Consider the following 47,391-nt stretch of genomic DNA (forward strand, 5'->3'; position numbering starts at 1 on the left):
CTATCTTATTCGTTTTGTTTCGATCTCTTTCGACAATCTCTCAAAAGCGACCTGATCAATATAACACATTCGTCTACATCATTGCAAGTACTTTTTTTGAAGTTTCTTAAACATTCTTCTTCAAAATCCGACTGCCTCCGAAGCGACAAGATGTAATATAACAAATTCAAAAAGAGAATGCAAGTTATTTGTTAGTGGAAATTTAAGCCATATTTACTCCGAGAATAGTACTTCACTTTGAGATAAGATGCAAAGTTAGCGTGCTCAAGCTATATTTCATTAATAGAGTGAAATGCTAGATTCACTGCTGCTAAGCTATTATCGATAAAATAACAAGTCCACCCCACAAAAAAGCGTGGGGTGGACTTGTTATTAAACAGACCATGACTCAAGCTTAATCATGGGCTCTGCCTTCAGTTCGAGCGAGGAGAATTGTCCTCGCTTCAGCTTCAAGAAAGCGGCGGCGGCAATCATCGCCGCGTTGTCGGTGCACAAGCTGAGCGGCGGAGCAAGCAGCGGCACCCCCGCTTTGGCGCAGCGCGCAGCCAGCTGCTCCCGCAGCCCTTTATTGGCGGCCACACCGCCCGCCAACAGCAGCTGCTTCGCACCGTAAGCTTGCACGGCGCGAAGCGCCTTCTCTACCAGGACTTCGATAACGGAGTCCTGAAAGCCTTTGGCTACGGTACGCGGTTCTAACGGCTGGCCCTTCATGGCAGCTGAATTCATCGCGGACAACACTGCTGATTTCAGCCCGCTAAAGCTGAAATCATACGAACCAGGCTCCAACCAGGCACGTGGCAGCGGAAGTCCCTCTTCAGCTTCGTGCGCGAGCCGGTCTATATGCGGGCCTCCAGGATACGGCAGCTTCAAAGCCCGTGCTACCTTATCGTAGGCTTCGCCAGCAGCGTCATCTCTCGTTTGGCCGATAATTTGGAACTTGCCCTCTGTTTCTACATACACAAGCTCCGTATGCCCGCCCGATACTACAAGGGATACAAAGGGATATTCCAGCTGATGAACAAGCTGATTAGCGTATATATGTCCAGCAATATGATGTACGCCGATTAATGGAAGATCAAGTGAATAAGCCAAGGTTTTGGCCGCTACCACTCCAACCAGCAGTGCGCCGATCAGCCCCGGACCTTCTGTCACAGCAACAGCGGATAGCTCGCGAGGACTAACTCCCGCCTTCTCGAACGCTTCCTCGATAATCCACGTTATGCTTTCCACGTGCTTACGCGAAGCCACCTCCGGGACGACTCCTCCGAAGCGTTGATGCGTTTCAATTTGACTCGATACTACATTAGAACGAATAATAGTCCCATTCTCTACGATAGCAACCGAAGTTTCATCACAGCTAGTTTCAATAGCTAGAATAATAGAAGGCTTCACCGCTTGAGAGGTACTGCTACTCTGGCCTTCAGACTCCTTATTATCGGAGGACAAGCTGAGCTCGTTCTCTAGGTCCGTACTTTTTTTCATAACAATTCCCCTGTACTTTCATTCAAAGTATGGTCATATTTCGGTAAATCCGCCCACATGACTAGAGCGTCCTCTTGATTATCCGTATAGTAGCCGCGGCGAACTCCAACTGAATGAAAACCAAGCTTTTCATATAGGCGCTGTGCAATAATATTAGAAGGCCTCACTTCCAGCGTCATCCGTTCAGCACCCAGGAAGCTCGCTGTCTTTTGCAGTTCTCGCATCAGCAGCTCGCCAAGCTTTTTACCGCGGTATGCTTCACGTACGGCCACATTAGTTACATGCGCCTCATCAATAACCAGCCACATGCCCCCATAGCCTATAACTTGACCTTCATATTCCATTACCATATAACGAGCGAATTGATTATTGGTCAATTCATTGTGGAAAGCTCCTGCAGTCCAAGGCGTAGTGAATGCCTCTTGCTCTATTTCACAAATAGCCGGGATATCATCCAGCCTCATTGAACGGAATTCCAAGGGGCCAATGGCTTCTGTATGTTTCTGCGCTTCCATCGTTACGGCCTCCCCTACAATTTCTTGGCCAATAAATTGGCTTCAGCCTCAGTAATCTGCGTATAATTCGGTACCAATCCATGCGCTTGCTCAATACGTCCGTCCCGCCAATGCCTTCTCCCGATATCAGCGATGTGACGCGCACGCATCTCATTCCCCACCATGCCGCATGCCCCGGACCATCTCTCAAAAAACTTTTGCAACACTTCAACATGCAGATCCGTTTCTCCAACAAACAATATCCGATCCGGCATGACAAAGTCACTACCGCTTACATTCCTAGTTCGTTCTAGCAGTTCTTCCGACCAATCGGACATCAGGCGAATTCCATCTGCAATCAAGCAGCTCCAGCCTTGAGGTGAAGCTTGATACAAACCGGTAAACGCTTGTCCTCTACGCGCTTCAAACATGGGAACTATCCAGATCGTCTCAGATTGCTTGCTAAGCTCAGCCTCAGCTGACTCGTAGTCTCCGGATTCCACTATACCCAAAGTTACTTCCGTTGTCGCAGCAGTTTTCAAGGTCTCATCCGCTGCCAATGTGGCCTGCTCCGAATCCGGTGTTACTCCTGTTCCAGTTAAAAAAGCAGCGCCACCACCCAAAGCTAATGCCTCCAAACTGGATACACCAAGCAAGTCCATGCCATGCGTCCAAGCGAAGGTCTTAGCTACAGTAACGCCAATCCGTACACCCGTATAAGATCCGGGACCTACACCCACTGCAATAGCATCCAATTCCCTCGGGTGAATACCTGCTGATGACAGCAATTGCTGTATCAAAGGTATCAAATGAATCGAATGATTTCTTTCTGCTTTGGAACTCAATTCGCCGAGCAGTTCTCCACCGCGGGTTAAAGCCACCGACATAGAGCTTGTAGACGTGTCGATAGCAAGCAACGTGCCGTTAATAGATTTTGATATACTTGTCATTATAGAATTCCGTTCTCCTTTAGCTGCTCGCACCATTGTATGTAAGTACTTCCGTGAGGGGTTATCCTAAACATACGTTCCTGTTCTCCCGTGCCGCAATGCTCAATTGTTATGGACAACCTGTCGTTAGGCAAAAGCTCCTCAATTAAGGAAGACCACTCAATCAAAGTAACCCCACCGCCATAAAAATAATCATCCAAACCCAGATCATCCGCCTCTTCCAGAGATAAGCGATATACATCCATATGATAAAAAGGAAGAGACTCCCCTTCGTATTCTTTAATCAAGGTGAAGGTTGGGCTGTTCACAATTCCTTTAACACCAATTGCCTTGGCTACAGCTTGCGAAAATGTCGTTTTGCCCGCTCCTAAATCCCCATCCAGCGTTATTACGGTGCCAGGTTCGAACTTCACGGCTAGTGCAGCCGCAAGCGCACCTGTCTGCTCCGTATTGTTTGCTTTATATGTATAAAAAGCTGGAGCTGTCATCTACAATCAGCCCTTTCGAAAATGGTTATAGCCTTTTTTATCAATCGGAACAACGTACCCGCTGCTTTGGACAAGCCTCACACCCTCAGCTTCTGCGTTAACGTAGCCTATTATATAGAGAGAAAGTCCAGCTTCCCTAAATTTCATCTGCATCGAGATGGCATGCTCTGCCTGCATAGTGCCTAAAAGCTGATAATCCTCACCGCCGAATAAAATATAATCAAGCGGGTCCTTCTCAGCATCTATCGAATAAGCCATGAGCTCATCCGCTATAGGAATCTTGTCCTCGATCAGATCAATACCTACTCCAGACGCCTCGGAGATTTCCCAAGCTTCGCTAGCCAGTCCATCGCTTACATCGTTCAATGCATGGCATACTCCGGATTCCTGAAGCAAACGACCCGCATCAATTCTTGGCTCCGGTCGGCAGTGTGCTTGAATCAAGCGCTCCCTGTCTGGATGGCTCTTTTCTTGAGTGAGCCATTGATCAGCTGGCAGATCGCGCTTTAGCAAATAATCCAAGCCCGCTGCAGAGCAGCCAAGATATCCAGTGACGAATAATACATCTCCAGGCTTAGCTGTAGAGCGAAGCAGGGCTTTGCCTTTCTCTACTTCACCTATAACGGTTACGGTAATCGTAATCCCGCCCATGGAAGACGTTGTGTCTCCCCCCGCAATAACTACATTCCATCGGTTTGCACAATCGTAAAGGCCAAAATACAGCTCTTCCAACCTTGCAAACTCCGTTCCCTGCGGACAGCTTACAGCAACAAGCGCATACTTCGGAACGGCTCCCATAGCAGCGATATCACTAATTGCAGAAGCCATCGCCTTGTAGCCGATATCCTGATCGCGCATGGTCATATTTTTAAAATGTATCGTTTCTGTCATCGTATCGCAAGTCATCACTAGCTGATAGCCTGGTGTTATATTGGCTACAGCAGCATCATCCCCAATGCCGGTCTCAACCCCGCCGGCTTGCTGAAAAGCGCGCGACTGCTTGCCGTCCGTCAACCACTGAATGAGAGCAAATTCATCAATAGAGCTCACCTTACAACCGCCTCTGCCATGTATTGTGTGTCTATTATATCCCTCCCTTTATCATGTAGCAATACAACTGGCCTTACCGTTTATTAAGCTAACAAGTACGGCGTCCTTGGTGTACAATTTGAGTTTGTCCGTCTGAGGTGATTAGGATTATGGTTCAACTACTGATAAGAACTAGAACGTCAAGCTCACCTCTGCAGCTCTCTAGTTTAGTTTGTTTCAATCTGTACTCTCCAGTTTATTTTAAACTGTAGCACTATTTTCTTGTAAAAAGTAACCTCTTTCTATTAACAAACACGGATTCGTTGATTCGTTGTCTTGTACAAGTAGAAGTACTGCCTCTATCTGGTAACTTATGCATTCGATTTATAGAAATTGAAGTTACAGCTGCGAGAAACTCCATTCAGATGTCCTAGTAAATAGACGTGCTGCCAAAGAAGTGAGGACTCTCACAATAGCGGAAGCACTTGTTCCTTTATCATCTGAAAAGCACAAAAAACAGAGGGATAACGGAAGTGCTAATTCCTTTATCTCTCTGTTTTTGTGTATCATACTCCCATTTCCCTAAAATAACGGAACTCCTACTACCGCTATTCCATAAAATTCGAGACCACAGATTGAATAAAGGAATTTTCAGTTCCGTCCATTCAACTAAGACTCATCCTGTCTTTACGCTATACGATTACACCCGGATCACCATTGTGGACTTTAGAGAACTTAATCTTAAGCTCTCATATAAGAGTAGTTAATCTCATGAAACCAAGGCCTTATTGGACTTCCTGAAGCTCCTCAACTGACACAACTTTTGTATCGGCTGGCTTCTGCTTCACATGGACTTTTGCCGTTTCCTGCGTGGGATCTACACTGTCAATCCATACGGAAACCCCGTTTAGCTCAACCTCAATTTTGGCATCCGACTGTAATATTTCTTGAGCACGATATACTTTCATATGGGTTACTCCTCACTTTTAATGACCGATTCGGGATGGTCCATCGTATCCGTGGTAGATTCCTCAATAAGTCCGTTATTGATCGAGACATACCCTCCGCCGAGTCCTTCATTAACCATTCTGTCTATGTCCATGAAGTAATCCTCGCGGCCTTGATGGAGCGCATCGGTTGTCGATTCACTCAACTCACCCGTATTTTCTTGCTGTACTTGATTTTCCTGTTTCTTTTGCCCCATCGATCTGTTCCTCCTTAGAGTTTTACTTTAGTAAAACTGGCATAGTAAGCGTTAACTGGAGTTTTACTTTAGTAAAACTGACGTCCATACAACTGCTGAATTGTGCCTAAACCGAATTCAACACATAGGCGTCTCCGCTGGTATTATGATGCCTCTCTTGGTGTGAATCATTCATGAAATGGGGATACTAGTTTTAATAACTTTAAAGGAGATGCTGCTATGCATACAGTATGGAAAGGTGCGATTAGCTTCGGCTTGGTTCATGTACCTGTCAAAATGTTTTCAGCTACAGAGGATAAGGATATCTCGATGCGATACATCCATAAGGAGTGCACGACACCGCTAAATTTTGTGCGCAAATGTCTTACCTGTGAACGAGAGGTCGAATGGGAAGAAATTGCCCGCGGGTATGAATATGAGCCTGGTGCTTTTGTTTTATTCGAAAAGGACGAACTGGATAATCTGAACGGTGAAGTTACAAAAGAAATAAAAATTCTCGATTTCGTCCAGCTGACGGATATCGACCCGATCTATTTTCAGAAAACCTACTTTCTGGCACCAAACGAGACGGGAGCGAATGCCTACAATCTGCTGCTGGAGGCTATGAGACAATCGGGTAAAATAGGCATTGCCAAAGTGTCGATTCGGACCAAAAGCAGCTTGGCGGCTATACGAGTTATCGATAATTGTATCGCTATGGAGACCATATTTTACCCGGATGAAATCCGTTCGGTTGATCAGGTTCCCAATCTGCCACAACAAAGCAACGTGAACGATAAGGAGCTACAGATGGCCAAAATGCTAATCGAGCAGCTAACGACTCCTTTTGAACCGGAAAAATATAAAGATGATTATCGGGAAGCTGTTCTTAATGCGATTGAGCAAAAGGTAAGCGGACATCAGATCAGCGTCGCACCGGAGCCTCATAGAACGAATGTTGTGGATCTTATGTCTGCACTTCAGGCTAGTCTGGACGCTATGAAGCCATTACCGGAAACATCCCCCGCAGGGCCTAAACCAAAAGCAAGGAAATCTACCAAGGAGGGCAAGGTGAAGGAAACCGTATCATGACGATCCTGCTGCCTAAGGAACCTATGGCCCCCATTGCAGTCGATAAGCTTCCCCTGGGAGAGGATTGGGGCTATCAAATTAAATGGGATGGCGTCCGGCTGCTAGCGCGACTGGAAAAGGAGCGGATTGAGCTGTTTTCACGGCAGATGCTGAGTAAATCGGACCTTTATCCCGAAGCCATGGAGCTGCTCAAGCCTTTACAGCAAAAGCACTCCTGCCTGCTTGACGGTGAGGCGGTCATTTTCGATCAGAGCAAGCAGCGGCCTAATTTTCAGCTGATTCTTAAGCGGGAACGGTCCCGATCATTCAGGGCCGGAGTTCATGACGGCAATCATTTCATCTATGTGCTCTTTGATCTGCTGTATTGCAACGGAGAAGATTTACGTCCCCTTCCCTATGTGGAGCGCCATCGCAGACTGCTTCAGCTTTTACCGGACAAGCAGCCTCAGCTGTTTGTAACCGATCTGTTCAGCGATCTACCACCGCTGTGGAGTTGGGTTGAGCAAGGCGGCTGGGAAGGCGTAGTAGCCAAAAGACTTGCCAGCACTTACCGTGAAGGGAAGAAGCACAAGGACTGGTACAAAAAGAAGACGGCTCTGTTGTTCGAAGTTGCCATACCCGGACTTATTATCCGTGGTGGACAAGTTGCAAGCCTCATTATGGCAAAGGACGGCATACTATTCGGTCGGGTTTCATCGGGATTGGATGAAAAGCGCAAGTCCCAATTGCTGCAGGAAGGCTTAAAGCGCAAGCTGGATACACCATTATTTGGCACCCTTCCTGCAGAATTAAAGAAGGAGCAAATCTTGTGGCTTCGCAGCCCGTTTCTATGTACCGTAACAGGGCTTGAAGTCACCTCAGATGGACAGCTGCGCCATCCCAAAATTGTTAAGTTTCATGATAGGGGATAAAGAGTTCATTTATTTGTGTTTTCTTCCATAAAAAATCAAGCTACAGGTTTTCTTACGAAAAAACCTACAGGAGGTTCGCCGCATGGCTGTTGCAGCAAAGAATAAAGGAACCGTGGTTATCGAAGGACAGGAGATTACTATTACAAATCCGAACAAGCTGCTGTGGCCGGAGATGGGAATCAGCAAGATCATGTACTTGGAGAAGCTGCTTATGCTGGCCCCTTACTTGTTAACTTATTGCCGTGATCGTTATCTAACGACCATTCGATTTCCTCATGGCTATGCCGATAAATCGTTTTATCAGAAAAATGCCCCCGAGCCTGTCCCCGATTTTGTCAAAACCGCGGTGCTCGAAGGCATTAACTATGTACATCTCGACTCTGCTCCCACTTTGCTGTGGCTCGGTAATTTGGCTTGCCTAGAATTTCATCCATCCTTCCACCGAATTGGAGAGCCGTTGCCCGAAGAATGGCTAATCGACATCGATCCAAGCTTGGACCCTGAGCCTCGTATTATGGAGGCAGCGGAAATAATCGGCGAAGCTCTTGATCGGATGAACATCCAATCCGTTCCCAAAACCTCTGGCGCCACAGGCGTGCAAATTTATGTGCCAATCGAGCGTGAACATGGCTATACCTTTGAGCAGCTGCGGAAAATCGGCCATTTTGTAGCTCAATACTCTGTGCAAAAGCATCCAAAGCTATTTACCATCGAACGTTTAAAGAAGGATCGAGGCAACCTTATCTATATCGATTATTTACAGCATTGGTATGGCAAGACGCTATCGGCTCCATACACGCCGCGGGCACGCAAGGACGCGACTGTTTCTACCCCGCTTCGTTGGGACGAAGTAGCCCGCCGCTGCGATCCCCGCGAATTCAACCTGCTTACCATTGGGAACCGTTTAGCAGAAACGGGTGATCTGATTCAACAATTGCCTCCCCAGAACCTGAAGCATGTATTGTCTTTTATTTAATAAAAAAGACTTCTAGGTGTCCTGCCAACAATCCCATCTTCGTGAATATTTATTCATTGGTTATGGAGGGATAAGGGAATGGCACGGAAAGTTTACGGCCGCCTTTGAAATTAAGTTGTTACCGCAAGGTGAGCTAAAGACAACTTAAATTCTTGTTCTCGGGGTCCCCGCAAAGTATTCGGAATCCTCTCCAATGCATAATCTTCACTTTGTGGGGTAGAGGAGCGGTGGAGTGCTATCCCTTTCCCTAATAACAGTAATAATGAATACATATTCACGGATTGCTTCATCAGACAGACTCCTAGAATAACGGCGACAACAGCCGGGCTGCGGCTTCTTTACCTTTCTGCAGTCTAGATCGACTAATGAATACCTCCAGTTTCAATTCCTCGCTATCCCTTAAATCCTGTAAAAAATCCGACTCTAACCGCCCAATCGTTTCCTTATCAAACAGCACGGCATTCAGCTCGAAATTACTAAAAAAACTGCGCATGTCCATATTAGCCGTACCTACCGACGCGAGAATATCGTCTACGATGAGCACCTTAGCGTGCATGAATCCTTTTTTATACGAATAAAAACGAACTCCTGCCTGCATCAGCTCTTCAAAATACGACAATGAAGCATAATTGACCAGCTTGGAATCCGTACACTCAGGATAAATAACCCTTACATCCACTCCGCTGACTGCAGCCGTCTTCAACCCCATATTAATACTCGGATCAGGGACAAAATAAGGAGTCGTAATAAAAATTCGCTTTTTGGCGGTGGTAATAGCTCCGAAATACATTTCCAGAATAGCATCCAGGTTGGAGTCCGGACCGCTGCTAATAATCTGGACCCTTTTGTTCCCGGTATTGTGATGCTCTGGAAAGAGGATCGGATCGGCTAAACGTTGCCCGCTGACAAAAAACCAGTCGGTAAGAAAGGTGTATTGAAGTGAGTATACGGCATCGCCGTTGATCTCCAAATGGGTATCTCTCCAAAAGCCCAGCTTCGGGTTGCCACCTAAGTACTCCTCCCCAATATTGATCCCACCTAGATAACCTATAATTCCATCTACAACAACAATCTTGCGATGATTCCTGTAATTCATCCGTTTGTCGAAAAAAGCAATAAGCGGCGGCAGGAAAATAAAAGTCTCCACACCCGCATCACAAAGTCTCTTCAGGTAGCTCTTGGTCAGCTTATAACTGCCAACTCCGTCAAAAATACACCGAACTTTTACGCCTTCTGCGGCTTTGCGAACGAGCAACTCTCGAAACTCAAGTCCAATCTTATCATCTCGGAATGTATAAAACTCAAAATGTATGTACGATTTCGCATTCTCGATCGCTTCAAGCATTGCCTTAAATGCCATGTCTGCGTTGGTCAGCACCCTAACTTCATTCTGCTGCGTGAAGGATGAGCTCGGGATGTTATTTAATAAAGCGTAAAGTCTGGATTCACTGCAAATACTGTCATGCTGAACTTCTTCTCCATGTGTCTGCGATGCCGCATACCTGCGTCCTTCAAATTGAGGATTAGGGATATATCGATGTTTCTTTCGCCGAACCTTTTTATGCTGCGTATATTCCTTCGCCAAAAAATAATACATAATAAATCCGATTATTGGAAATACAAACAGGATGACCAGCCATGCCACGGTTTTTGAAGGATGGCGAAATTCATGCACTAGAATGGTGATGATTTGAAATATAAACAAAATCAACACAAGCAATATCCAGACCAAGGCAGCCGCCTCCTCTTCTCGGTAGTCAACCCGTTCCAGTATTCCATTATCTTTGACCTTTAAGCGTTGTGTTATGCAAGCGCCAAATACACCATGCAGCTCTCGCTCTAAAACCCAATAAGAAAAAAAATAATAATTTCTGGGTTTTTAGGAAACATAGTATGGGATACTCTCCTCCACACCTTGGTTCTTTAGGAAAATACAAGGAGGCCACCATGTTTAAGACGCAAAGCCGAGATAAAAAAAATTCAGACTCCAAAAATTCATCCTTACAAAATCTCGACTACAAGTTCATCACAGAGCTGAAATCGGTGCCGATTTTTATGACTCTTGAGGAAAATAAAACGTATTTAACTGGGCTTTTCGAGGATTGCTCAGACTTCGTTATCCGGGAATTTAAAATAGAAGGTGACATCAAGGCGATATTATTCTTCGTCGACGGCTTAGTAAATTCCGAGCTTGTCAACGAAACGATGAAATCTCTCATGATTCTCGAGGGACGAGAGCAGCTCATCGATCGAATAATGGAAACAACATTGCCTGTATCACAAATCCAACAGACCGATAATTATGCCGAATTGCTCTTCTCTGTACTAGGCGGAGACGTGGGACTGGTTGTAGAGAGCAACAACCAAGCCTTGATGCTCGGTATCCGCGGGGCAGCACTGCGTGCCATCAATGAGCCTGAAACCGAATCCGTCATACGAGGACCACGTGAAGGCTTCGTGGAAAATTTGCGAACCAATACGTCCATGATTCGCCGAAAACTGAAGACACCGCATTTAAAGATGAAACACCTGACAATCGGCCGGGAAAGCAATACATGCATTGCAGTGACTTACCTGCAGGATGTGGCAGATCCTAATATTGTTGAAGAGCTCTTGAGAAGGCTCGACAAGATTGATATCGATGCCGTTCTGGAATCGGGCTATTTGGAAGAATTCATTCAAGATTCTGCATTCTCTCCCTTTCCGCAGGTTCAATATACGGAACGGCCTGATATGGTTGCAGCGGCTCTGCTGCAAGGCAGGGTCGGGATTATCGTAGATGGCACTCCATTCGTTCTGCTAATTCCGTTCGTCTTTGTGGAAATTATGCAAGCGAGCGAGGATTATTACGAACGGTTTCAAATCTCAACTTTAATCCGTTGGCTGCGCTATATCTTTGTCGTATTATCCCTGCTTACTCCTGGCCTTTATGTTGCAATTACAACGTTTCACCAAGACCTGCTGCCGACCACCTTGCTGCTCTCTATTGCTACATCTCGCGAATCGATTCCGTTTCCAGCTGTTGTAGAAGCCTTAATCATGGAAATAACCTTTGAGGCGCTGCGAGAAGCCGGGATCCGACTGCCCAAAACTATCGGTTCTGCCGTTAGTATCCTCGGCGCTCTAGTTGTAGGGCAAGCGGCCGTTCAGGCCGGCATCGTCTCGGCGCCGATGGTTATTGTCGTTTCTATTACTGGAATCGCATCATTCACCATTCCCAAATTCAATGGAGCGATAGCGATTCGGATGCTCCGCTTTCCCATTATTTTCGCGGCTGCTTTGTTCGGTATATTCGGTATTTTTATCATGGTCATGTTTATCATCGGACATATGGCGAATTTACGCTCCTTTGGCGTTCCCTACTTGTCACCAATCGGACCTCTATCCTCAAGCGATATGAATGATGTTCTAATTCGCGCTCCGTGGTGGAAAATGGTGAAGCGACCGACCTTCATGCCTCTGAAGGATGCCATAAATCAAGGCAATGAATTATCAAATGAGATCCATGAGCAAGGAGGACAAACCGGGATAAACATCAAGCATACCAAGGGTGATGAGGAGGATGTCCTTTGATTAAGCATTGCGTAATGAGTCTCTTGCTACTGACACTCCTTCTTCCGTTATCCGGCTGCTGGGACCGCACGGAAATCAATGACGTCGGCTTCGTGCTATCGACAGGGCTTGATATTGAAAAAGACGGCCAAATCCGCTATTCTGTGCTGCTCCCGCTCCCAGGCCAGATGGGAGGGCCAGGCGGTGGTGGTGGCGGTACAAGCGGAGATAAAAGCTACTATATCGACTCTGAGGTGGGGGAGACCTATCGCGATGCTCAGATGAAGCTGCAAAAGAGAATGTCGCGGCGTATGTATCTGGCCCATCGAAGAACCATTCTAATTGGGGAGGAAATGGCCAAACGGGGTATTCGAGACTTGTTCGACGCTACTCCGCGAAATCCCGAAAACAGAATGTCGACTTATATGCTGGTTACCAAAGGGAAGGCTTTTGATGCGCTCGCAGCTACCCCACGCTTCGAAAGATTTCCTTCGGAAGCGATTCGTGAGCTTGCCAAGTATCGCACTTTTGAAGACATGAATATGAAGGACATCGGCTTAGGCTTAAGCTCTCAGGGTGGAGATCCGGTTGCCGTTTATATAGCTATCAAGGAATCGGAAAAAAGCGAAAAGCCCTCCAAGGAGATTGAACTCAAAGGCTATGCTCAATTTCGAGGAGATAAAATGATAGGAACATTAGAGAACGAAACGGCACAAGGCTTCTCATGGCTGAATAACAGCGACACCATGGGAAACGTCACATTGATAATTGCCGAAGATCATCTGATGACTTTAAATGTTCATAATACCAAAACGAAAATCACCGTCAACATAAACAATGGGAAGATAGAATACCTGATTCATACTAAAGCCAAAGCAACGCTGGCAGAGGATCGCTCCTTCTATGATCTGAGTCAAACGAAAAAAATTATTGAGGTTGAACATGCACTCTCGGCTTATATCAAAAAAAGCATACAAGCTTTAATTGATAAATCATTAAAAACCAATACAGACCCTGCCCTCCTAGGAACCTATGTCTGGCGCGCTTACCCCGAAATCTGGAAACAAAGCTTCAAGAAAGAATGGCCGGAAGCGATGAAGGAAGCACGCTTTACTATACAAGTAGAGAGCGATCTCACAAACACAGGACTGATCTATGAAAATGTGACTAAGGAGAGAACCGATGAATGAACAAAATATTTCTGACCGCCTTTGCTTTTCTTTTACTGATGAACCTGTTATTTGATTTAAAAAGACTGCGCAAACAGAACAAATCACTAAAGGGATTATACATAACGGTATATTCCCTGACCTGCTTTACGTTTATTACTATCCTATTTGGAGTAAAGCTACCAATGCCAACTCATTTCTTCATCAATCAGGTTTCGCCTTGGGTGTTCTCAATCGTTCATCCTTAAATCTATAACTGAACAGGCGGGTGACAACAAAACAAATGGATCAGAAGCAAATTATTAATTATCGGCAATTCTCCTGGCTCACAGCTTCCTTATTGACTGGTGGCGGACTCGTAAGTATTCAACAGGTGCTGCTAAGAATAAACAGCATGGATGCTTGGATGTCTTATATACTTCCTACCCTCTATGTCATCGCGCTCTGTTATATATTTAGTCAGATGGTCCGACGATTTCCAGGGAAAAACCTGTTTGAAGTCACGAAAATTGTGTTTGGTGGTGTGATCGGTACTATAGTCAACCTCATTCTGCTGCTTCATCTGTGGCTTATTCTTGTACGAGACCTTAGCTCAGTTGGCATGTTTGTAGGGATCACCCTGCTGCCCAATACTCCCGAAGAGATCATTATTTTGCTGTTCTCCTCATTACTTCTGTATTATGGGAAAACCAGCGTGGAAGTGCTGGCCAGAGTGAATGATCTGATGTTTCCTTTCTTTGTCCTTCTGATTTTATCGTCGCCATTAATGCTCACTAATGAAGTAGATAACTTTCTACTGCTGCCGACTATGGCAGGAAACATCAAAAATTTCTTGTCCTCAAACACACTAAGTCTGGGCTGGTACGGGGATATCTTCGTAATGGGTGCTTTTCTTCACACGCTGTGGGAATCTAAGCAGGTTCACTCCGCTATGCGTCACGGTGTGTTTCTAGCTACTTTACTGCTATGCATATTTTTGGTACTGGAAGTACTCGTTCTTGGACCGAACATGGCGGGCAACTTTCTCTACCCCAACTATAATCTAGTACAGCAAATCCATATAACCGACTTTTTGGACCGCATGGATTTGATCATCTTAAGCATATGGTTTCCAGTGACGGCTTGTGAGGTTATACTGATTTACCTTGCATTTATTACAGGCATCGCAAGCCTGGTCAAACAGCGAGATTACAGCTCTATTAACACACCCGTCGTGCTCTTGCTGGTGCTGACAACTCTTCTTTCCTTTAGAAGCACATCCGAGGTGTTCAGCTTTGGCAATTACAGTTCACCTGTTATTGTACTTAGTTATCAGCCTGTGTTGTTTCTGCTGCTGTGGCTATTTGCACTCCGGCACCCGGTTAAACAAGCCATTAAGTCCCCGATGCAGGACGTTCAAAAACAGAAGGATCCGAGCCAGGTCTCAGAAACAGACGGAAAAAGAGAAGGCGCTCCAGATGGTGCTGAAACCTCGGAAAAGTCAGAAAAGCAGGGGTCTAAATCAAAAGGAAAGCGAAATCCAAAGAGTCAGCCCAATCCGGCTCCAGCTATATTTCATCCATTCACCCTTCGAGCCTGGCAGGTCTCCAGCAACATTCTTTTACTCTTATGTCTCGCCAGTATATGTGTAGGATTGCGGATGAGTAAATACCACTCCAGCGTTGGTGTAGCTTGTGCCCTCACATACGGCTTCTGCACAATTGTTGTCGTATTAAGCTCCTACATGGAGCTGTTCACAGCCAAGCAAATTAGAAAGGATCAATAGAGCCTGTCACGACTAGGGTTTGGATAAGAAACGCAGGAGCAGTTCTGTTCTAAATACTGGCTTATGTCCGCTCGATACTGATCAAATGGTTATAGGGAATCAATATTACAAGCTCTTCCTCCTCTTCTTGACGGGAAACGAGGACTTCTACAAAATCGACCCCAGCCCTTACAAGCACCGCAGAAAAGCTGCCCATATAGGTCGTACGTAAGCTTACTTTGGAACCTCTTAATTTAGGAGGGGCACCAAGCAATACAATTTCCTGCAGGGTGTGCGGCACAATAAATTGACCACTGACTCGTATAAACCGTTTACCGACCTTTTGCAGCACACCTGGCTCACTCGCAAAGCCCTCTGCCTGCAGAGCCACTTCAAGTTTCAAGTGAAGGGCAAGACGCTCCATTAAATTGATACGGCTCGTTTTAAAAGACAAGCGAACCCCTCCTCACGGCGTAACTTTCGTTATCTTCACTATATGCCGAGGCCATTCGCAACATACCGAAAGGAGTTATCATGAGATTGAAGTGGTTACAAAACAAGCTAACATTCGTCATCATTCCTGAGGCAAATGGAAGCGTCATGCGTGTGAAAATGTCCCGAGGCGGGCTTTATTCAGCCCTCTTAGGAGTCATCCTGCTGCTAGGAACTGCTTCGTATTTATACGGCGTCTATTTCCATTCCGCAGCAGCCGCGCAGCTAACCGAAGCGAGAGTAAATGATCAAACCAGCCGGTTAGTACAAGATTTATCGAACAAAAACAAGACAATTGATCATCTGCAAAATGAAGTGTTCCAGCTATCCAGGCAAGCTGCCGAGGTGCGAAGCCAGATGGAGCAAATGAAGCAGTTGGAGCAGGAGCTTAAGAAGCTAACCTCCATGAAGGATATTCAAACGGATTCAGGCTCAGATGCTGCTGTCGAAGTGGTACAGACGACTGGCGGTATGGGCGGACCGGCTCACCCGGTTACAATGCACCAGATGAACACGTTGGTTCATTCCGCCAATGCCAACTATATTGCCTTGAAGCAAGAAATCGCTGAGCTTCAAGCACGTTGGACACAGTCTAAGCAATCGATACTCGCTAAGCAGGATCAGCTGCAGCGAATTCCAAGCCTGTGGCCGACGCATACGAAGACCATTACATCCGCTTTCGGCTATCGCAAGGATCCATTTACCGATAAGCTAAGCTTCCACCGAGGCATCGATATTGCCGGTAAAATGAATGATCCTATCTACGCGTCCGCAAAAGGAACTGCAATAACTGTGGGCTATGATAAGTTTCATGGCCATAACATCGTGATCGATCACGGCAATGGAGTGCGCACCTGGTATATGCATCTCAATAGCATACTTGTAGAAAGCGGAGATCGGATCGAGCCGGGCCAACAGATAGGCAAGCTGGGAACATCAGGTCGAAGCACCGGGCCTCATCTTCATTATGAGATTTTACATAATGGGAAAAGTACAGATCCCAAGCCTTACTTACCCAATCAGTAATTTGCAGGCCGTTAAGGGTTATCTTAAACTACTAGCATCCAAAGGAGTCCAACCATGTATATGCTTCGTTTGTCCGGCAAGCCCAAACTACAGCGCCGCTACGCGGCAACTGATACGCTATTCGGCGAAAAAACATTGTTTGAAGGTAACTGCACTTCAGAAGCCGATATGCGCATTGAAGGAGAAGTAACCGGTGATTTACTTACCACAGGCGAGGTCGTAATTGGGGAGAAAGGCTTTGTACGCTCCACAGTAACAGCCAGAGACGTAACTATTGCAGGTCGGATGGAAGGTGCTGTGAAAGCCGATGGCATCGTGAGAATTACGGCTACAGGGAGGCTGATCGGCACGGTGCAAGCAGGTTCGCTCATTATTGAAAAGGGCGCTCTGTTTCAGGGAACAAGCCAAATGGCCGTGACGTCAGATGATAGGATTTTCCCTTGTGCCATGATATAATGATTGAAAAAAGTTGGAGTACTCCTATGATAAAACAAACGATTTTATTCGATTTGGACGATACCTTAATCCATTGCAACAAATATTTCGATATTGTCGTTGAGCAATTCGCCGACCAGATGGAAATGTGGTTTCACACTTATCATATACCGGTTGCAGAGATCAAGAATAAACAGGCGCAGATCGACTTGGATCGCGTGCTGCAAAGCGGCTTTGCTCCGGATCATTTTCCAGAATCATTCGTTGAAACCTATGATTATTTCTCCGATCTGACCGGTAGAATCAAAGATACGGATGAAATCGAACGGCTGATGGAGCTTGGAAGAGGCGTCTATGGACATAGTATTGAGCCTTATCCTTTTATGATGGAAACCTTGAACGAGCTTCAGGCCGCTGGACATGTGCTGCATTTATATACGGGCGGAGAACCTATCATACAAATGCGGAAGGTTACCGAGGCCGGGTTATTGCCGTTTTTTGCTGGTCGAATTCATGTAGCCCGACATAAAACCGTTGATTTTCTCGAAGCGCTTATCGTGGATCAAGGATTAGACCGGAAATCGACTTGGATGATCGGCAACTCATTGCGGACAGATGTGACACCCGCTTTAAAAGCCGGCATTCATTCTATCTTCATGCCAGCTATTCAGGAATGGTCGTTTAATAATATAGAAGTAGATGCGGAACCTCAGGGAGCTTACCTTACCTTGACAACGCTCAAAGATATTCCCGAAGCGATACAGCGTTACTACTCAGATCCAACTATATAAACGAATACTCTGCCTTACCTGACTCACTGACACTCCTTGACTCCTTCATATCTGCTAAAGTCAGAAAGTTAGGTTCGGCAGACAACATCGGAGTCTAGCCAGAAGCAATCGTTACTCTCCATCTCCTTCTGAATATTAAATTTATATTTGCTTATAAAATCCGCTCTATTCCTCCGGCAATCCTGATCTCTCCTAACAGTAGCTCCCTCTCCTGTAAGGTGCAACGAAATCTGTTAACCAGCCTGCTTCCTCCAGAAGCTTAATCGGTCTGCGTCTGCAAGACCTTAGCCGCTCTCCATTCCGATACGTTGAATGATACCCAGGAGGCTTCCGCCTTGTCCGGCAACCGATCCCTAATGGCCTTCAATGCCTCTTTCGTCCCTTCTAGTTCGGGATGCTTGCTCTGTAGACTTATCAAATAAGGCACTACCTCGAAGCTCAACGAACCAAGGTAGCTTGTATCTATTTTACCCGTTGTTTCATAGCGGTTTATATTACTAGAGGCAATGATTCCATCCACCTGAATATAATTCAACAGAACGTAAGAAGCTATCCCTGCAATTAAGTAGGGCTTCATTAAACGGAAGTGATCTTTTCTCACCTTGATCAGCGCTATTGCAAATAATAGCAGCAAAAATATCATAAATGCGTGGACAAGCACTCTTGTTATGGTATAGCCATAAGCTTCCTCATACATGGACAAACGGAAATGGGCAGAGCACAGCATGACCCCCGTACATCCAATAAGCATCGCCAACAGCACTCGCAAGAAACGGTCCATCGACGGAATGGAGCGGTCTACCAAATGCAAGGTAATCATAAGCAGTGTAAAGTTGATTACAGTTACCACTACCAGCTCTGCGAATCCGCGGCGGGCATATTCGGCATAGGTCACCCCATCAGGCAATAATGCGGAGCCTCCGGCAAAAAAATACGAAAACTGCACAACTGCAAACAGCACATACACGGCATTCATCATTAATAATATTGTCGCTGCAATGGTAGCATCGATGCGTAATGGCTTATTTGGCCTCGGCGAATGTAGGCTTAAAGCTACTGAGTCGGTTGAATCCCCTTCCCATTCGGTTCCCGCCTTCACCTGCGGTTTCATTTCTTTAGGACGGAGCAACCCATAGATATAAGCGAATAAAGCTATACTCACGATGGCGATCCAGCCTATTCTGAAGAGAAACGTTATGATTTCAAAATGTTTCAGCAGCTCCGGCAGCTTAGCTAGCATACGGTCGAACATGGTATCAGCCGAAGCAAGCAGTGAGACTACCAGCAGCAGAAGCGGCAAAGAAATGGCTATTCCGGCTGAAATTTTCCATATTTGTTGGGAACGGCTTGCATTAATTTTACTCGTTAAAGCCCTCATAGTTATTTTTACCGGTAGGGGTACATGGCTGAGCGTATGTACAAACACTTGCTCCATTACCGCCATGATAATCCCTTTATCATACCAACGGACAACATTTTTTCGCATAACCCATGTTGTGTGAAGGAGAATCAGACACGGAATTACCAATGCATTCAAGATAGCAAACAGGCTATTCGTAAAAGCCGTATAGGTTAATGACAGCAGCATTATCGGCACAATCATTAGCAAGGAGGCGTCGAAACGCAGCTCGCTGCGCTCTTTTACCGCCCAGTAGAAGTACATATAGAACACTAGCATAAATAGAGGATAGGATATGCCCCAGGCTTTTCCGTAGAACAGCATATGATGCAGGCAGCCGCATAGCAGAGCACCTAACAGCAGTAGTTTATCATTCTTTATTACAGAATCATGGATGGTCATAATAGATTCTTACCTCCAATTTAAGTTCAATCTAGTGGAACCACTGTCGGGCTAAAAGATGAAGCCGCTCACGAGCACATCGAATATACGGTCCCGCATACATGCGCAGCTCCGTACTTTCCTCAAAAGAAAGAGTGGAAGGATCCGTTAATCTTACCGTGTAGAGCGATAACTGTAATAAACGCCCGTTGGCTTGTGGATCCCGTTCCATGGAAGCTTGAACGATTTCCCCCTCTGAAGCTAGCAGCCAGTCCTTGGAAGCCGTTATCTCTAATTGATCCAGTGGGAAATTAGCAGGTGGAAACATTATTTCAAGCTGCAGACTAGCATAAAAAAGCACCATTTGCGCCACAGTTGCCGCATCTTCATCGTCAACGGAACGCTCAGATTCATTCACAAATTGATCAGCCCAATGTAGCTGAAGCGGGCAAGCTGCCGATTTGATAGGATATCCCTTCATATTCGCTCCCTCCTGTCGTGTAAGTAACACGCAAGCATTTGGTAGGTTAGGTTCGAATCTTATTGTAGACGATAAAATAGGAATAAAAGATGCAAGTTTATAAATGGAAATTTCCTGTTTTTGATTCCAAAAAACGGTTATGCTTATAAAAGTGAGGTGAGCCTATGAAACTGGAGAGTCACTATATACGATTGAGGGAAAAGCTGCCGCATGTCGGAGAGCGCCAGGAATATGAATTAATGCTGGATGATATGGCTGCGATCTTGGATTGTACCCATCGCAATGTAGCTATGATACTAAGCAAAATGGATAAGCAGGGCTGGCTGCAGTGGCTGCCCAAACGAGGACGCGGTAATAAATCAACCCTTATATTTCTTACTCCTGCTGAGGATGTGATCCTGCTGCTGGCTAAGGAACTAGTGGAGCGAAAGGATCTTCGCGGAGCTTTGGAGCAGATGAATGTTTCATCTATTCCCGAAACTTTGAAGGAGCATTTCCACAGCTGGCTGAACGGCTATTTTGGATACAGCAGCGAGCTGCGTGACAGCAAGCGGTTCGACACGCTGCGCTTCCCTCTGACCCAGCCCATTCTTACGCTTGACCCCGCGTTTACGAATTTCTCAGCAGAAAGCCATCTTGTGAACCAGCTGTTTGACAGTCTGGTCCGATATAACCGACTTACACAGACGGTGGAGCCGCATCTGGCTCATGCATGGGAAGCTGATGCGACTAGAACATCGTGGACTTTTTATTTGCGTAAAGGCGTCTTATTCCATCACGGTAAAGAATTGTCTGCAGAGGATATCCGCTTTACATTAGAGAGGCTTAAGCAATCCTCCGCACGGTCCTTGTACCGTTGGGTCTATAAGCAGATTGAGCGGATTGACATCAGCGATCCACTTACTTTAACGGTGCACTTATCGGAGCCGAACGAACTGTTTACGCAATTTATGAGCACCAACCGCGCCTCCATCATCCCCATCGATGCCTACAAGCAAGGTGGAGAGGAGGCGTTCGCCCAATCTCCTATCGGTACAGGTCCATTCAAGCTAACCTATCATGATACATCCATGTGTGTGCTTGATGCTTTCCCGGCTTACTTCCAAGGGAGAGCTCATCTTGATCGCGTGGAATTATGGCATGTGCCGGACATGCAGGAGCAAGACCGCTTTCGTACCCTTGAAAGCTTCCAAATCATCCACAATTACCGGATGCCAGGCGAAGCCGAAAGCACCTGGCAGCAAGTACAGCAGCAGGGATCAACCTGCAAATTTGTAACCGTCAATTTGCGAAAGCATGGACCGCTGAAGGATCCGGCAGTTCGCAAAGCTATCTGTGGAGCTATAGAACAGCGACGGATGCTGGAGCTGCTTGATGGCGATGCCGTTTATGCAGCGGACAGCTTCATCCGACACACGGCTGTTCAGCCTCCGGTGCTGGAGCTCACTCACTTGCGCGAACGCATCAAGCAATCCGGCTATGCCGGTGAGCGGCTGGTCTTGTGCACCATTCCGCACTATGAGCGGGATGCTCTGCTGGTGCAGACCCTTCTGCGTGAGGCAGGTGTAACGAGTGAGGTTGTTCTGCTACCCATGGAGGAATTCAAAGGGGATCGGCGGCTGGAGGCTGACTTGCTGCTATTCTCGATCATGCTCGATAACGACATTGAGCTCCGCCTCATCGACCTGTTCAAGAGCATGCAGCATCATCTAGAGCCTGATTGCAAATCAGCTGTAGAGCAGTTTATTGGCGCTGCACTGCGGGAGCCGCATCGCGACGGTCGAGCTGGCTTGCTGCAAAGCATAGAAAGACGGCTCTGCGACGAGCATGTCCTTCACTATTTATATTTTAAAAGGCTTAAAACAACCTACCACGCTTCAGTAAAAGGCATTTCGCTGGATTCACTCGACTGGGTGCAATTCAAAAACATCTGGTTCAAGCCATATTCAGAGCCCTTCGCGAATAGAGTATACAATCACTCATCCCGAAGGGAATGATTTCATGGCAAGGAAAACGCACCCTCTATTGTACCGTGACGAGAAATACGGATTTACCCTGACCTTCCCCCGCTGGTGGAAGCCCTATACCGTCATAAAAAAACAAAAGTACGACAAGGACACCGAATACGAGCTGCATTTCCGATTCAAATATAAGGGAAAGATCTATGACGATATCTTTGCCCTGCTCGTGTACAAGATGACGCGAAAGGAATGGATCAAGCAAGGCTACGAGGATTCGCCCTTAAGCTTTCTTGCCGAGTCGGATAGCCATGTATTCGCCTACATAACTCCGGAAGAGCTTCCCGAAGCATTTGTCGACCCCAAATCCGGCGATTATAATTATAAAAAGTATGGAAATGCGATCCGTTTGTTGAAACGAATGGTCAATCAGGAAGTCCCTCGCATCGTAAAAACGTTGCATTTTTCAAATACTGCAAACACGATACGCTCCGTTCCGCTTCGCTCGAAGAAGGTATGGCCTTTGGGGTGTTAAATCGGGTGGATAGTCTTCACACTGGACGATCGTTTTCTGGGACCCCCTACGTTTATGCATCTTGTAGGGATGGATGTGAGATAGGGATCTAGGATTTGGATTCTGGAATTGGGGTTTGCCTACCGCCATGTACCGCCGCAGCTCGCGCGAGGGATTCGCGTGCGTTGCGGCGTTGCGTTATAGGGGTTCAATCTATTCAATTAAAAAAAGCCCCGCTAATCGCGAGGCATACAGTTTCGCTATGACAGCATCTTACTTCTGCTGATCTTTGCGCCACTTATTATATTCCAAAAACTCTAGAAACTGCGCCTTGCTCACACCGGAAGCCATAGCTTCATGAACAAGCTTCATCCATTCCTCATCTAATTCCGTTTGTTCCGTTTGAGCTACAGGTTTATTTTGTAAAAATGATTCTATAGGTACATCAAGTACAGCGCATATTTTTTCCAAAAATTGAATAGATGGATTCGACTGGATATCTCGTTCAATCGAACTCAAATAGGACTTGGCTACCCCGGCCTTCTGGGCCAGATCTGTTAGGGTGAGTCCTTTTGCAAGTCGCAATTGCTTCACGCGTTTGCCTATCATGGTTGCTACCCCTTTTTCCTGTCCGACGTCATTATTTCTATTTTAGCAAATATTCAGGGGTTATGGATAAGTAATTGTAAAAATTATTTTATGTAAACATTTCAATTGGATGAAATTAAAAAACACTGCCCCGAGCCAATAAGCTCTGAACAGTGTTTCTATACGCTTTTTTTAATTACTTAACCAAACGAATAGTAAGCGGGTAACGGTACATTTCGCCATTGTTAGCCTTAATCGTTGCAATAATAGCGAATACTACCATAAACACGCCAACAGCCGGTAAAAGAATAAATCCAATCAGAACCATTGTTAGCAAGCCCGAAATAAAAGAGTAAATTAGAATTGAAATTTGAAAATTCAGCGATTCCTTCGCGTGCTCAGCCACATATTGAGATTGGTCCTTCTTTATCAACCAGATGATGAGTGGGGCCAGAATACCAACCACAATACATAAAATATGGGATAATAATGCCATTGTTCTTTCATCACTTGTAACCATTTCAACACCTCCTGAAAGTTGTATTTCACCATTTAGGCACATTTATACAATAGTATATCAGAGTCAATTGGCAGTGAGAACAACTTTTTACAAAAATGTGACAAATTCCACAAAAGAGCTTGAGAAGGAATCGCTGTGACGATCGAGTTGATCTTCTTCTATTATAAAGAAATACGCCTTGCGGCGTCCTTAGTGTACAATTTACGTTTGTGCGTTTTGGAGGACATGGATGTGGGATTACAGCCGCTGTTGAAGTCGTGTTCCCTTGAATTTATGGCTTGCAGCGGTGGGAACACGAGCTTCAAAGGCGGACGCTGTCGCTCCTCCACCCCACATCCATGCCCTCTTTGTTCTACTCCTTGCTTTCTGCTACTTCTTTCTTTATTGCTCCTAACCTATCACCCAGTTGTTCCTAGATCTCTTTGAACGGAACTAAAAGTTCCGTTATTCTCTCCAACGCCTCCCATTCAGGGACGTAGCGGAAGCCGGACTTCCTTTAACCAGGCGAATAGGAGTCCTTTACACAAAAAACAGAGAAATAACGGAACAAACTATTCCGTTATTTCTCTGTTTTTATGCTTTTTTAGGAGATAGCGGAAATTCTACTTCCGCTATCTCCTTCGCTCACTTGGAAGCCAGGCTACACATCGGACAATCGATGCCCCTCGGGCACTACGATCGACACGTAGGTTACCGCACCTGAGCAACACCTCATTTTGCAAGCTCAAGGATATGGTTGGGGTTGATCGCTCATCAAAAAATATTTGTTTCAATTACGTTTGAGTCCATACCTCTACCTTACCAAAAATTTAGTAAGCTTTGCTCACCACAAACCCAAAAACATATAAATTCTTATATGTTAAAAAAGCACATACCCGTTGGTATGTGCTTTTTTATTTGCTCGCGGGAAGCTCTTATGGCAAATTCGAAGAACCCATTAAATAACGGTCGCATTCACGGGCCGCTTCACGACCTTCATTGATAGCCCATACCACAAGACTTTGCCCACGGCGCATGTCGCCTGCAGCAAATACACCTTGTACATTAGTCGCATATTTTCCGTAATCCGCTTTGGCATTGGAACGTTCATCCTTCTCCACGCCCAACTGATCCAGAACAGTGTTTTCCGGTCCCATGAAGCCCATGGCAAGCATAACCAATTGAGCAGGGTATACCTTCTCACTACCCGGAACCTCCACAGGAACGAAGCGGCCATGATCATCCTTCTTCCATTCTATTAGCACGGTGTGAAGCTCCTTCACATGACCGTTCTCATCACCAACAAATTTCTTGGTATTAATTAAATAATGGCGAGGGTCCTGACCCTGCAGCGCAGCAGCCTCCTCTTGACCATAATCGACCTTAAGCACCTTAGGCCATTCTGGCCACGGGTTGTTAGGTTGACGCGTCTCCGGTGATTTCGGCATAATCTCGAATTGAGTTACGCTCTTGCATTTATGACGAATGGAGGTGCCTACACAGTCTGTACCCGTATCTCCGCCACCAATAACAATAACATCCTTGCCTGCGGCTGAAATGAATTGACCGTCCTGATGTTGGGAGTCCAATAGGCTCTTAGTGTTCTTAGAGAGGAATTCCATCGCCAGATGAACGCCCTTCAGCTCACGTCCTTCAATATTGAGGTCGCGCCCTTTGGTTGCTCCACCGCATAACATGATAGCATCGAACTCTTCCTTCAGCTGAGCAGCTGGAATATCTTTACCAATCTCAGTGCTTGTCACAAAAGTAACGCCCTCCGCGGTGAGAAGGTCCACTCGGCGCTGGACATATTTCTTATCCAGCTTCATATTTGGAATTCCATACATCATCAACCCGCCGATACGATCCGCACGCTCGTAAACCGTCACGGTATGACCGGCTTTATTAAGCTGCGCTGCGCAAGCAAGCCCAGACGGTCCTGAACCGATAACCGCTACCTTCTTACCGGTACGAACCGCTGGAGGCTCTGGTACAACCCAACCTTCAGCATAACCTCGATCGATGATCGATTTCTCTATATTTTTAATCGTCACTGGGGCTCCGCTCAAGCCCACAGTACAGGAACCTTCACAAGGTGCCGGACAGACGCGCCCTGTAAACTCAGGGAAATTATTGGTTGCATGAAGACGATCCAAGGCTTCGCGCCAGCGCCCCTGGTAAACCAGATCATTCCATTCAGGAATGAGATTATTGACTGGACAGCCAGCCGCCATACCACTGATCAGCTTACCTGTATGGCAGAACGGAATTCCGCAATCCATACAACGTCCTCCCTGTGTCTGAAGCTTATCCTCAGACAACGGAGTGCTGAATTCATTCCAATGACTAATACGCATTAAGGGAGCCGCTTCACTTGGAATTTCACGCTCATAATCGATAAAGCCTGTTGGATTACCCATAATTTCCGCCTCCTGCGCATAATGTAAACGCTTTATTTATGTATATATAAAAGGCTTATACAGGTTTCGCACGAAAAGGAATAGTGAAGTGTGGTCCATTATCAATTACATACCGCTTTTTTAATTGCGGTTAGAGATAGAGGAGACTGACTGCAGCTGTTTTCTTTTTCAAATGCATGACATGTATAAGCCCTTTAAATCGTAAAGCTATATTAGTGCGTATTCAAGATTCGATGTCAAGTAAGCTTCCTTGGAAACTTCGTGATCAAAAGGAGGCTTCGTGATCAACCTCTTTTAGTTACCGCCTATGCGAGATACGTCCTTCATGTTTTCCTCAAAAGCAACAAGCATAGCTTCCTGCTGACTCAAACCTGAACGTTTAACACGTTCAATCGCTTCGAACATACGCTTGTAGTCTTTAGGAATAACCTTAACGAACTTCCAAACATACTCTTCCCAGTTCTTGAGGACGCGTTCGGCAACCTTACTTCCTGTGAAGGTTTGATGATGCTGGATCATGTTGCGCAGCTCTTCGGCTTCATAAGTCTCCTCGACCTGCTCCAGATGTACCATTTCTTTATTGCATTTGTCCTTAAATGTACCCTGCTCATCAAGCACATACGCGATACCGCCGGACATCCCTGCAGCAAAGTTACGTCCTGTCGGTCCAAGAACAACTACCCGTCCGCCAGTCATATATTCGCAGCCGTGGTCCCCCACTCCTTCTACTACGACACTGACACCGGAATTACGAACACAGAAGCGCTCGCCTGCCATCCCGCGGATATACACTTCACCATCTGTTGCCCCGTATAAAGCGGTGTTTCCGATGATGATGTTGTCCTCAGCCTCAAAAGTAGATTGCTCGGATGGGAATATGGCAATCTTACCTCCGGATAAGCCCTTACCGACATAGTCATTAGCGTCGCCTTCCAAGGAAAGCGTGATGCCCTTAGGAACAAAGGCTCCAAAGCTCTGACCAGCAGATCCGTTGAAATGAATGCGAATCGTATCGTTCGGCAAGCCTTCCAAGCCATATCGGCGTGTTACTTCGCTTCCCAGTATGGTTCCCACTACTCGGTTCACGTTATGAATCGGGAGAATCGCATGAACATGCTCTTTATTCTCCAGCGCTGGCTTACAAATATCAAGCAGCTGTGTAACATCTAGAGAACGATCAAGACCGTGATCTTGTTCCATCGAGCAATAACGTCCCACATCTTCGCCGACTTCCGGCTGATGCAGCAATGGTGACAAGTCGATGCCTTTGGCCTTCCAATGCGTAATAGCTTGATTTGTTTCCAAATACTCCGTATGACCAATCATCTCTTCAATCGTACGGAAGCCAAGCTCAGCCATCAATTCGCGTGCATCCTGTGCAACAAATTTCATGAAATTAACAACGTGCTCCGGATCGCCGGTATATTTAGCCCGCAGCCTCGGATTTTGAGTGGCTACTCCAACTGGACAAGTATCCAAATGGCACACTCTCATCATAATACAACCTAGTGCAATCAATGGTGTTGTTGCAAAACCAAACTCTTCGGCACCAAGCAGCGCTGCGATAACTACATCGCGTCCTGTCATTAGCTTTCCGTCGGTTTCTACCGTAATACGACTTCTTAAGTTGTTCAGCACAAGCGTTTGATGCGTTTCGGCAAGCCCCAGCTCCCAAGGTAAACCCGCATGGCGGATACTCGTTTGCGGCGATGCGCCTGTACCCCCATCGTAGCCGCTGATCAGTACCAAGTCTGCTTTCCCTTTGGCAACACCCGCAGCAATCGTACCAACACCTACTTCAGAAACAAGCTTGACGCTGATTCTTGCACGTGGATTGGCATTCTTCAAATCATGAATCAACTCGGCTAAATCCTCGATCGAATAAATATCATGATGTGGAGGAGGGGAGATCAAGCCTACGCCCGGTGTAACGCCCCGCACTTCTGCAACCCATGGATATACTTTCGTACCCGGCAGCTGCCCGCCTTCACCTGGTTTTGCACCTTGCGCCATTTTGATTTGAATTTCATCAGCGTTAACCAAGTAGTTACTCGTAACGCCAAAACGTCCCGATGCTACCTGTTTGATGGCACTGCGGCGTGAATCGCCGTTCTCATCTTTAGTGAAACGGTCAGGATGCTCTCCGCCTTCACCAGTATTGGATCTGCCGCCAATACGGTTCATCGCGATCGCCATATCCTCATGGGTTTCTTTGGAAATGGACCCGAAGGACATAGCACCACTTTTGAACCTTTTGAATAGTGCTTCAACCGGTTCGACTTCATCAATAGAAATCGGGGCACGGCCGGATTTGAATGAAAAGAGCGAACGAAGCGCCGCAAATTTCTCATTCTCTTTGTTAACCAGCTTGGTGAAGTTTTTGAACATGCTGTAATTATTCGTTCTTACAGCGCCTTGCAGCGCATGGATCGTTTCCGGATTGTATAGATGATCCTCGCCGTTCTTACGCCACTGCAGCTCGCCGCCCGTATCAAGAGCACGTTCTTGGCCTTCTTGCTCGGAGAAAGCACGCTGATGACGCAGAATAGCCTCTTGAGCAATAACATCCATTTTGATACCGCTAACCGGTGTATAAGTCCAAGTAAAATATTTATCGATAACCGATTGATCCAAGCCGACCGCTTCAAAAATCTGCGCTCCACGATAGCTTTGAATCGTCGAAATTCCCATCTTGGCCAATACTTTGACTACGCCTTTAGTAGATGCCTTAACGTAGTTGTATATAGCCTTCTCAGTGGTAATGTCTTTCAGCTTTTTCTGAAGCACCATATCTTCCAGCGTTTCTAATACCAGATAAGGATTGATTCCACTAATACCGTATCCAAGAAGCAGAGCAAAGTGATGAACCTCACGCGGTTCGCCGGATTCAAGCAGAAGGCCCACTTGGGTACGCGTACCTTCACGGATCAAGTGATGGTGCAGACCCGAAACAGCCAGCAAAGCTGGAATAGCAGCATTGGTTGCATCTATGCCGTGATCGGACAAGATAATCAGCGTTGCGCCATCAGTAATAGCTTGATCTGCAGCTGCATACAGCTCTTCCATCGCTTGCTCTAATGCATCAGTTCCTTCCGATGGGTTGAACAAAATCGGCAGTGTCACTGATTTGAAGCCGTCACGCTTGATCTCACGCAGCTTAGCCAACTCAGCATTGGTCAAGATTGGCGTTGCCAAACGGATTTGACGGCAGCTCTCCGGCTCTGGGTTAATCAAGTTGCGCTCAGGCCCTACTGTAGTCCCTTGAGCCGTAATGATTTCTTCGAAATTTGCATCGATCGGCGGGTTCGTCACCTGCGCGAACAGCTGCTTGAAGTAGCTATACAGAAGCTGCGGACGATCTGATAGGACAGCAAGAGGTGCATCAAAGCCCATGGATGCGATTGGATCAACACCCGTCTTAGCCATTGGCTCAATGATTCTACGCAAATTCTCAAAGGTATAACCGAACGCTTGTTGACGCTGCAGCACGGATTCGTGATCCGTTTGCGGCACTTCAACCGGTTCCGGCAGCTGCTCTAATGAGATCAAGTGTTCATCCAACCATGCACGATAAGGCTTCTCGGTTATGATGGAGTCTTTGATTTCCTCATCGGAAATAATGCGTCCTTGGATGGTGTCAATAAGCAGCATCCGTCCAGGCTGCAAGCGTTCTTTGCGAGCAATCCGCTCCGGAGCAATATTCAATACCCCTACTTCGGAAGCAAGCACAATCAGATCATCTTTAGTCACATAATAACGAGCCGGACGCAAACCGTTACGGTCAAGTATCGCGCCAATCATTCTACCATCGGTAAAAGATATGGCTGCAGGACCATCCCACGGTTCCATCAAACAGCTGTGATATTCATAGAAAGCTTTCTTCTCATCGCTCATCGTTTCGTGCTTGGACCATGGCTCTGGGACCATCATCATCGCCGCATGAGGCAGCGAGCGTCCAGTAAGCATCAGAAATTCCAATGTATTATCGAACATTTGCGAATCGGAGCCATCCGTATCGATAATCGGCAGGATGCTTTTCAGATCCTCACCGAATAGATCGGTGTCGCACATCGCCTGGCGGGCATGCATCCAATTGACGTTACCGCGCAGCGTGTTGATTTCTCCGTTATGAATTAAGTAACGGTAAGGGTGAGCTCGCTCCCAGCTTGGGAACGTATTCGTGCTGAAGCGTGAGTGAACAAGCGCAAGGGCTGTTTCAAACGCAGGGTCTTTCAACTCTAAATAATAGTTGTCAACCTGCTCAGGGGTTAACATCCCTTTGTATACAATCGTACGACTCGACAAACTGGAAAAATAGAAGGCCTCGCCGTTATCCAACGAGCGAATCGCATTTTCCGTTAATTTACGAATTACATACAGCTTGCGCTCGAACGCCAGTTCATCGCCGCCATCTACCGTTGAGCCGATAAAAACTTGACGAACAAAAGGTTCTGCTGACTTCGCGGAATCTCCCAGCGTGGAATTGTCCGTCGGTACCGTTCTCCAGCCGAGCAGTTGTTGACCCGCCTGTTGAATTTTCTCCTCAAGCACTTTTTCACAGGCAGCGCGTATAGTAACATCTTGTGGGAGGAATACCATCCCGACGCCATACTTACCCGGTTCTGGCAGTTGAATGCCTTCTTTGGCACATTCCGTATTCAAAAAGCTGTATGGAATTTGCAGCAAAATACCTGCGCCATCCCCCGTATTGCTCTCAGAGCCCTGGCCACCGCGGTGATCCAGATTGCAAAGCACATTTAAAGCTTGACCAACAATCTCGTGAGAAGGCTTCCCCTTAATATTGGCTACAAATCCGATTCCACAAGCGTCATGCTCAAACTGGGGATCATAAAGACCTTGTTTTACTGGTAATCCATTTCTGTCCATGTTGTACAACCTTTCTAACTGTAATTATTTGTACTTTCGTTCACAAACTTAGATTGAAGTGACATCAACACTGCAAGTTTCAAAGGATGTAAGGATATGTCACAGCTATTCCGATCAGCCAAATCCAGAGCGGTTTTGATTCTATGAACCTCTATTTTAAGATAATATGTCTTATATTAACATCTGAGACCTAAACTATCAATTTAAAAAAACTCATTTTTTACACAAAATCCATTCTTTTTCACCTTAATTTCCAGTTATTGTTCGGTTTTTGTGACAGTGTCAGGTATTATATCGTCACATGTCGCCCTTCTGCTGCAGAAAGGTACGCCGCTGCCATGATGTTAGATGAGAGAATACCCTCCACTCCGGGGCATAGATAATGGCTTCTGCCTGCTATTTCTTCTATGAAGTCTTCTATCATCGGCACATTCATATTCGGATGCTTCGGAAGCTCGAATTTCCGCACCTCCCCCGCACCATTCGTCCATTCCAGCTCAGGATCCTCAATCGAACGCATCGTCAGCTTACCCTCTGTGCCGAATATTTCCAATTGATTACCAACAGCAGTGCTGAAGCTGGCATGAACGGAAGCGTGGCAACCCGAGGCAAACCTAACAAGCAAGGAAGCTGTATCTTCCACCTGCAGATCTTGAGCGATGTTGCCGGTAAGAGCTGTAACCTGCTGCGGACGGCCCAAGCTAAAACAGAGCAGGTCCAATACATGACTGCCAACATCCATCAGAGCTCCACCGCCGGAGATTTCGGGCTGCAGCAGCCATGCCCGCTCACTTGCCGCGTGATCTGATTTACCGCTGAATTGGGCTCGGGCATAAACGGCTTGCCCAATGGCTCCTGCGTCAAGCAGCTCCTTGAGCTTCCTTATCTTTGGATAATACCGGCGATAATAGGCAATCCCTAGCTTCACATTGTTTTCCTTGCAGGCTTCAATCATCTCAACGCCAAATTCCGCTTTGATAGCCATTGGCTTCTCGCACAGCACATGCTTTCCATGACGAGCCGCTTCTATTACATGCTCGGCGTGCAGAACTACCGGTGTGGCTATATAAACAGCATCGATCTCTGGGTCTGACCATACCTGTGATACGTCCGTATACGCCTTCGGCACACCAAACTTCTCCGCAAACACCCTCAGCTTTTCTTCATTGCGCCTCACTGCCGCTTGCAGCACACTTCCTTTTGCTGTCTGCAGCGCGTTCGCCACCCGACGCTCCACTACATCTCCGGCTCCTATAATTGCCCATCTGACTTGTTCCATAATAGTCCTCCTTAGAGTTTTTCTTTGGCGAAACTGCTTCCGTAATCATCTTCTGAGTTTCACTTAGTAGTAACCGCTTTCATTGTTGTCCGTTAAAACGCTTAAGCGTGCTTTCTTCATTATAATTCTACGTGTTTAAAAAGTCCGCTTTTTAATCAAAAAGCTACAAATCATGGGGCTTTATTTTTTTGGGAAGAACACGAATAAACAGAGGGAAATGTCATTTTTTGTTGAATGTTAAAAGCAAAAGATCTAATTATATCGGAGGCTCACTGCTTTTCAATAGTGAGCCTGGACGAGGTACAACGGCTACATTATTACTTCCTTTTACAATGACTAGTCTTGCCTATACATTTCCTAAAGATCCTATGCTATGATAGATGACATATTTCAGCAGAGAGGACTGTCTACTCACGTGGCTAAACTATATTTTCGATATGGTACTATGAACAGCGGCAAATCGATCGAGGTGCTGAGAACTGCCCATAATTATGAGGAGCAAGGTAAAAAAGTGCTGTTATTTACCCCTTCTGTAGACAACCGAAATGGAGTCGGTACGGTAGCTTCGCGCATCGGGATGCAGAAGCAAGCAATCATTATAGATGACCAAATTAACATGATCGAGCTTGCGGCAGCAGAAATGCCCAATTGTATCTTAATTGATGAGTCTCAATTTCTAAATAAAGAGCAGGTGGAACAGCTAACAGAAATTGTTGATTCCTTGAATATTCCTGTCATCGCTTATGGCCTCCGCGCCGACTTCCTTGGTAATTTGTTCGAGGGCAGCTACCATCTGCTCGCCATAGCCGATAAAATTGAGGAAATTAAAACGGTCTGTTGGTTCTGCGATAAAAAAGCAATTATGAACATGAGAAGCACGGACGGACGCCCTGTGTTTGAAGGAGAACAGATTCAGATTGGCGGCAATGAGAGTTATTTACCTGTATGCCGCAAATGTTATGCATCAAAACGGAAACAAGCTCATAAGCTGTAACAGGTATATCAATACCAAGAGGATGTAACGAGACGGTTTGATCGACTCGCTACATCCTCTTTTTTCCACTAAAACGCACCTTTAGCTCCTTTCCATCATACGATGAAATAAGTCACTTTTCATTGAAGGCGGTGGTATAAATGTTCAGCAGGGAGCAGTTGTACAAGCTGGGCATAATGGCTTATTTGACTGTATGGTATGTAGGCAGTTTCTGGTTAATTGCAGCTATTGGCAGCGGCTTATTCGAGCATACGTTTGGTATCGATTTCATTAAGTTTCAGGACTATTTATATTATGCATTGGCTGGAGCTATCGGCGGCACGCTTTACGCAATGAGGTTGTTTCACTTTTATTATGATAGTTTAACGGAGCGGTGGGTACTTTGGTATATTCTGCGTCCCATTCTTTGCGCCGGTACAGCCGTAATGACCATTGTCTTGTTCGAAAGCGGTATTATGCTGCTTGAGGCCAAGGAATCTGTAATTGCCAAGATAGGAATTGCCTTTCTGGTCGGATTCGGTTACGGCAAGGTGATGGATAAGCTGAAAACCTTGACGGAAACCTTGTTTAACGGAAAAGACAACTCAACAGATGGGGACGATAAGTCGAAGTAACCAGTTAATCAGATGGAAGCAAAAAAGGGTTGACCCCTGACGATAGTCAGAGTTCCTCTTCAAGGGGCAATAACTGCAAAAAGCTCACTGCGCAGTTCGATGCGCGGCAGAGCTTTTTTGACATTTCCATACAATCAAATATTTTACAATATTTCAATAATCATCCGAAGCAACCTTTCCCTTTTAAATTCGTTTTAGTATATGTAAATGCGTACGTAAAAGGAGGCTTCTGTTGCATGAACACTCATTATCGAATTCATCACTCCATGATTGCTTTAAGCTTTGTCTTACTGTTAAGTTTCGTCGTAAGCCTTACTTCTGCCGTTCCATCTGCCCACGCTTTTGGTCCGCGCAAGCCAGAACCGCCCAGCCTCCCTCCGGTTATCTCACTATTAGAGAGCACACCGTTATATCCAGAGCCTGACGAATCTCTTGAGCCATGGGCTACCCTTACACCTCAGGATGTCGAAACCGTAGAAGGCGAAAGCAATTGGTACCAGTATAGCGGGGAAAATCGTCAAGAGAAAAAGTGGATTAAAATTAAAACAACCTGGCTTGGAGACCTGTGGATCCATCTCGAATACGATAGAATTGGCACGATCAAGCCTATAGACACTTACATTGCGCTAATATGGCCAGCCTCCTTGTATAATCAACCGGTCCCATCCGCCTTGACTGACGTCATACTGGATCCACAAACGGTTCATGCCAACGCCGTATTCGAATCTCCCGTAGCTTACTTATCGCATTCGTACCGGATTGAGACCTCATGGCTTGGAGATCAGTGGCTTGTGCAGCCCAATCGTATCCTTCTTGATATGGAGATAATCAACCAGGAAATGGACCTTCCGACAGAAACCCTGTATATGGATGAATATGATACGGCGAACCGCATGCAGCGTCCTTCCGACGCTATATTTATTCCAGCCCAGAAAGTATTTGCTATGGAAAAAACAAACGCCGGTGTGTACCATGTACGAGCAGAGAATGGCAATACATTCTGGATACATCCTGCGTATGCCCAGCCTGTTGGCGCCAAAAGCATAAATGAAACAATAGAGCTTCATACCGATACGATGCAGTATCTTTTCCCCACAATGCCTTTTCCAAGCTTCGGGGCTATAAGCCCACAAAAGGTGAATGCATTCGAGCAGTGGGATGATCCGGAGAACCATCGTTGGTACCGCATCCACAGCTGGGGCGGCGATCTTTGGATCATGAATTAGTTTAATTTATAGACTCCAACCACACGTGAACTCGCCGGGGCACAAAACCGAGCCTACCGGCGATGATCACGCCCACAGTAAAACCCTTATTTTTCCGGTAATGGCTTCTCTGGCAACCATACAATACCGCTGTACGTGGATATGTGGTACCAATTCTCCCCTTGGGGCGAAGTCCACTTCTCGAAAGCCTGCGCTTCCTGATTGCCGAAGGTACCCTTCTCATGGGATATTTCCCCCGTCAGCGGAAAATAGTACGTCTTTGTCTCCGGCGTCAGCATCACGGTATCCTGCGATGCTTGGATGCCTTCGGGTCGTTCGAGCGGCGCACGTTGGAGGTTGAGCCACTTCCAGCCCTCTGGGGTCTGCACATGCACCCACCCATTGTCAGCTTCGTCCGCTACATAGTCTCCTGGTTGCAGCCAGTCCTGCAGCTCAAGGGGATTTTCCCATTTGGAATCAAAATACCGTGTGGCTGTTCGAATCTTCACCTTTTCATTCGGTAGGCTGAATTTCGACCATTCCTCGTTTTTCTCTGGATCCATCTGTACCCATTTGACGGTTCCGTCGTTTTGCTTGATTTTGAACCACTCAACAATAACCGTCTTCATGTTGAATATTGAGCCTGCTATTGGCTGGACAACACCAGGATTTGCTTTCACTCCTCTTCCCGTAGAAGAATAGGGGTAGTCGTAAAGCATTTCTTCTCCTGTTAACTTGATAAGCGCGTCTGTCGGCTGTTCCTTCACATCTTCCGCAATAAAGGGATCAAGAATCCATTTATCCCCCATCCAGCTCGTATGCACCCGGTACCAAGTGCCAGTACTCTCAACCATACCCCTTCCGGTACGTACCCATTTGTGCATATAACTAACAGAGGCTGTCACATGTACCTTCTGCGGCGCCAGCATCTGGCCTGTATCCTTAGGTTGATCTGCCTGATCATAGGACTTCATGCCGACAGGCTGCTCATAAAGCTTCATGTCATCCACAAGCGTGATCTCGCGATCCATTTCCTTATAATAACCGTAAACAATCCGACCGTCGTCTTCGATCCACTTGTTCCCAAGCGATGTTTTTACAAGGATATAGTCCTTCCCCTCGTAGCTCGCCCCGCTCCCATTACTCGTCGCGCATCCCTGCCATCCCTGCTCTCTCGGCTCGCACGCCACTTCCACATTCTGAGTACCTGTAATTGAACCTGCTATGGAATCTGGTTTGCTGTAATCATCCAGGATATTCGTTCCTTCCACAACGACGAGATTTGTAGTAATGAAGGTGTCTATCGCTTTTGCTTTGCCGCCTGCCCCGGTCAATCCACCCAGCAGCAGGAAAGCCGCGACCGCAAGCTTACTTGCTCTTCCTTTCATCTGCGAACAGTCCCTTCCTTTTTTTAGTTATTGACGCAAACGAGACCATTATGTTGCTGAAAGGATGACGAAGATTTTGTAAAGCATTCTGATCAGATATACGGCGACAGCCCTTTCTTGGGTCTTACGATTTTCCAAACCATTTTAATATTGGAGCAAACGGATGGCATCAATAGGAAGATATCTCCTTCTTAATAGAGTTTTTCATCAACCTCTTCAGTTGCAGCAGGCTGGTTATCGTTCTCATCCATACCGTCATGGGCAAACCATAGCTGTTTGTAGTCCACCCAGCCGAGAGAGCTAATGCTTACACCGCGCAGCTCCGGAGGAAAGGATGCCGACTGGCGCCAACGGTACCAGAGGATGACCATCTGGTCATCCAGCAGCTCCCGCTCCAGCTGGACCAGCCGCTGCAAGCGCGCGTCACGCGACGGCTCGTTCGGCAGCTCCGCCAGCCGACGGTCAAGCTCGAGCAACCGCTCCGGCGGCAAGCAGCTTCGCACGGGGCTGTGTCCGCTGCCCAGGATGGCCCGCATAGTCCACTCCGCGTCAGCGTCCACTGGCTGTTCAAGCAGCAGCAGGTCTGCTTGCGCCACCACATCCGGCTCGGCCAATGCCTCGTAAGCCACAAGCCGGATGGACAGCGCAATGCCATAGCTGCTTAGAGCCTGCTGCAGCCAAGCTGCGTCCCGCTCGTGACCTGCACCTGCATAGGTTACGAGCTTGAGAGAAGGCTGCGAAGCCATGATGCCGCCACTGTGACTGTTGAGCAGCGGATCGGCGCTATATCGTTCAGCAGATTCGGCTGCACCATCAGAGGGCACCTGCAAATCGCTGGTGCCCTTAGCAAGGGGTACAGAAGCAGAAGCAGGAGCGGATAGCTCTCGGATAAATCCGTTCGCCAACTCACCACGGTTGCCGCCTAGAATGCCTCCCGCATCACACTCGCGGATTACTTTGTTCACAATATTACGCAGCTCAGGCTGCTCCAGAACACCCTTTCTGGCTCGGTTAAGCAGCACATATTTACAGCCTCGGTCTGTGCTTACCGTAAGCTCCCATGGCTCAGGGTCCTGCATTGCGGCTCCATAATGATGAAAATTAATCCCGCCCCCCTCTTGTCCAATCTCGTTAGACCTGTTGAATTGCTGCTCATATACCTCAGGTAAATACCACATCTCTATCCGATCCACATTAGCAGCCCTTCTGAAATAGAACGGATTCGCTTCAAGCACCAGCAGTCTTTCGTCACGGTGAGAGAGTCTGAACGGACCTGTCCCTGTCGGGACGCGCGACCATCCGGCAGGCTGCTCCCGCGGTACTATGCTTGCAGCCGCGGCTCCCAGCAATGCTGGCAAATGCCATTGCCCTGAAGACAGCTTAATATCGATGGAATACTCATCAATCAGCTTCACCTGCTGTACCTCTCGATAGAGCAGCCGATAAGGCGACATTACGGAAGGGTCCCGAAGCCGCTCAAGAGAGTACAACACATCATAGACCGTACAAGGGGCTTCGTTATGAAAGCGTACATGCTTTTGCAAATAAAATCTCCAGCATTGTGCCTTTCGATCTGTTTCCCAATGGTGGGCAAGCCCCGGTAAGAAAAGATCACGTTCACTATCATACTCAACGAGGGTATTGAACAGCTGCCGGACGAAATGCAGTTCGGTTCTTCGCGTCGTCAATGCAGGGTCAAACAGACCGGGCTGCCGGTAGGATGGGAATCGCAATAGATGGTTATATGGGGCCGACTTACCGTTCGTGCGGAGATATCCAAATGATTGCCTGAGCGCCTGATGAAGCTGTTCCCTGCCCCTCTCAGACAACCATTCCGTGTTAAGCAGTTCAACGGTTTCTTGGATGCGGCCTTCGCCCAGCATCCCTACCGCCTGCTTCAACAGCAGCTCGTCAGGGTCAGCCAGCAGTGCCAAATGAGAGTGGTTGCCTCTGCCTCGACCTGGAGACCAAGCAATCCAGCCGTGCTGTCTCATTGCTTTAATTAGCAGCTTGGCATTGCGTTCTGTGCAATAAAGAGAAGCCGCAATACTCGGCACAGTGACTATTGTTGGCTCTTGCATGTCTCCACGAAACGGATTCCGCTTCAGGCTGCTGTACAGCCGCACATAGTGTTCCAGCAGTTGCATAATGGGAGCACCTCCATCCATTCCGGTATCTTTTCTTAAAAGGGGAAATCGTAATATCCTGAGATTACACTTTTTATTCCCCTTTTTCCAGCTACAATAAATAAACAAGAAAAGATCCGGAGAAGGGAAACCACCACTTATGATTGCATTATCCTCAGAAGGTTCGAACGGACGATCAGCTTCGCCTGCTCCTATGGACGGCAGCAGGCAGGTTCGAATCCTGGCATGGGTTACAGCCATCTGCTTGCTTGGAGATTCGATGTATTATATTGTCCTCCCCCTATATTGGAAGGATTTCGGGTTAGATGCACTCTGGCAGGTCGGATTCCTGCTGTCAATTAACCGTTTCGTACGGCTTCCTCTCAATCCGTTGGTTGGTTGGCTGTATAGCCGAATGAGTAAGCGCTTGGGCGTCATGCTGGCCGTAATGCTTGCCTGTTTAACGACAATCGGCTACGGCTGCTTGTCTGGTTTCACCGCCTTGCTCATTGCTAGGGCATTATGGGGTGCGGCATGGTCATTGCTTCGCATTGGCGGCTATTTGACCGTTCTGGAGACCTCATCAGACAGCAACCGCGGGCAATTGCTCGGCAGCTACAACGGCATCATCGCCTTCGGCAGCCTGATTGGCATGCTGGCTGGCGGCGTATTGGCCGACGTAATTGGCGTTCGCCCCATAGCGCTGCTGCTCGGCGCTATTATGCTCGTGGGTATACCATTCGCATGGAAGTATGTGCCTTCATCGCAGGGCGGTGAATCGAGCGTGGCTACCAAAGACAAGATTATTAATAGCGAAACGACTAATAACCCCAGCAGTAAAAAGAGCATAATTCAACGCTGGAGCTTAGCTATATCACATATACCGGCCACCTTCTGGTTGGTCTTGGCCTCCGGCACCGGAACAGCGATTGTGTTCTTCGGCGTCTATCTTGCTACGCTTAGCGCAGTCATTGAAGCCCATCTGCCGGGACCTGGTGGAACCATTACGCTGCTCGGCGCCACCTTGGGCGCCGCCTCAGTCGCCGGCATCGTGCAGGCTATCCGCTGGGCTTGGTCGCCGTACCTCTCGCCGCGGATCGGCGCGTGGTCCGACGGCCCGCGTGGGCGGCTGCCGCTGTACACCGCATCGCTCGCCATCGCTGCGGTTGCCCTCGCTCTGCTGCCGCTGAAGCTGCCGTTCGCGGCATGGCTCACGCTCTTGTTGGTCGCCCAGCTGACCAACACAGCGATCGTCACGCTCACCGATGCGCTGGCCGCCGATGCCGCCACTGGCTCCTCTCGCGTAGCCTACATGACGACCTATACTACGGTCGTCGATGTCGGCGCTGCGCTCGGCCCTCTGCTTGGCTTCGCACTGCTCGGCCAGCTAGGACTCGCAGGCTTATATCAGCTCTGCGCGGGACTGCTGTTCCTGCTTGCTGCTCTATGGGCAGCCGCAATAATTCGAGCACGAGTCCGTGCATGATTCTGCCCAGTAATTCGAGGGTTGGGTATGTGCGTGCAGTTTTTCCTGCTGATGGGGTCAGAATGTAAGGCTATACAAAGAAAAAACTGATCCCGAGGCGCCCTCTATGCTTAAGCATAAACGCTACCTATTGATCAGTTGGTTTACTTTCTTTAAGGAGAAGCCCGTTTGCTTCACCAGGTCCATAACATTTGCACCTGGGTTAGCCTGTATAAAAGCTCTGACGGTATGAGTATCCTCAATATAGCGCTTTAAGCAATTCGCACACATTGTATCTACAATTTGCATGTGCAGCTTCCCGCAGTCTCTACAATTAGAAATATTCATTCGGCCACCTGCCTATCGTTCGTGTCGACATGTATTGTCGCATCCTGTCATTCTTTACCAGACAGATTCGAACGGGCAGCCCATTATTCGGGGGTCCTCTTATATTATTTCATTAATTTGCTCATTGTTTTTAAAAGCTCGTCAATAACCTCTTTATCTCCTTGGGCCAAACGTTCTGTAACACAGCTTTTCATATGACCCTCCAAGAGCACTTTACCAACACCATTTAACGCTGATTGAATAGCTGCTATCTGGTTAAGAACATCGTCGCAGTACGTATCTCTTTCGATCATACCCTTCACACCGCGAATCTGTCCCTCAATCCGGTTAAGCCGTGAAACCAAATTATCTTTTACTTTAGCCGAATGATGACTGTGGCGCTCACCATCCGTACTACAGCAAGCTTCATCCGCTTCGCTCATTGTATCTTCCAAATGGTTATTTATAGGTTCATCAGATGCTTTGGCACTCATCGACTGTCACATCACTTTCCAAGGTTTGGAGCCGCTTCGCCCCTACAATTGTTATTTATTATACATGACTGAACAGCAGTTTCAACTGATCGTTATTCTTGTTTATTTAACCTCGACTACGATGCTGCCCACTAGCTTCCCATCAACAACGGCTTCCAGTTTCCACAACCCTTTGGTAGGTAATGAAAAGGTTGAAAAAGCCCGAGCAGCACGGCTCACACCACCAATATTGCGATTCGGCACTCCGATAGCCCCTTCATAGAGCAGATGACTTTTTCCCGATTTCCAGTTTATGCCATTTACTTGAAATGTTTTGCCGAACATAGATTGCGGATCCTTCCAAAAAAACCACGAATACCGTTCCTGCTGCTTTACATTAAATGGGGCGTCGACAATTGCCAGTTGCCCTTCCTCACCACGCAGCGTCATGGAGAAATAGGAAAAGGCGGGGCTTGCTTCCCAATAGCTGCCTCGAGTTTGCGACAGCTGGTGCTCGCTATACCACAGCCCGATTGATAGTAGAATCATAAGTCCGCCAAAAGCCGCCAATTTCTTAATCATCTTCCTCTTCCTCCACGATCACAAGTATTCTATTCTGAAGATGCGACTATAGATAACTTAACTATACCATGAACCCTTTCTGGCTGTCCTTGTGAAAATAAGGTACAAAGCAAGAAAAACCTAGCAGAAGATCTCCGCTAGGCCCTCTCCCCCAACCTTTCGAAATAAACGGTCTGGGAAGCACGCACTGCCTTTTTTATGAATTTTCGTTGTGCTATCCGATCCAAGCAGCAAGCTCGATCTTGCGGCCTTCTTTGGCGCTCTGCAGCGCTCCGTACACCATAGCCATGCTCTTGAGGTTATCCGTGCAATACGTTTCCGGCTTACGACCTTCTTCCAGAGCAGCGAACATCTCGTCAAGGCAGCCTGCATGTCCGCTTTGGCCATTCCAGGTCAACTCTGCCTCCGTGCGGCGGAAGCGATTCGCAAAAGCTTTTTCCTGCGAATTCTCCACTATCTCGGCAAATGGCGCCGTTGCTCCGTCCCATATGGCCGTTCCGTTACTGCCGTTAACTCGCCATTGGGCCTCCCACGAGGTCGGACTGCCTTCGGCGCACCAAGAGCCGCGGTAGCAAAACACACTTCCATCGGCATATTCAAAAATACAAATGGCTGCAGCATTCCCTTCATACCATGAACCTGCAGGATTAAACTCATGACAGTAGACGGACACCGGATCCTTACCCGTGATCAGACGCGCCTGATCAAACGTATGAATCGCCATGTCGAGCAGCAGCGGACTCTCCATCACATCGCGAAATCCTCCAAAATGCGGTCCAAGGAAAAAGTCCGCATTCACAAAACCAACCCTACCGATCCCGCCAGACACAACCAAATCGCGAAAGGCCCGAATCTGAGGAAGGTAGCGGCGATTCTGCATAATGGCATAGGTTCGCCCCAGCTTTTCAGCCAGTTTTACCAAGCGGCTTGCGTCCTCCATCGATGTAGCCATCGGCTTCTCCGCCAGCACATCGCAGCCCAGCTCCATCGCTGCTGTTGCAACTGCCGCATGGCTTTCCGGGATCGTCACATCAAACACTAAATTAGCGCCAGAGGTAACAATAGCCTCCCGCACATCCGTATAAATCCCGCAAGTAAGGCCATACCTTTCGGCAGCTGCCGCGGCATACTCCTCCTTGATATCGACCAGTGCAACAATCTCAGCATCCTCGCGTTTTAAAGCGTATTCAATCCATGCTTTGGACATGCCTCCGCAGCCGATCTGGGCAATTCGAAACTTCTTCATATTAGCAGCCTCCTAGACCTCGACCCGGGCATGACTTTAATCCCAAGCCACATTAGTTAGATTCCTATACAGTAATCATACCGAAAGCCATACATAATGTCTTTATTCCATCTTGTGTTTTTTCTTCTTGATTATGTCATTCTATATAAATAGAACTAAGGAACACACAAGTGGATGGACTCCCTACAACATTAGGGGAGGCATTGAGAGGCGGCATACCCCTGCATCGAATTATTGGGATTTATTGGTTGGATGGGGAGGGAGGCAGCAAGCCAGATACCCAGCCGCACCATTCCAGCTCTGCTTGTGAATTGCTTACCGCTCTTTGTAACAGAATATAATTCCCGAAGCCCGGCGATGTGAGACTTAGCTCACCGTCCAGTTTATTTTTCAATTCCGCAAGCATTTGTGAATATTTCTCCAGCTTGCTTTGGTATAGAGTTATACGATTCTGGATTAAGCTCTTCGCTGTGAACGGATCCGTAAGCGCCACGCAGTATGCTTTTAGAAGCAATTCATCGCGTTTGACCGGCTCAGAGGTCGTTCTGGGAATCCATTCGCGCAGCTCGGCCAGCCCTTGCTCTGTGATCGAATATATTTTTTTGTCCGGCTTTTCCTTTTGCGCTACAGGTACGAACCGGACAGAGCCCGACTGCTCTAATTTGGCCAGAAGCGGATAGATTTGACTATGCTTAGCCCTCCAAAGAGGCTGAATTTGCTGCATTAACTCGTAGCCTGTACGCGGACCTCCAGTTAACATGGCAAGCAATCCATAGGAAAGAGTGTTCATAGTGCCTCCAGTATGACTTTAGTTGACATATGATTTGAACCATAGTACTATTTTGTCGAACCTATTATATGTAAAAATGTACATATAAGCAACTCAAATAACATTCATGAAATTACATTATTATCAATTAGAGGTTGTTCAAAAAGCCCCTTTCGATCATGAAATTTTCCAGGGAGCTTACTCGACATCGAATCTTTGCACCTTCGAAGTCCGGCACTTATATAGCGCTGCTAAAAAGTTGACTTTTTGAACACTCACAATTAGGGAGACGGACATCATGCCTTATTTGCGATTCAAAGGCTTCACCAGTGATTTTCTCAAATCCATTGCCCCGCGAGTGGTCGACGAATTCGCCCAGCTCGTCCATATTGCCAAGGAAAAAGTTAAGATTGAGCTGCTTCTGACCGAGACTATTACCCAGGTTCCGCGAAGCGTCGAAATCCTGATGTTTCCACGCAAACAAGAGATTCACGATGCCGCAGCCGCTGCACTTAACCGAATTCTACTCGAATCCGGCTATGAACAGGTTCATATATTTTACATTCTGCTAAGCCCCTCGCTTTATTATAAGAATGGGGAACCAATAACAGCTGCACCTGTCTCTAGTTCTGTTGAAGGTGCCACTTAAACGCCAAAAAAACCTGCATGCCCATTGTTCATCTAACGAGATGGGGCAGGCAGGCTTTTTTATTTAATTCTGTGAGGGTATTACTTTTACTTGGCCTCTAAACGCTCAAGCCAGCTAACAAGCAAGCTTACCGTAATGGAGCGCTGTTTATCAGGTGCAATCAATGCGGGATTGTCACCCTTCTGCTTACCATAGCTGCCAAATCCGGCGTGATTGCCACCCGTGATCTCCGCATATTCCGTCTGCTCAGGCAAGAAGACCTTCCCGCGTTCAAATACCTGCCGGTTCAGAACATCGTCTTCAGAACCGACAAGAGACAGCACGGATAGCGGCGTAGATCGAAGGCTTCCCTTCTTATCCGCATAAGCCGCCAGTAAGAAAACTCCCTTCAACCGCCCTGAGTTGTCAGAAGCATAACGCGCCGCCATCGCACCGCCCAATGAGTGTCCACCTATGACATACGTTTGCTCAGGCAAAAGCTCAATCACCTTGTCCGCCCTCTTGATTCCAAGTACAGCTAAGTTCAATGGCATTCTGATAATCCATGTACGGTAGCCTTCTTTTGCAAGTGAGAGCGCTAAAGGTGCATAGCTCTCAGGCCGAACCAAGCCTCCGGGATAAAACAGCACATCAGGCTGCTTCCCGTTCCTAGGCTCAAACACTATCCATTCCTTGCTTTCCGTAACTGATACACCGCTGCCGCCCTTCATTGCTTCCAGCGCTTCAGCATCAGGAGAATAGGGCTGCATAAAAGCTCTAACTACTGCAAAAAGCCCCACAACTGCCAGCAGCAGCAATAAACGGATCAAATTCCGTCTTGTCCACAATGTGACTCCTCCTAAGCGTTTTTGCGTATGCAAAAACTAGCTTCTCAAGCATGAACTGAGTTTTTGCTTACGCAAAAGCCGGCTTCTCAAGCATTATATAAGTTTCGCATTCGCAAAACTCACTTCGTAAGCGTTGATTCCCCTTTATTCATTATTACAGTATACCTTTTTTAAACACCAAAAAAACCCTCTGCCCTGTCACCAAAGCAGCAAAGAGGATTAATTCGAAAGGGTAACGCGCCGAAAGCCTACAGCCAACATGGTTATAGTCCAAGCACCTTGTTAACGGACTCCATCACGCGTTCTTTTTGAAATGGCTTTACTACAAAATCCTTCGCTCCTGCAGTAATCGCATCAACAACCATTGCCTTTTGCCCCATCGCTGAGCACATAATGATTCGGGCTGACGGATCGGCCCTTCGAATTTCTTTAACTGCCCCTACTCCATCCAACTCAGGCATCGTAATATCCATTGTTACTATATCCGGCTTTGTCGTTAAATAAGTACTGACTGCTTCAAGACCATTCACAGCCTCAGCAACAATCTCATGCCCTTCTTCTATTAACATAGTGCGCAGCATCATCCTCATAAAGGCCGCGTCATCCACTATCATTATTCTAGCCATCGCCCTATCCCTCATTTCCAACTAACTTACATCTTTATTATGGCAAATGGGCATTAGATTAATTTTAGTTTACTTCGATGATCCTATTTAGTTTCCTGACAGTTTCCTAACAAAACAAACAAAGCCCTCGATCTGATCGCAAACTATTAGGTAACACTAGGAATATCTTCACATTGCCGACGAACAAGTTATTCATATCGATGATTCCATAGAAAAGGTAACGTCCGTTTATGGGGAACAAGAACCGAAGCAATGGACACTTAAGAAATAGATATTTGTTACATATGAGGAGCATGGGGAAACCGCATAATTTTATTGCCAACTCTTTGACTGGTTTAACGAGAAAATAACTGTATTCAAAAGACTCAACCTCAAAATCGGTGCTTGACCCCCTCACGATTATCAGCCTGCGCAAAACCCTGCAAACATGCAGTTATTTTCTACTGAAATTTGCTATTAAGAAGAAAAAGCTGCGAAAATACAGCAATTTTCATGTGAAATGGTCCGATTTCATCTAGGAATGAAAAGAGATGCACTTTTACATGAATTCACAAAGACTGCCGATAAAACTTCAAAAAGGCTGTATAGATGCAGGTTTTGGGAGTAGGCAATGGCTTCGAATAATGTCTTGTATGCTGCCATTGCCATTCGTAAAGTCTTGTCAAGCGATGTGCTTCGGTATGGAGTCGAAATCGAATGACTTCGTCAAGCGCTGATTTTGGTATTGAGCCATTATAAATAGCCATTTTTTCTAAACTCTAGTTAATTGGATATAGAGCTACTACCACTTAATGTAAGATTTTTTCTTCAAAGTTTTGGCACTAATTTTGATGCATTATGTAGAGTGAATCTAAGCTTTTTGTTCCGGACAAACTGACACGAAGTCGATTTGTCCGGCTGCGCATGATCGAAGGGAGACGTTTAGACTGAATACTCATTTCCCTCAAGGTTTCTTTGTACCCTAAAAGCTGCTAATCTGGAATAGTCGTGCGTATCGCAATCGTTCGTCATGGACAAGCTGACAAAACGGACTGCGGCAGCGCTGCATAAATACTGACTAGAGTATGCCATTCTACTTCCCTCTATGCGAATCGCGTAATAACAAGGTGAGCAGAAACAGACTCTTTTCCTCCAGCAATAGGAGTGATGGTCAGTGCGGTGGTTTCGCTAGCCGGATTTCGTACAGTGAGTATTGAATTGATAACTAATGTTTGCACAAGAGCCATCCCCACTATCTGAGAAGCACCGGTTGCTCGACCGACTACCGTATAGGCTAATTCAATAGTTCCTGCTCCTGAATTAAGAGTTAAAACTAGTTGGCCAGCTTCTAACACACTCACCTGAAACAAGACCTGATAAAAGCCAATTGCAGACAAGTTAAATGTATCAGCACTAGTACGGAAGATCCCACCACCACTAGAGGGTCCATTTTGTGGAAAATCTACATCTCCACCGGCTGCAACTGTTGCACCATTATCAGGAGGCATCAAAGCATAAAAATCCGCAAAGTCTAATATTCCTGATGTTCCTGATGTTCCTGTTGCTCCCGTTGCTCCGGTTACTCCTGTCGCTCCTGCTACTCCTGTTGCTCCTGCTACTCCTGTTGCTCCCGTCGCTCCGATTGCTCCTGTTGCTCCCGTCGCTCCGGTTGCTCCTGTTGGTCCTGTCGCTCCTGCTACTCCTGTTGCTCCCGTTGCTCCGGTTACTCCTGTCGCTCCTGCTACTCCTGTTGCTCCCGTTGCTCCTGCTACTCCTGTTGCTCCCGTTGCTCCGGTTACTCCTGTCGCTCCTGCTACTCCTGTTTCTCCCGTTGCTCCTGCTACTCCTGTTGCTCCTGTTGCTCCCGTTGCTCCGGTTACTCCTGTCGCTCCTGCTACTCC

General features: G+C 46.9%; 41 protein-coding genes and 1 pseudogene. 17 read left to right on the plus strand and 25 right to left on the minus strand.

Features of this window, described 5'->3' with window-relative positions:
• Positions 1-372: 372 nt before the first annotated feature.
• From tsaD to GC093_RS15560, 7 genes are all read right to left on the minus strand, one after another.
• Positions 373-1,482, minus strand: a complete 1,110-nt coding sequence (gene tsaD / locus GC093_RS15530) for a tRNA (adenosine(37)-N6)-threonylcarbamoyltransferase complex transferase subunit TsaD (protein ID WP_171652810.1) — start codon at positions 1,480-1,482, stop codon at positions 373-375.
• Positions 1,479-1,997, minus strand: a complete 519-nt coding sequence (gene rimI / locus GC093_RS15535) for a ribosomal protein S18-alanine N-acetyltransferase (RefSeq protein WP_171652811.1) — start codon at positions 1,995-1,997, stop codon at positions 1,479-1,481. Before rimI ends, tsaD begins: the two co-directional genes overlap by 4 nt.
• 14 nt (positions 1,998-2,011) lie before the next feature.
• Positions 2,012-2,926, minus strand: coding sequence for a tRNA (adenosine(37)-N6)-threonylcarbamoyltransferase complex dimerization subunit type 1 TsaB (gene tsaB / locus GC093_RS15540; protein WP_171652812.1), 915 nt, complete (start codon positions 2,924-2,926; stop codon positions 2,012-2,014).
• A complete protein-coding gene (gene tsaE, locus GC093_RS15545) occupies positions 2,926-3,414 on the minus strand; it encodes a tRNA (adenosine(37)-N6)-threonylcarbamoyltransferase complex ATPase subunit type 1 TsaE (protein ID WP_171652813.1) in 489 nt (162 codons plus the stop codon). The genes tsaB and tsaE overlap by 1 nt, the downstream gene beginning before the upstream one ends.
• Positions 3,415-3,420: 6 nt before the next feature.
• The gene (gene thiL / locus GC093_RS15550; protein ID WP_171652814.1) at positions 3,421-4,464 is read right to left on the minus strand and encodes a thiamine-phosphate kinase; all 1,044 of its coding nucleotides are present in this window, start codon (positions 4,462-4,464) and stop codon (positions 3,421-3,423) included.
• A 764-nt stretch (positions 4,465-5,228) separates the two neighbouring features.
• Positions 5,229-5,411: an H-type small acid-soluble spore protein gene (locus GC093_RS15555; RefSeq protein WP_171652815.1), complete on the minus strand. Its 183-nt coding sequence runs from the start codon at positions 5,409-5,411 to the stop codon at positions 5,229-5,231.
• Between the two features lie 5 nt (positions 5,412-5,416).
• A complete protein-coding gene (locus GC093_RS15560; RefSeq protein ID WP_171652809.1) occupies positions 5,417-5,647 on the minus strand; it encodes a hypothetical protein in 231 nt (76 codons plus the stop codon).
• 219 nt (positions 5,648-5,866) lie between these two features.
• Between GC093_RS15560 and ku the strand changes: the two genes are divergently transcribed.
• The 3 genes from ku to ligD all read left to right on the plus strand — a co-directional run bounded on the left by ku (position 5,867) and on the right by ligD (position 8,605).
• The gene (gene ku / locus GC093_RS15565) at positions 5,867-6,718 is read left to right on the plus strand and encodes a non-homologous end joining protein Ku (protein WP_171652816.1); all 852 of its coding nucleotides are present in this window, start codon (positions 5,867-5,869) and stop codon (positions 6,716-6,718) included.
• Complete coding sequence (locus GC093_RS15570; protein ID WP_171652817.1) at positions 6,715-7,629, plus strand: ATP-dependent DNA ligase; 915 nt, start codon at positions 6,715-6,717, stop codon at positions 7,627-7,629. Before ku ends, GC093_RS15570 begins: the two co-directional genes overlap by 4 nt.
• 82 nt (positions 7,630-7,711) lie before the next feature.
• The gene (gene ligD, locus GC093_RS15575; protein ID WP_171652818.1) at positions 7,712-8,605 is read left to right on the plus strand and encodes a non-homologous end-joining DNA ligase; all 894 of its coding nucleotides are present in this window, start codon (positions 7,712-7,714) and stop codon (positions 8,603-8,605) included.
• Between the two features lie 301 nt (positions 8,606-8,906).
• Here the strand turns inward: ligD and cls are convergent, their stop codons facing one another.
• Positions 8,907-10,337, minus strand: a complete 1,431-nt coding sequence (gene cls, locus GC093_RS15580; protein WP_171652819.1) for a cardiolipin synthase — start codon at positions 10,335-10,337, stop codon at positions 8,907-8,909.
• 215 nt (positions 10,338-10,552) lie between these two features.
• Between cls and GC093_RS15585 the strand changes: the two genes are divergently transcribed.
• The 4 genes from GC093_RS15585 to GC093_RS15600 are packed head-to-tail and all read left to right on the plus strand — an operon-like array spanning position 10,553 to position 15,091.
• A complete protein-coding gene (locus GC093_RS15585; RefSeq protein WP_171652820.1) occupies positions 10,553-12,178 on the plus strand; it encodes a spore germination protein in 1,626 nt (541 codons plus the stop codon).
• Positions 12,175-13,347: a Ger(x)C family spore germination protein gene (locus GC093_RS15590; protein WP_246314481.1), complete on the plus strand. Its 1,173-nt coding sequence runs from the start codon at positions 12,175-12,177 to the stop codon at positions 13,345-13,347. The genes GC093_RS15585 and GC093_RS15590 overlap by 4 nt, the downstream gene beginning before the upstream one ends.
• On the plus strand, positions 13,344-13,574 hold the full coding sequence (locus GC093_RS15595; RefSeq protein ID WP_171652821.1) for a hypothetical protein: 231 nt from the start codon (positions 13,344-13,346) through the stop codon (positions 13,572-13,574). Before GC093_RS15590 ends, GC093_RS15595 begins: the two co-directional genes overlap by 4 nt.
• 20 nt (positions 13,575-13,594) lie before the next feature.
• Complete coding sequence (locus GC093_RS15600) at positions 13,595-15,091, plus strand: GerAB/ArcD/ProY family transporter (RefSeq protein WP_312886542.1); 1,497 nt, start codon at positions 13,595-13,597, stop codon at positions 15,089-15,091.
• 61 nt (positions 15,092-15,152) lie between these two features.
• Here GC093_RS15600 and GC093_RS15605 read toward each other — a convergent pair whose 3' ends face one another.
• Positions 15,153-15,524, minus strand: a complete 372-nt coding sequence (locus GC093_RS15605; RefSeq protein WP_246314489.1) for a hypothetical protein — start codon at positions 15,522-15,524, stop codon at positions 15,153-15,155.
• An 80-nt stretch (positions 15,525-15,604) separates the two neighbouring features.
• On the opposite strand from GC093_RS15605, the gene GC093_RS15610 reads away from it, so the two are divergent.
• The 3 genes from GC093_RS15610 to GC093_RS15620 are packed head-to-tail and all read left to right on the plus strand — an operon-like array spanning position 15,605 to position 17,814.
• Complete coding sequence (locus tag GC093_RS15610; protein ID WP_171652822.1) at positions 15,605-16,588, plus strand: M23 family metallopeptidase; 984 nt, start codon at positions 15,605-15,607, stop codon at positions 16,586-16,588.
• Between the two features lie 54 nt (positions 16,589-16,642).
• A complete protein-coding gene (locus GC093_RS15615) occupies positions 16,643-17,044 on the plus strand; it encodes a bactofilin family protein (protein ID WP_246314492.1) in 402 nt (133 codons plus the stop codon).
• A 26-nt stretch (positions 17,045-17,070) separates the two neighbouring features.
• Positions 17,071-17,814, plus strand: a complete 744-nt coding sequence (locus GC093_RS15620; RefSeq protein ID WP_171652823.1) for an HAD family hydrolase — start codon at positions 17,071-17,073, stop codon at positions 17,812-17,814.
• A gap of 259 nt (positions 17,815-18,073) precedes the next feature.
• On the opposite strand, the gene GC093_RS15625 is transcribed toward GC093_RS15620, so the two are convergent.
• Both GC093_RS15625 and GC093_RS15630 read right to left on the minus strand, forming a co-directional pair.
• A complete protein-coding gene (locus GC093_RS15625; protein ID WP_171652824.1) occupies positions 18,074-19,615 on the minus strand; it encodes a DUF4153 domain-containing protein in 1,542 nt (513 codons plus the stop codon).
• Positions 19,616-19,646: 31 nt separating this feature from the next.
• Positions 19,647-20,075 (minus strand): hypothetical protein, encoded by a 429-nt coding sequence (locus tag GC093_RS15630; protein WP_171652825.1) that lies wholly within the window; start codon positions 20,073-20,075, stop codon positions 19,647-19,649.
• 164 nt (positions 20,076-20,239) lie between these two features.
• Between GC093_RS15630 and GC093_RS15635 the strand changes: the two genes are divergently transcribed.
• Both GC093_RS15635 and GC093_RS15640 read left to right on the plus strand, forming a co-directional pair.
• Positions 20,240-22,072, plus strand: coding sequence for an ABC transporter substrate-binding protein (locus GC093_RS15635; RefSeq protein WP_171652826.1), 1,833 nt, complete (start codon positions 20,240-20,242; stop codon positions 22,070-22,072).
• Positions 22,073-22,076: 4 nt separating this feature from the next.
• Positions 22,077-22,568, plus strand: a complete 492-nt coding sequence (locus GC093_RS15640; protein WP_171652827.1) for a hypothetical protein — start codon at positions 22,077-22,079, stop codon at positions 22,566-22,568.
• Positions 22,569-22,820: 252 nt separating this feature from the next.
• On the opposite strand, the gene GC093_RS15645 is transcribed toward GC093_RS15640, so the two are convergent.
• The 5 genes from GC093_RS15645 to GC093_RS15665 form a co-directional block, all read right to left on the minus strand.
• Positions 22,821-23,156 carry a helix-turn-helix domain-containing protein gene (locus GC093_RS15645; RefSeq protein WP_171652828.1) on the minus strand — a complete coding sequence of 112 codons (336 nt, stop codon included), beginning with the start codon at positions 23,154-23,156 and terminating at the stop codon, positions 22,821-22,823.
• A gap of 175 nt (positions 23,157-23,331) precedes the next feature.
• Entirely contained in the window at positions 23,332-23,655 is a 324-nt protein-coding gene (locus tag GC093_RS15650) for a DUF4870 domain-containing protein (RefSeq protein ID WP_216624654.1), read from the minus strand.
• A 914-nt stretch (positions 23,656-24,569) separates the two neighbouring features.
• Positions 24,570-26,054: a glutamate synthase subunit beta gene (locus tag GC093_RS15655; RefSeq protein WP_171652830.1), complete on the minus strand. Its 1,485-nt coding sequence runs from the start codon at positions 26,052-26,054 to the stop codon at positions 24,570-24,572.
• 294 nt (positions 26,055-26,348) lie between these two features.
• Positions 26,349-30,941 carry a glutamate synthase large subunit gene (gene gltB, locus GC093_RS15660; RefSeq protein WP_171652831.1) on the minus strand — a complete coding sequence of 1,531 codons (4,593 nt, stop codon included), beginning with the start codon at positions 30,939-30,941 and terminating at the stop codon, positions 26,349-26,351.
• A gap of 289 nt (positions 30,942-31,230) precedes the next feature.
• Complete coding sequence (locus GC093_RS15665; protein ID WP_171652832.1) at positions 31,231-32,220, minus strand: Gfo/Idh/MocA family protein; 990 nt, start codon at positions 32,218-32,220, stop codon at positions 31,231-31,233.
• A 415-nt stretch (positions 32,221-32,635) separates the two neighbouring features.
• Here GC093_RS15665 and GC093_RS15670 point away from each other — a divergent pair, with 415 nt between their 5' ends.
• From GC093_RS15670 to GC093_RS15680, 3 genes are all read left to right on the plus strand, one after another.
• Positions 32,636-33,214, plus strand: a complete 579-nt coding sequence (locus tag GC093_RS15670; protein ID WP_171652833.1) for a thymidine kinase — start codon at positions 32,636-32,638, stop codon at positions 33,212-33,214.
• 140 nt (positions 33,215-33,354) lie between these two features.
• Positions 33,355-33,828, plus strand: a complete 474-nt coding sequence (locus GC093_RS15675; protein WP_171652834.1) for a hypothetical protein — start codon at positions 33,355-33,357, stop codon at positions 33,826-33,828.
• Between the two features lie 236 nt (positions 33,829-34,064).
• A complete protein-coding gene (locus GC093_RS15680) occupies positions 34,065-35,054 on the plus strand; it encodes a hypothetical protein (protein ID WP_171652835.1) in 990 nt (329 codons plus the stop codon).
• A gap of 86 nt (positions 35,055-35,140) precedes the next feature.
• Here the strand turns inward: GC093_RS15680 and GC093_RS15685 are convergent, their stop codons facing one another.
• Both GC093_RS15685 and GC093_RS15690 read right to left on the minus strand, forming a co-directional pair.
• Positions 35,141-36,421, minus strand: a complete 1,281-nt coding sequence (locus GC093_RS15685; protein ID WP_171652836.1) for a hypothetical protein — start codon at positions 36,419-36,421, stop codon at positions 35,141-35,143.
• A gap of 191 nt (positions 36,422-36,612) precedes the next feature.
• The gene (locus tag GC093_RS15690; RefSeq protein ID WP_171652837.1) at positions 36,613-38,568 is read right to left on the minus strand and encodes an ABC transporter substrate-binding protein; all 1,956 of its coding nucleotides are present in this window, start codon (positions 38,566-38,568) and stop codon (positions 36,613-36,615) included.
• 193 nt (positions 38,569-38,761) lie between these two features.
• Here GC093_RS15690 and GC093_RS15695 point away from each other — a divergent pair, with 193 nt between their 5' ends.
• Positions 38,762-40,033, plus strand: a complete 1,272-nt coding sequence (locus GC093_RS15695; protein ID WP_281365250.1) for an MFS transporter — start codon at positions 38,762-38,764, stop codon at positions 40,031-40,033.
• Positions 40,034-40,464: 431 nt separating this feature from the next.
• Here the strand turns inward: GC093_RS15695 and GC093_RS15705 are convergent, their stop codons facing one another.
• The 4 genes from GC093_RS15705 to GC093_RS15720 form a co-directional block, all read right to left on the minus strand.
• Positions 40,465-40,782 (minus strand): metal-sensitive transcriptional regulator, encoded by a 318-nt coding sequence (locus tag GC093_RS15705; protein ID WP_171652849.1) that lies wholly within the window; start codon positions 40,780-40,782, stop codon positions 40,465-40,467.
• 153 nt (positions 40,783-40,935) lie between these two features.
• Positions 40,936-41,394: a DUF4871 domain-containing protein gene (locus tag GC093_RS15710; RefSeq protein WP_171652840.1), complete on the minus strand. Its 459-nt coding sequence runs from the start codon at positions 41,392-41,394 to the stop codon at positions 40,936-40,938.
• A gap of 214 nt (positions 41,395-41,608) precedes the next feature.
• Positions 41,609-42,640, minus strand: a complete 1,032-nt coding sequence (locus GC093_RS15715) for a Gfo/Idh/MocA family protein (protein ID WP_171652841.1) — start codon at positions 42,638-42,640, stop codon at positions 41,609-41,611.
• A 241-nt stretch (positions 42,641-42,881) separates the two neighbouring features.
• Positions 42,882-43,430, minus strand: coding sequence for a PadR family transcriptional regulator (locus GC093_RS15720; protein WP_171652842.1), 549 nt, complete (start codon positions 43,428-43,430; stop codon positions 42,882-42,884).
• A 277-nt stretch (positions 43,431-43,707) separates the two neighbouring features.
• Here GC093_RS15720 and GC093_RS15725 point away from each other — a divergent pair, with 277 nt between their 5' ends.
• Positions 43,708-44,058: a DUF1904 family protein gene (locus GC093_RS15725; protein WP_171652843.1), complete on the plus strand. Its 351-nt coding sequence runs from the start codon at positions 43,708-43,710 to the stop codon at positions 44,056-44,058.
• A gap of 86 nt (positions 44,059-44,144) precedes the next feature.
• Here the strand turns inward: GC093_RS15725 and GC093_RS15730 are convergent, their stop codons facing one another.
• The 3 genes and pseudogenes from GC093_RS15730 to GC093_RS35985 form a co-directional block, all read right to left on the minus strand.
• Complete coding sequence (locus GC093_RS15730) at positions 44,145-44,885, minus strand: alpha/beta fold hydrolase (protein WP_246314494.1); 741 nt, start codon at positions 44,883-44,885, stop codon at positions 44,145-44,147.
• Positions 44,886-45,148: 263 nt separating this feature from the next.
• Positions 45,149-45,511 (minus strand): response regulator, encoded by a 363-nt coding sequence (locus GC093_RS15735; protein WP_171652844.1) that lies wholly within the window; start codon positions 45,509-45,511, stop codon positions 45,149-45,151.
• A gap of 1,082 nt (positions 45,512-46,593) precedes the next feature.
• Positions 46,594-47,391 (minus strand): annotated as a pseudogene (locus GC093_RS35985) (collagen-like protein); the annotation flags it as partial.

Origin of the sequence: Paenibacillus foliorum (genome assembly GCF_013141765.1) — a bacterium.
Classification (GTDB): Bacteria; Bacillota; Bacilli; order Paenibacillales; family NBRC-103111; genus Paenibacillus_S; species Paenibacillus_S foliorum.

Excerpts from the sequence above, each read along its gene's own strand:
- tsaD (WP_171652810.1), bottom strand. The coding sequence starts at position 1,482 with ATGAAAAAAAGTACGGACCTAGAGAACGAGCTCAGCTTGTCCTCCGAT.
- rimI (WP_171652811.1), bottom strand. The coding sequence starts at position 1,997 with ATGGAAGCGCAGAAACATACAGAAGCCATTGGCCCCTTGGAATTCCGT.
- tsaB (WP_171652812.1), bottom strand. The coding sequence starts at position 2,926 with ATGACAAGTATATCAAAATCTATTAACGGCACGTTGCTTGCTATCGAC.
- tsaE (WP_171652813.1), bottom strand. The coding sequence starts at position 3,414 with ATGACAGCTCCAGCTTTTTATACATATAAAGCAAACAATACGGAGCAG.
- GC093_RS15555 (WP_171652815.1), bottom strand. The coding sequence starts at position 5,411 with ATGAAAGTATATCGTGCTCAAGAAATATTACAGTCGGATGCCAAAATT.
- GC093_RS15560 (WP_171652809.1), bottom strand. The coding sequence starts at position 5,647 with ATGGGGCAAAAGAAACAGGAAAATCAAGTACAGCAAGAAAATACGGGT.
- ku (WP_171652816.1), top strand. The coding sequence starts at position 5,867 with ATGCATACAGTATGGAAAGGTGCGATTAGCTTCGGCTTGGTTCATGTA.
- GC093_RS15570 (WP_171652817.1), top strand. The coding sequence starts at position 6,715 with ATGACGATCCTGCTGCCTAAGGAACCTATGGCCCCCATTGCAGTCGAT.
- ligD (WP_171652818.1), top strand. The coding sequence starts at position 7,712 with ATGGCTGTTGCAGCAAAGAATAAAGGAACCGTGGTTATCGAAGGACAG.
- GC093_RS15585 (WP_171652820.1), top strand. The coding sequence starts at position 10,553 with ATGTTTAAGACGCAAAGCCGAGATAAAAAAAATTCAGACTCCAAAAAT.
- GC093_RS15595 (WP_171652821.1), top strand. The coding sequence starts at position 13,344 with ATGAACAAAATATTTCTGACCGCCTTTGCTTTTCTTTTACTGATGAAC.
- GC093_RS15610 (WP_171652822.1), top strand. The coding sequence starts at position 15,605 with ATGAGATTGAAGTGGTTACAAAACAAGCTAACATTCGTCATCATTCCT.
- GC093_RS15615 (WP_246314492.1), top strand. The coding sequence starts at position 16,643 with ATGTATATGCTTCGTTTGTCCGGCAAGCCCAAACTACAGCGCCGCTAC.
- GC093_RS15620 (WP_171652823.1), top strand. The coding sequence starts at position 17,071 with ATGATAAAACAAACGATTTTATTCGATTTGGACGATACCTTAATCCAT.
- GC093_RS15625 (WP_171652824.1), bottom strand. The coding sequence starts at position 19,615 with ATGACCATCCATGATTCTGTAATAAAGAATGATAAACTACTGCTGTTA.
- GC093_RS15630 (WP_171652825.1), bottom strand. The coding sequence starts at position 20,075 with ATGAAGGGATATCCTATCAAATCGGCAGCTTGCCCGCTTCAGCTACAT.
- GC093_RS15635 (WP_171652826.1), top strand. The coding sequence starts at position 20,240 with ATGAAACTGGAGAGTCACTATATACGATTGAGGGAAAAGCTGCCGCAT.
- GC093_RS15640 (WP_171652827.1), top strand. The coding sequence starts at position 22,077 with ATGGCAAGGAAAACGCACCCTCTATTGTACCGTGACGAGAAATACGGA.
- GC093_RS15645 (WP_171652828.1), bottom strand. The coding sequence starts at position 23,156 with ATGATAGGCAAACGCGTGAAGCAATTGCGACTTGCAAAAGGACTCACC.
- GC093_RS15650 (WP_216624654.1), bottom strand. The coding sequence starts at position 23,655 with ATGGTTACAAGTGATGAAAGAACAATGGCATTATTATCCCATATTTTA.
- GC093_RS15655 (WP_171652830.1), bottom strand. The coding sequence starts at position 26,054 with ATGGGTAATCCAACAGGCTTTATCGATTATGAGCGTGAAATTCCAAGT.
- gltB (WP_171652831.1), bottom strand. The coding sequence starts at position 30,941 with ATGGACAGAAATGGATTACCAGTAAAACAAGGTCTTTATGATCCCCAG.
- GC093_RS15665 (WP_171652832.1), bottom strand. The coding sequence starts at position 32,220 with ATGGAACAAGTCAGATGGGCAATTATAGGAGCCGGAGATGTAGTGGAG.
- GC093_RS15675 (WP_171652834.1), top strand. The coding sequence starts at position 33,355 with ATGTTCAGCAGGGAGCAGTTGTACAAGCTGGGCATAATGGCTTATTTG.
- GC093_RS15680 (WP_171652835.1), top strand. The coding sequence starts at position 34,065 with ATGAACACTCATTATCGAATTCATCACTCCATGATTGCTTTAAGCTTT.
- GC093_RS15685 (WP_171652836.1), bottom strand. The coding sequence starts at position 36,421 with ATGAAAGGAAGAGCAAGTAAGCTTGCGGTCGCGGCTTTCCTGCTGCTG.
- GC093_RS15690 (WP_171652837.1), bottom strand. The coding sequence starts at position 38,568 with ATGCAACTGCTGGAACACTATGTGCGGCTGTACAGCAGCCTGAAGCGG.
- GC093_RS15695 (WP_281365250.1), top strand. The coding sequence starts at position 38,762 with ATGGACGGCAGCAGGCAGGTTCGAATCCTGGCATGGGTTACAGCCATC.
- GC093_RS15705 (WP_171652849.1), bottom strand. The coding sequence starts at position 40,782 with ATGAGCGAAGCGGATGAAGCTTGCTGTAGTACGGATGGTGAGCGCCAC.
- GC093_RS15710 (WP_171652840.1), bottom strand. The coding sequence starts at position 41,394 with ATGATTAAGAAATTGGCGGCTTTTGGCGGACTTATGATTCTACTATCA.
- GC093_RS15715 (WP_171652841.1), bottom strand. The coding sequence starts at position 42,640 with ATGAAGAAGTTTCGAATTGCCCAGATCGGCTGCGGAGGCATGTCCAAA.
- GC093_RS15720 (WP_171652842.1), bottom strand. The coding sequence starts at position 43,430 with ATGAACACTCTTTCCTATGGATTGCTTGCCATGTTAACTGGAGGTCCG.
- GC093_RS15725 (WP_171652843.1), top strand. The coding sequence starts at position 43,708 with ATGCCTTATTTGCGATTCAAAGGCTTCACCAGTGATTTTCTCAAATCC.
- GC093_RS15735 (WP_171652844.1), bottom strand. The coding sequence starts at position 45,511 with ATGGCTAGAATAATGATAGTGGATGACGCGGCCTTTATGAGGATGATG.